Source organism: Bacillus sp. 22446 (assembly GCF_052044955.1).
Classification (GTDB): Bacteria; Bacillota; Bacilli; order Bacillales; family Bacillaceae; genus Bacillus; species Bacillus altitudinis.
In genome coordinates, this window is sequence record NZ_JBQEOD010000006.1 from 99,177 (window position 1) to 156,847 (window position 57,671).

Annotated in this window: 52 protein-coding genes and 1 pseudogene (1 of these 53 only partly in view); 39 read left to right on the forward strand and 14 right to left on the reverse strand. The window is 42.3% G+C overall.

The window, feature by feature from the left end; all coding sequences use genetic code 11:
- Positions 1-84 precede the first annotated feature (84 nt).
- Positions 85-1,302, reverse strand: a complete 1,218-nt coding sequence (locus ACTJJD_RS13325) for a multidrug effflux MFS transporter (protein WP_440600273.1) — start codon at positions 1,300-1,302, stop codon at positions 85-87.
- Between the two features lie 211 nt (positions 1,303-1,513).
- On the opposite strand from ACTJJD_RS13325, the gene ACTJJD_RS13330 reads away from it, so the two are divergent.
- Positions 1,514-2,050 carry a GNAT family N-acetyltransferase gene (locus tag ACTJJD_RS13330; RefSeq protein ID WP_008342165.1) on the forward strand — a complete coding sequence of 179 codons (537 nt, stop codon included), beginning with the start codon at positions 1,514-1,516 and terminating at the stop codon, positions 2,048-2,050.
- Between the two features lie 59 nt (positions 2,051-2,109).
- On the opposite strand, the gene ACTJJD_RS13335 is transcribed toward ACTJJD_RS13330, so the two are convergent.
- Positions 2,110-2,316 (reverse strand): hypothetical protein, encoded by a 207-nt coding sequence (locus ACTJJD_RS13335; protein ID WP_008342164.1) that lies wholly within the window; start codon positions 2,314-2,316, stop codon positions 2,110-2,112.
- 114 nt (positions 2,317-2,430) lie between these two features.
- Between ACTJJD_RS13335 and ACTJJD_RS13340 the strand changes: the two genes are divergently transcribed.
- A complete protein-coding gene (locus ACTJJD_RS13340; RefSeq protein ID WP_025206677.1) occupies positions 2,431-2,967 on the forward strand; it encodes a DUF402 domain-containing protein in 537 nt (178 codons plus the stop codon).
- A gap of 37 nt (positions 2,968-3,004) precedes the next feature.
- Here ACTJJD_RS13340 and ACTJJD_RS13345 read toward each other — a convergent pair whose 3' ends face one another.
- The gene (locus ACTJJD_RS13345) at positions 3,005-4,618 is read right to left on the reverse strand and encodes a S8 family peptidase (RefSeq protein WP_223255657.1); all 1,614 of its coding nucleotides are present in this window, start codon (positions 4,616-4,618) and stop codon (positions 3,005-3,007) included.
- A gap of 188 nt (positions 4,619-4,806) precedes the next feature.
- On the opposite strand from ACTJJD_RS13345, the gene ACTJJD_RS13350 reads away from it, so the two are divergent.
- From ACTJJD_RS13350 to ACTJJD_RS13365, 4 genes and pseudogenes are all read left to right on the forward strand, one after another.
- On the forward strand, positions 4,807-6,291 hold the full coding sequence (locus ACTJJD_RS13350; protein ID WP_125590016.1) for an amidase: 1,485 nt from the start codon (positions 4,807-4,809) through the stop codon (positions 6,289-6,291).
- Positions 6,292-6,336: 45 nt separating this feature from the next.
- Positions 6,337-6,900, forward strand: coding sequence for a TetR/AcrR family transcriptional regulator (locus tag ACTJJD_RS13355; RefSeq protein WP_440608521.1), 564 nt, complete (start codon positions 6,337-6,339; stop codon positions 6,898-6,900).
- Between the two features lie 80 nt (positions 6,901-6,980).
- Positions 6,981-8,003, forward strand: a complete 1,023-nt coding sequence (locus tag ACTJJD_RS13360; protein WP_035390571.1) for a quercetin 2,3-dioxygenase — start codon at positions 6,981-6,983, stop codon at positions 8,001-8,003.
- A 161-nt stretch (positions 8,004-8,164) separates the two neighbouring features.
- A pseudogene (locus ACTJJD_RS13365) lies at positions 8,165-9,297 on the forward strand (zinc-dependent alcohol dehydrogenase).
- 21 nt (positions 9,298-9,318) lie between these two features.
- Here the strand turns inward: ACTJJD_RS13365 and ACTJJD_RS13370 are convergent.
- A complete protein-coding gene (locus ACTJJD_RS13370; RefSeq protein WP_007498406.1) occupies positions 9,319-9,756 on the reverse strand; it encodes a MarR family winged helix-turn-helix transcriptional regulator in 438 nt (145 codons plus the stop codon).
- A 262-nt stretch (positions 9,757-10,018) separates the two neighbouring features.
- On the opposite strand from ACTJJD_RS13370, the gene ACTJJD_RS13375 reads away from it, so the two are divergent.
- The 4 genes from ACTJJD_RS13375 (at position 10,019) to ACTJJD_RS13390 (ending at position 14,417) form a co-directional block, all read left to right on the forward strand.
- A complete protein-coding gene (locus ACTJJD_RS13375; RefSeq protein ID WP_440608522.1) occupies positions 10,019-11,527 on the forward strand; it encodes a class I adenylate-forming enzyme family protein in 1,509 nt (502 codons plus the stop codon).
- A gap of 67 nt (positions 11,528-11,594) precedes the next feature.
- Complete coding sequence (locus tag ACTJJD_RS13380) at positions 11,595-12,977, forward strand: amino acid permease (RefSeq protein WP_017358611.1); 1,383 nt, start codon at positions 11,595-11,597, stop codon at positions 12,975-12,977.
- Positions 12,978-13,077: 100 nt separating this feature from the next.
- Positions 13,078-13,443, forward strand: a complete 366-nt coding sequence (locus tag ACTJJD_RS13385; protein WP_008342155.1) for a VOC family protein — start codon at positions 13,078-13,080, stop codon at positions 13,441-13,443.
- A 113-nt stretch (positions 13,444-13,556) separates the two neighbouring features.
- Positions 13,557-14,417, forward strand: coding sequence for an alpha/beta fold hydrolase (locus tag ACTJJD_RS13390; protein ID WP_268416927.1), 861 nt, complete (start codon positions 13,557-13,559; stop codon positions 14,415-14,417).
- Positions 14,418-14,456: 39 nt separating this feature from the next.
- On the opposite strand, the gene ACTJJD_RS13395 is transcribed toward ACTJJD_RS13390, so the two are convergent.
- On the reverse strand, positions 14,457-15,884 hold the full coding sequence (locus ACTJJD_RS13395) for an alanine/glycine:cation symporter family protein (protein ID WP_440608523.1): 1,428 nt from the start codon (positions 15,882-15,884) through the stop codon (positions 14,457-14,459).
- Between the two features lie 33 nt (positions 15,885-15,917).
- Complete coding sequence (locus ACTJJD_RS13400) at positions 15,918-16,898, reverse strand: glutaminase (protein ID WP_008342152.1); 981 nt, start codon at positions 16,896-16,898, stop codon at positions 15,918-15,920.
- A 517-nt stretch (positions 16,899-17,415) separates the two neighbouring features.
- Between ACTJJD_RS13400 and ACTJJD_RS13405 the strand changes: the two genes are divergently transcribed.
- The 3 genes from ACTJJD_RS13405 (at position 17,416) to ACTJJD_RS13415 (ending at position 20,930) form a co-directional block, all read left to right on the forward strand.
- Positions 17,416-18,702, forward strand: a complete 1,287-nt coding sequence (locus ACTJJD_RS13405) for an ATP-binding protein (protein ID WP_017358607.1) — start codon at positions 17,416-17,418, stop codon at positions 18,700-18,702.
- Positions 18,703-18,706: 4 nt separating this feature from the next.
- Positions 18,707-19,645 carry a response regulator gene (locus ACTJJD_RS13410; RefSeq protein ID WP_024719015.1) on the forward strand — a complete coding sequence of 313 codons (939 nt, stop codon included), beginning with the start codon at positions 18,707-18,709 and terminating at the stop codon, positions 19,643-19,645.
- 193 nt (positions 19,646-19,838) lie between these two features.
- Positions 19,839-20,930: an SEC-C metal-binding domain-containing protein gene (locus tag ACTJJD_RS13415; protein WP_440608524.1), complete on the forward strand. Its 1,092-nt coding sequence runs from the start codon at positions 19,839-19,841 to the stop codon at positions 20,928-20,930.
- 48 nt (positions 20,931-20,978) lie between these two features.
- On the opposite strand, the gene ACTJJD_RS13420 is transcribed toward ACTJJD_RS13415, so the two are convergent.
- Positions 20,979-22,019 carry a DUF4352 domain-containing protein gene (locus ACTJJD_RS13420; protein ID WP_440608525.1) on the reverse strand — a complete coding sequence of 347 codons (1,041 nt, stop codon included), beginning with the start codon at positions 22,017-22,019 and terminating at the stop codon, positions 20,979-20,981.
- A gap of 497 nt (positions 22,020-22,516) precedes the next feature.
- Here ACTJJD_RS13420 and ACTJJD_RS13425 point away from each other — a divergent pair, with 497 nt between their 5' ends.
- Positions 22,517-23,446 (forward strand): aldo/keto reductase, encoded by a 930-nt coding sequence (locus tag ACTJJD_RS13425; RefSeq protein ID WP_007498377.1) that lies wholly within the window; start codon positions 22,517-22,519, stop codon positions 23,444-23,446.
- A gap of 35 nt (positions 23,447-23,481) precedes the next feature.
- Here the strand turns inward: ACTJJD_RS13425 and ACTJJD_RS13430 are convergent, their stop codons facing one another.
- On the reverse strand, positions 23,482-24,447 hold the full coding sequence (locus ACTJJD_RS13430) for a sensor histidine kinase (protein WP_440608526.1): 966 nt from the start codon (positions 24,445-24,447) through the stop codon (positions 23,482-23,484).
- Positions 24,448-24,458: 11 nt separating this feature from the next.
- On the reverse strand, positions 24,459-25,160 hold the full coding sequence (locus ACTJJD_RS13435; RefSeq protein ID WP_135226913.1) for a LytR/AlgR family response regulator transcription factor: 702 nt from the start codon (positions 25,158-25,160) through the stop codon (positions 24,459-24,461).
- Between the two features lie 160 nt (positions 25,161-25,320).
- Here ACTJJD_RS13435 and ACTJJD_RS13440 point away from each other — a divergent pair, with 160 nt between their 5' ends.
- From ACTJJD_RS13440 to ACTJJD_RS13450, 3 genes are all read left to right on the forward strand, one after another.
- Positions 25,321-26,061: an ATP-binding cassette domain-containing protein gene (locus ACTJJD_RS13440; protein ID WP_041508193.1), complete on the forward strand. Its 741-nt coding sequence runs from the start codon at positions 25,321-25,323 to the stop codon at positions 26,059-26,061.
- Positions 26,061-27,242, forward strand: coding sequence for an ABC transporter permease (locus ACTJJD_RS13445; RefSeq protein ID WP_017358600.1), 1,182 nt, complete (start codon positions 26,061-26,063; stop codon positions 27,240-27,242). Before ACTJJD_RS13440 ends, ACTJJD_RS13445 begins: the two co-directional genes overlap by 1 nt.
- Positions 27,243-27,415: 173 nt before the next feature.
- A complete protein-coding gene (locus ACTJJD_RS13450) occupies positions 27,416-27,754 on the forward strand; it encodes a hypothetical protein (protein WP_251185521.1) in 339 nt (112 codons plus the stop codon).
- 303 nt (positions 27,755-28,057) lie between these two features.
- Here ACTJJD_RS13450 and ACTJJD_RS13455 read toward each other — a convergent pair whose 3' ends face one another.
- The gene (locus ACTJJD_RS13455) at positions 28,058-29,119 is read right to left on the reverse strand and encodes a DUF4352 domain-containing protein (RefSeq protein WP_024719008.1); all 1,062 of its coding nucleotides are present in this window, start codon (positions 29,117-29,119) and stop codon (positions 28,058-28,060) included.
- 539 nt (positions 29,120-29,658) lie between these two features.
- Here ACTJJD_RS13455 and ACTJJD_RS13460 point away from each other — a divergent pair.
- Together ACTJJD_RS13460 and ACTJJD_RS13465 are read left to right on the forward strand one after the other, a co-directional pair.
- Positions 29,659-30,087, forward strand: coding sequence for a cell wall hydrolase (locus ACTJJD_RS13460; RefSeq protein WP_008342138.1), 429 nt, complete (start codon positions 29,659-29,661; stop codon positions 30,085-30,087).
- Between the two features lie 112 nt (positions 30,088-30,199).
- Positions 30,200-30,982: a glucose 1-dehydrogenase gene (locus tag ACTJJD_RS13465; RefSeq protein WP_017366553.1), complete on the forward strand. Its 783-nt coding sequence runs from the start codon at positions 30,200-30,202 to the stop codon at positions 30,980-30,982.
- A gap of 19 nt (positions 30,983-31,001) precedes the next feature.
- Here ACTJJD_RS13465 and ACTJJD_RS13470 read toward each other — a convergent pair whose 3' ends face one another.
- Both ACTJJD_RS13470 and ACTJJD_RS13475 read right to left on the reverse strand, forming a co-directional pair.
- Positions 31,002-32,042 (reverse strand): acyltransferase family protein, encoded by a 1,041-nt coding sequence (locus tag ACTJJD_RS13470; protein ID WP_268450197.1) that lies wholly within the window; start codon positions 32,040-32,042, stop codon positions 31,002-31,004.
- A gap of 212 nt (positions 32,043-32,254) precedes the next feature.
- A complete protein-coding gene (locus tag ACTJJD_RS13475; RefSeq protein ID WP_317328545.1) occupies positions 32,255-33,247 on the reverse strand; it encodes an LLM class flavin-dependent oxidoreductase in 993 nt (330 codons plus the stop codon).
- 417 nt (positions 33,248-33,664) lie between these two features.
- Here ACTJJD_RS13475 and ACTJJD_RS13480 point away from each other — a divergent pair, with 417 nt between their 5' ends.
- The 15 genes from ACTJJD_RS13480 to ACTJJD_RS13550 all read left to right on the forward strand — a co-directional run bounded on the left by ACTJJD_RS13480 (position 33,665) and on the right by ACTJJD_RS13550 (position 48,837).
- Positions 33,665-34,267 (forward strand): TerD family protein, encoded by a 603-nt coding sequence (locus ACTJJD_RS13480; protein ID WP_017358594.1) that lies wholly within the window; start codon positions 33,665-33,667, stop codon positions 34,265-34,267.
- Between the two features lie 20 nt (positions 34,268-34,287).
- Positions 34,288-34,869 (forward strand): TerD family protein, encoded by a 582-nt coding sequence (locus tag ACTJJD_RS13485; protein ID WP_008342133.1) that lies wholly within the window; start codon positions 34,288-34,290, stop codon positions 34,867-34,869.
- Between the two features lie 41 nt (positions 34,870-34,910).
- Positions 34,911-35,489, forward strand: a complete 579-nt coding sequence (locus tag ACTJJD_RS13490; RefSeq protein WP_007498343.1) for a TerD family protein — start codon at positions 34,911-34,913, stop codon at positions 35,487-35,489.
- A gap of 140 nt (positions 35,490-35,629) precedes the next feature.
- Positions 35,630-36,409, forward strand: coding sequence for a TerC family protein (locus ACTJJD_RS13495; RefSeq protein WP_008342130.1), 780 nt, complete (start codon positions 35,630-35,632; stop codon positions 36,407-36,409).
- Between the two features lie 82 nt (positions 36,410-36,491).
- Positions 36,492-37,685 carry an HpcH/HpaI aldolase/citrate lyase family protein gene (locus tag ACTJJD_RS13500; protein WP_008342129.1) on the forward strand — a complete coding sequence of 398 codons (1,194 nt, stop codon included), beginning with the start codon at positions 36,492-36,494 and terminating at the stop codon, positions 37,683-37,685.
- On the forward strand, positions 37,669-39,000 hold the full coding sequence (locus tag ACTJJD_RS13505; RefSeq protein ID WP_440608546.1) for a phosphoribosyltransferase family protein: 1,332 nt from the start codon (positions 37,669-37,671) through the stop codon (positions 38,998-39,000). Before ACTJJD_RS13500 ends, ACTJJD_RS13505 begins: the two co-directional genes overlap by 17 nt.
- On the forward strand, positions 38,993-40,102 hold the full coding sequence (locus ACTJJD_RS13510; RefSeq protein WP_144610400.1) for a cysteine protease StiP family protein: 1,110 nt from the start codon (positions 38,993-38,995) through the stop codon (positions 40,100-40,102). Before ACTJJD_RS13505 ends, ACTJJD_RS13510 begins: the two co-directional genes overlap by 8 nt.
- On the forward strand, positions 40,099-40,914 hold the full coding sequence (locus ACTJJD_RS13515) for an HAD family hydrolase (protein WP_008342126.1): 816 nt from the start codon (positions 40,099-40,101) through the stop codon (positions 40,912-40,914). The genes ACTJJD_RS13510 and ACTJJD_RS13515 overlap by 4 nt, the downstream gene beginning before the upstream one ends.
- 70 nt (positions 40,915-40,984) lie before the next feature.
- Positions 40,985-42,601 (forward strand): YceG family protein, encoded by a 1,617-nt coding sequence (locus ACTJJD_RS13520; protein ID WP_096880960.1) that lies wholly within the window; start codon positions 40,985-40,987, stop codon positions 42,599-42,601.
- A 14-nt stretch (positions 42,602-42,615) separates the two neighbouring features.
- Positions 42,616-43,710, forward strand: coding sequence for a toxic anion resistance protein (locus ACTJJD_RS13525; RefSeq protein ID WP_025206695.1), 1,095 nt, complete (start codon positions 42,616-42,618; stop codon positions 43,708-43,710).
- 401 nt (positions 43,711-44,111) lie between these two features.
- The gene (gene opuAA, locus ACTJJD_RS13530; protein ID WP_008342124.1) at positions 44,112-45,377 is read left to right on the forward strand and encodes a glycine/proline betaine ABC transporter ATP-binding protein OpuAA; all 1,266 of its coding nucleotides are present in this window, start codon (positions 44,112-44,114) and stop codon (positions 45,375-45,377) included.
- A gap of 10 nt (positions 45,378-45,387) precedes the next feature.
- Positions 45,388-46,233 carry a glycine/proline betaine ABC transporter permease subunit OpuAB gene (gene opuAB, locus ACTJJD_RS13535; RefSeq protein ID WP_029575460.1) on the forward strand — a complete coding sequence of 282 codons (846 nt, stop codon included), beginning with the start codon at positions 45,388-45,390 and terminating at the stop codon, positions 46,231-46,233.
- A complete protein-coding gene (locus ACTJJD_RS13540) occupies positions 46,233-47,114 on the forward strand; it encodes a glycine betaine ABC transporter substrate-binding protein (RefSeq protein WP_008342122.1) in 882 nt (293 codons plus the stop codon). Before opuAB ends, ACTJJD_RS13540 begins: the two co-directional genes overlap by 1 nt.
- 108 nt (positions 47,115-47,222) lie before the next feature.
- Complete coding sequence (locus tag ACTJJD_RS13545) at positions 47,223-48,029, forward strand: alpha/beta fold hydrolase (protein ID WP_440608527.1); 807 nt, start codon at positions 47,223-47,225, stop codon at positions 48,027-48,029.
- 85 nt (positions 48,030-48,114) lie between these two features.
- On the forward strand, positions 48,115-48,837 hold the full coding sequence (locus ACTJJD_RS13550; RefSeq protein WP_019743827.1) for an SDR family oxidoreductase: 723 nt from the start codon (positions 48,115-48,117) through the stop codon (positions 48,835-48,837).
- Between the two features lie 47 nt (positions 48,838-48,884).
- Here the strand turns inward: ACTJJD_RS13550 and ACTJJD_RS13555 are convergent, their stop codons facing one another.
- Positions 48,885-50,012, reverse strand: coding sequence for a M20 peptidase aminoacylase family protein (locus ACTJJD_RS13555; RefSeq protein WP_440608528.1), 1,128 nt, complete (start codon positions 50,010-50,012; stop codon positions 48,885-48,887).
- Between the two features lie 153 nt (positions 50,013-50,165).
- Here ACTJJD_RS13555 and ACTJJD_RS13560 point away from each other — a divergent pair, with 153 nt between their 5' ends.
- From ACTJJD_RS13560 to ACTJJD_RS13570, 3 genes are all read left to right on the forward strand, one after another.
- Positions 50,166-51,596: a YfcC family protein gene (locus ACTJJD_RS13560; RefSeq protein ID WP_007498311.1), complete on the forward strand. Its 1,431-nt coding sequence runs from the start codon at positions 50,166-50,168 to the stop codon at positions 51,594-51,596.
- Positions 51,597-51,813: 217 nt separating this feature from the next.
- The gene (locus tag ACTJJD_RS13565; protein ID WP_007498309.1) at positions 51,814-52,761 is read left to right on the forward strand and encodes an L-lactate dehydrogenase; all 948 of its coding nucleotides are present in this window, start codon (positions 51,814-51,816) and stop codon (positions 52,759-52,761) included.
- Between the two features lie 43 nt (positions 52,762-52,804).
- The gene (locus ACTJJD_RS13570; RefSeq protein WP_440608529.1) at positions 52,805-54,427 is read left to right on the forward strand and encodes an L-lactate permease; all 1,623 of its coding nucleotides are present in this window, start codon (positions 52,805-52,807) and stop codon (positions 54,425-54,427) included.
- 250 nt (positions 54,428-54,677) lie between these two features.
- On the opposite strand, the gene ACTJJD_RS13575 is transcribed toward ACTJJD_RS13570, so the two are convergent.
- On the reverse strand, positions 54,678-55,667 hold the full coding sequence (locus tag ACTJJD_RS13575; RefSeq protein WP_268356537.1) for a LacI family DNA-binding transcriptional regulator: 990 nt from the start codon (positions 55,665-55,667) through the stop codon (positions 54,678-54,680).
- Positions 55,668-55,776: 109 nt separating this feature from the next.
- Between ACTJJD_RS13575 and ACTJJD_RS13580 the strand changes: the two genes are divergently transcribed.
- Positions 55,777-57,102 carry a DegT/DnrJ/EryC1/StrS family aminotransferase gene (locus tag ACTJJD_RS13580; protein WP_366966882.1) on the forward strand — a complete coding sequence of 442 codons (1,326 nt, stop codon included), beginning with the start codon at positions 55,777-55,779 and terminating at the stop codon, positions 57,100-57,102.
- Positions 57,077-57,671, forward strand: the 5' portion of a protein-coding gene (locus ACTJJD_RS13585; RefSeq protein ID WP_440608530.1) for an HAD-IIB family hydrolase. 272 nt of this gene lie beyond the right edge of the window; only the first 595 of its 867 coding nucleotides appear in the window; the start codon lies at positions 57,077-57,079; its stop codon lies beyond the right edge, outside the window. The genes ACTJJD_RS13580 and ACTJJD_RS13585 overlap by 26 nt, the downstream gene beginning before the upstream one ends.

Below are 57,671 nucleotides of genomic sequence, written 5' to 3' on the forward strand. Positions count from 1 at the left end.
CAAAGGTTTTCTATCACGCTGAAAAGAAGACAAAGGGCTAAAATCAAGTTCATTTTAGCCCTTTGTCAACAATCTGCCACCCGCTTATGCGGGTCTTTTTTTCGCTCTGGCAACAAAGAAAAAATAACAGCAGAGTGCGCCAAGGTCACAGAGCATAATAATCAGCCCCATGGGAAAGGCAGTCTGGCTTCCAGCTAAGCCGACAAGGGGTGTCATGCAAGCGCCTAGCAGCATTTGCGCCACACCGATGAGGGCAGCGGCACTTCCAGCATGTGCGCCGTGATGTTGCATCGCAAGAGATGGTGCAGAGGTGCCGACAATCCCAACGCTTGAGACCACAAAAAAGAGCGGAATGAGAATGCCATAAAGCCCTGCATCAATAGAGATCATCACACACAAGGTGACGCCTCCTAAAGCAGCTGTCAGCAGCCCGATGCGAAGGACTTTCTCCTCACCAATTTTCGCAGCAACGCGGGCAAATACTTGTCCGGCTGTGATGATGCCAAGACTATTCACCGCAAAGGCAGCGCTGAAGCCCTGCGGAGAAAGGTTGAAAATTTCCTGCAATACAAACGGTGACCCAGAGATATACGCAAACATGGCGGCGAAGACAAGCCCTTGTGAGAGAGCATATCCGACAAAGAGTCGATCGCTCGCTAGAATTTTCATCGCACCTAGGATCTGTTTGAAGCCTCCAGTCTGTCTGCGTTCCTCAGGTAAGCTTTCTTTCAATGAAAACATCGATCTTAGGAGCATGAGCGCCCCGAGGATTCCTAGCAGAACAAACACACCCTGCCACGTCGTGAATCGTAACATTTGTCCGCCCACGATCGGTGCCGCTGCTGGAGCCACTCCGTTGACTAACATGAGCAAAGCAAAGAATTTCGTCATTTCTGAGCCTTCATAATGATCTCGCACGATGGCTCGTGCAATGACAATGCCTGCTGAACCAGCAAGTCCTTGAATCAGCCTTAAAAGAATGAATGTCCAAATTGATGTGACCACTGTACATAAAAGAGAGGCCGCAATAAAAATGATCAATCCAATCATGAGCGGCTTTCTTCTGCCGACTGTATCACTGATTGGACCTGCAATCAGCTGTCCAAGCGCAAGTCCAATCAAACAAGCCATGAGACTTAACTGAGACAGCGCCGTGCTTGCTTCAAAGTCACGGGCGATATTAGGTAAAGTAGGTAAATACATATCCATTGCCAGCGGTGCAAGGGCTGTTAAAGAGCCAAGAAGCGCGGCAAGGAGGAATCGATTTTTTTTCGATTCTTGGGGATAAGATAAAGAATTCATATGATGCCACTCCTCGTATACGTCCTCAAATCAGCATAATGAATCAAGCTTTCCATTTCAATCAAAATTTTCAAAGAAGTTTTCGTGCAAAATCATTGATCTTTCGAAGGAGACTCTTTACATTGAATGAGTAGAGAAAAGAATCAGATCATCGGCATGCAATGATTGCATGATTCGTATATCCATTCATAGACAAACAGGAGGTGCTGGCATGGAGCAACAAGAGTTGATCATTCGTCAAGCGGTGAGCGAAGATCATGAGGCGATCACACATGTGTTGATCAAATCATACGCACAGTATGAGCCTCAATTTACAGAGGAAGGCTGGCAAAATTATTCTGCAGCGCTGCGAGCGGCTGTAGATAACCCAAACATGGAGTTGATGCTCGTGGCCGAGCTTGAGGGCAAGGTCGTGGGGACCCTTCAAATGTTTCGATCATCAGAACAGGCATATGACAAGCCGGAGATGGGCATTACTTCAGCGATTGTCCGGTTTTTAGGGGTAGATCCTGATGTGAGAGGAAAAGGCATTGCAGAGTCATTGTTGCGTAAAAGTATAGAACTAACGCAATCGTGGGGCGAGAACGTCCTGTACCTTCATACGTCGGATAAAATGCAGGCCGCCATTCGTTTATATGAAAGAATGGGCTTTGAACGGGCACTTGATAAAGAATTTGTGAATCAAAATGGGACGCATGTGAAGAGCTATCAGTATGTGATTAAAAAAGAACAGCCGGCTGGCTCATAATATACACCGAATAAGAAGAGGAAGAGTATGTCCTGCATGGACGGGACTCTTCCTTTTTCTCATGACACCCATACGTTCAGTGCCATATATGAAAAGCACCAAGAGATTAACCCGAACATGACAAAAAATTTCAACACATGTTCATAAGGGGTCAGCTTTCGATCTCTTTTCGTTTTCACAAGCCGCCAGTAAAGGGCATAGCCACAAAAAACCAAGATGATTTGTCCGAGTTCTGCTACGGTTTCGATGATTGTGATTCCGTTCATTTGTTTTCACCTCACCATATGTCTTCCATAGGCAGCAGCAGTGAACCTTTATTTCTTCAAAAGAAAGCAGTGTATACTAGAATAAGAAGTAGATGCAGAAGGGGTTGTGACCGATTGTTTCCGCTATATGCAAATTCTTGGGATGACGTCATTGAGAGAAAAATCAAATACGATGATCAGGTTGTGGAACATACGTGTCAGCTGTTAGACGCACAGGAGCAGCAAGTCGTGTTGTTTCATAAAATTCAAGAACCATTTACAATGGTTGCTGGTGATGGCACTGTCACGATTCCAAAAGGGAGTTATACGACCGCCTATTATTGGACAGACCGGCCTTACAATGTCTATTTTTGGCGGGATGATCAAGGCAATGAAATTGGCTCTTATTTGAATATCGTCAGACATACATGGTTTGAAGAACGGGCGGTTGTTTTTGAAGATTTATTGATTGATCTACTCGTTCTTCCGAATGGTGATTTCTTTGTTTTGGATGAAGATGAACTGCCGGAGAGTTTAGCTTCCTTTGAGCAGGGCTCGGTTCATCGGGCACTCCGTGATGTCATCCATTCGTTAGCGCACATCCTCGATCAAGTGAGGCTGGATGCGAAAGGGAAATATCATCACACCCTGTTTCAGAAGATGTTGAAATAGAAAAAACGATTCCTTGCTGAAAGGAATCGTTTTTTTATCAAACCTTGATCCGGTTGATTCGTTTTTGTAAATCAGTTTTTGTTTTAGATGCTTTTAGTTGTTTGACCGCACTTTGAGCGGTTGCTTTTGTTTTCTTTGTTCGTTTGGCTTCGGCTTTTTTGACTTTTTGTTTGGCATCTGTCACTTTCTTTTGATAGGCGACTTGTTTTTTGACTTTGTCGAGCCGGTTTTGCAGGCTTGTTTTTTCTTTGCCTTTGGATAGCTTTTTAATAGCCGTTTGGGCACTTTTAATCGAGCCTTGGGTTTTACTTTTTTCAGCTGATTTGACCTTCGCTCGTGCGTCACGAATATCAATGGCTGTTTGGACTTTTTTGACTCGGTCAGTGAGTGCGGTTTTTTGCTTGCTGGCAGTCAGTCTGCCAATTTTCGTTTTGGCTTGATCAACATCTGTCTGTTTTTTAGATGTTTCGGCTGTCTTGACTGCGCTTGTCGCAGCCTTTAAAAAGGTTGACTGCGGCACATATTGCACGCGGCCATAGCCGAATTGTGGATCTTTTCCTTTTGCGCCAAGATCCACTGTATAGCTGCGCAATAAAGTGCGGAGCTGAACATTTGTTTTCTTAGGATGTAGCTGTTTTAAGAGCGCCAGCATCCCTGTGACATGCGGTGCCGCTTGTGATGTACCCGTGGCATACCAATATTCATTTTTCAAATAGGTACTGATGACGTTCTCGCCGGGAGCGGAAAATTCAATTCCTTTCCCCGTATTAGAGATGGAGGCGAGTTTGTCTTTGTCTGTCGTTGCGGAAACAGCAATGACGCTATTGTATGCGGCAGGATAACTAATCCCATTCTTCTTTCCATCATTTCCACTTGCAGCAACGACCAGCAGTCCTTTTTTGTATGCTTCATCAACTGCTGAACGTAAAATCGGAATGTTATCTTCAAAAGCTAGACTTAGGTTGATGATGTCCATCTTATTGCTAATCGCCCAATCAATGCCTCGGAGCAGACTGTATAAGTCGCCCTCTCCTTTTTTATCTAATACTTTTACAGCATACAGCTTCACACCAGAAGCGACGCCGACCGTACCGTAATCATTATTGAGCGCCCCAATTGTACCGGCGACATGTGTTCCATGTCCTTCATCATCTTTGTAAGAAGACGTGTAATCGACGAATGATTTACCGCCGGCTACCTTTAAATCTTCATGTGGGAAAATACCAGTATCGAGAACGGCTACTTTCACATTTTTCCCTGTCACGCCTTCTTTGATTGCTTGCTTTACATTGAGCTTCTGCAAGTTATAAGATTTTTGTACCAAAGCATCCTGACCAGTAGCAGCAGCCGTTTTTTTCACGGTAGAAGCAGCGAGTTTGACCCTGACGTTTTTTGAAACATAAGCGATGTTCGGGTCTTTTTTAAGTGAGGTGACAGCTTGCTCATCTGCTGTCACTGCTACAGCTGGAAGGTGTATGTATTGAGCGTTCACTTTTTCACTTTCTTGAATAGCCGTCTGTTTTCCTTTTTGATTTTTATAGACGATGATGACATCTGTTTCTTTTGGTGGTGCAACTGCCTGCGAATGGAAGGGCAAAGCAGTTGTCAAAGCAAGAAGAAACGCGATGACCACGACGATTTTCTTTTTCAAGGCAATGGCTCCTTGCATATGAGGTGACCTCCGTCTTTTTTTCTTTATTATATCGGAGAAATAAGATAGATGGTTAGAAGAATCATAGTCTAGAAAGAAAGTTTTTTTCACACGTATCCCGAAATTGAATTTCATAGAATTCTAGTAGACAATAGAGAGATCATAATATGAGAAAGAAGGACATGCCGATGAATGTAAAAGAGTATATGACGTATGATGCGACGGGACTGGCGTCACTTGTGCAGAAAAAGCAGGTCACGCCCGAAGAGCTTGTACAAGCCGCATTTGCTAGATTGGAAGAAGTGAATCCAGTACTAAATGCGGTGATTCAGACAAGGCGAGATCAAGTGTTCAAAGACATGAAGTCACTAGATGCGGATCAGCCGTTTGCTGGTGTTCCGTTTGTGTTGAAAAATATATCGCAGGGGCTGGAGCATGAACCTTTGACGGCGGGTGCTTTGCTGTTAAAGGATGTAAAGGCGCAAACAGATTCCCACTTTGTCCGTCGATTGAAGCAGGCTGGGCTCCTCATGATCGGTCATACGAACACACCTGAATTCGGATTGAGAAATGTGACAGAACCCTTTTTATATGGTCCGACGAGAAACCCTTGGAATGCTGACTATTCTCCGGGCGGTTCAAGCGGCGGGACGGCAGCAGCTGTGGCAAGCGGCATCGTACCGGCGGGTGGAGCGAGTGATGGCGGAGGGTCTATTCGGATTCCGGCATCCTTTACTGGTTTATTTGGACTCAAGCCAACAAGGGGGAGAACACCGGTCGGCCCGGGTGCAGGAAGGCAGTGGCAAGGAGCTTCCATTGACTTTACGCTCACAAAAACAGTTCGAGACAGTGCAGCCCTGCTTGATTTGCTTCAAGTCATTCAGCCAGAGGCTGCGTTCCAAACGCCATTATATGACGGCAGCTATCAGGAGGATTTAGTGAAACGAACCTTTTCTATGCGAATTGCTTACAGTGTAGACTCTCCAGTAGGCACGAAGGTGAGTGAGGAAGCAAAGCAGGCAGTCTTGAACACTGTGAAATGGCTGAGTGAACAAGGGCATCAAATTGAGGAAGCGAAGCCGGACATTGATGGTGTCCATCTAATGCAGCAATATTATGTCATGAACAGCGGTGAAATGTCTGCCTTATTTACCTCTCTGGCTCGTTCATTCGGGCGTCCGGTGAAGCCTGAGGAGACAGATATTGTGGCATGGGTACTGGCGGAAGCAGGAAAAAATGTGACAGCTGCTGCTTATACAGAAAGTCTTGATGCATGGGATATGGCCGCTGCAAAAATGGCCGCATTTCATCAAACCTACGATCTATATGTGACCCCAGCTACTGCCTATTCGGCTCCAAAGGTTGGCGAGCTGATGCATAACGATCAAGAAATTGCTGCATTGTTACGTGTGTCATCCCTTTCAATGCAAGCACAGCAGGATTTGATTTATGAAATGTTCCTCAAGAGTTTGACCTATACACCATTTACACAGCTGGCTAACCTAACCGGCCAGCCATCTATGAGTGTGCCAGTTCATCTCACAGAAGCAGACATGCCTTTAGGCGTACAGGTGACAGCACCGAAAGGAAAAGAGGACTGGCTGCTCAGACTGGCGTCAGAAATAGAATCATCCTCATTATGGAAAGGAACGCATCCATTACTGAATCAATAATACAATGGCATCGACGTTGGTCTATGGAGGAAAGGAGTGTCACACGTGAGTACGAAGGACAAAATCATTCAAACGGCCGCACTTCTTTTACGTAAACAGGGGTATCATGCGACAGGGTTGAATCAAATCATTCGAGAGAGCGGCACGCCGAAAGGATCTCTTTATTATTACTTTCCAAAGGGAAAAGAAGAGCTAGCCATAGCAGCCGTTGAATATATTAGTCAAAGGGTCATCGATCAAATTGAAGCAAGCTTTGCCTATTCTGATGACCCATATGTCGCCGTCGATCATTTTATGACAAATATTATTCGGGGTTTTATGGAGCAAGAAAGTGAAAGAGGGATACCGATTGTCTTACTGGCGGCAGAGTCAAAACCTGAACATACAAAACTTCATGCTGCATGCAAACAAGAAATGATCCGCTGGCAAGAGCTTGTCAAAGAAAAGCTGATGAATAGCGGATATGATGAAATAAAAGCGGATGAGCGGGCATCTCTCCTTCATTCAATGGTCATCGGCGGATTATCAATGACTACTGCATTAAAGCAAACGACACCTTTAGAGCACGTAAAATGTTACCTTAGACACTTATTTATGCGAGAAGAGTAAAATCTCTCGCATATTGCCTATCTATTATATCAATTGGTCTATATAATAAAGATAGTCAATTAGTCATGAGGAGTGATGGGATGTCGGAGCAACCACAATCGATCAAGCAATCCGAAGATACCTCTTTTTATACCGTGTCCGGTTCGGGGGAGCTGTATGGTTTGGAAAATCAGCTTGTACATGTGCTGGCAGAAGCAAATCAAACAAATCAACTGTTTGAGCTTGTCTTAATCACAGGTGGGAAAGGTGCTTACTTTCCGCTGCATTGTCATGAGACGCTATTTGAAACCATCTTTGTGCTGGAAGGGAAGCTGGAAGTGATACTGGACGGTAAAAAGTATATGGTGACGGCCTGCGATTATATTCATATTCCGCCCAAAACAATTCATGGCTATAGAATGCATAGTCACAAAACAAGGTTTATTTCTTATACACTGGGCGGACAAATGACAGATGTCTATCAGCAAATCGGAAAGAGGCTGTTGCAGAATGAATGGCCGATGACTGATCACCCATTTGATGCAGACAGCTTTCATCAGGCTGAAAAAGAAAGCGATATCATATTGATGCACGGCATTAGGGAGCTATCCAATACAACCAAGCCAGCTGTTTTGTTTCATAGTCAGCTCCCGCGCGCAGTGCAGCCATATGTGCTGGAGGCTGGTGAAGGAAAGCAATACATGGTCGAAGGTCAGCTTCATGAGCTGATTGCGACAACGGAAACAACAGGAGACGGATTTAGTTATTTTGTGATTGAAGGGACAAAGGGAAAAGGATTACGTTCGCATTATCATGAAATGCATACAGAAGCACTTTATTGTGTTGAAGGCAGAATCAATCTTCAGTTAAACGGAGAAAATATTTGCTTGATGCCAGGGGATTTTGCCTATATTCCTCCGAATACCGTTCACTTGTATGAATTCGTGTCTCATTCAAATAAAATGTTGGTTTTGCTGCTGCCTGGCTATATTGAGCAAGTGTTTGAACAATTTGAAGAAGCACAAAGTCCAGGTATGTGCCCTTATTTTATACAGGAAGGGAACATGATGGAGGGTGGGGAGACCTCTGCTCAGTATGATTTGGTGTTTGTCGAAGATAAATAGCTGTGTAACGCGTTACACAGCTTTGAATAAACAGCCTGTCGAATCAATCGGCGGGTTATTTTGTTTTCCCTTGTGGAACAGCATCCCTATTCATATGTATGAACCATCCATTCAAGGTGAAGCTATAGAAATGATGACTTGAACTAAAGGAGGAAATGCAAATGAGAGCTGTCACCTATCAAGGGAAAAGCCGCATTGCGGTAAAGGAAGTAGCTGCACCATCCATACAAGATCGTGAAGATGTCATCGTTCGGATAACATCTACAGCTATTTGTGGGTCAGATTTACATTTATATCAAGGGAATTTCCCGCTTCCTATCGGCTATGTGATTGGGCATGAACCGATGGGGGTGGTAGAGGAAGTCGGGCCGGATGTCACTGCGGTGAAAAAGGGAGATCGTGTCGTCATTCCATTTACCGTGGCGTGTGGTCAATGTCAGTATTGCCATCACCATTTAGAAAGTCAATGCGATCACTCAAATCCTCATTATGATTCAGGTGGACTTTTTGGATACAGTGAGAAATATGGGAATTACCCCGGAGGACAGGCTGAATATTTACGAGTGCCCTTTGGAAACTATACACCATTTAAGGTGCCGGATGATTGTGAGTTAGAGGATGAACAATTGCTGTTTTTATCAGATGTTCTGCCAACTGCTTATTGGAGTGTAGAACACGCAGGTGTAAAAAGGGGGATACGGTCATTGTGCTGGGGTGTGGACCTGTTGGGTTAATGGCACAGCAGTTTGCTTGGCAAAAGGGCGCAGAGCGGGTCATTGCTGTTGATTACATAGACTATCGCCTTCACCATGCAAAACGAATGAGCGGCGTAGAAGTATTTGATTTTACAGAAGACCCTGACATGGGAGAAACCCTAAAAGAGCTCACAAAAGGCGGGGCGGATGTTGTCATTGATTGTGTGGGGATGGATGGGAAAAAGTCACCGCTTGAAAAGATTGAACAGAAGCTCAAGCTGCAAGGAGGAACGATAGGGTCCATTCAAATTGCCACAAAAGCCGTGAGGAAATGCGGGACTGTTCAGCTGACGGGTGTGTATGGAGGTCTTTACAATATGTTCCCATTGGGTGCTTTTTTCGCAAGAAACGTCACGCTGAAAATGGGACAGGCACCGGCGAGAGGGTACATGTCAAAGCTTTATCAAAAAGTGACAACCGGGGAAATTGATCCTAGAGCGATCATCACACATCAATTACCGCTAGATGATGCAGCTCATGCGTATCACATATTCAATGAAAAACAAGATGATTGTATAAAAGTCATCTTAAAGCCATAAAAAGAAGGCTTAGGATATTTCCTAAGCCTTTAATGTGCGCTCGTCCATCATTTTTTCGATTAATTCAAAAAATGTTTTTTTATCTTCTTCTGATAGGTGATTGAACAGTTGATTGACAAGCAGCTGACGATTGTCGATCATTTGTCTGGCGATTTGTTCACCTGATTCAGAGAGTGTAATCCATACCGTACGGCGGTCATTGTTATTTCTAGAGCGGATAATTAGCCCTTCATCTTCTAAGTGATTGAGAGCGGTTGTTGTTGCGGAGGGAGATAATGAAACTTCCTGCAGAATATTTTTCACAGTACATGATTGATGGCGGTAGATGATGCGTAAAATAAACCCTTTTACATTCGTGACGTTTTTCGGGATATTCTCTTCATCTATTCGTTTCGTCGCCTTTAAATACTTTGTCAGTGCATGGTCTAACAAACTTGCCTCTAGCTCGAAATGTTGCATTCTCCATACCTCTTTTCCTATTGCATTCGCATTTTCCGATCAATTACTAGGTCTATCTTATCATAATAAGCATCATCATTTAAACCAAAATGGAAGACGGCTATAAAATTACCTATATTATCAATTAATAAAAGGAACAATTCCAAAATGAAATGATTTTACTTTCATCTCTTTTTATTTTAGAATGTGAATGAGATAAAATCTGCCAATCCAATTCACTGGAAATTGGCTATTGGACATCAAACGTTTGGAGATGAAGATATTGAATACTTTACAGGCATTACTAAACGACAGAATGGAACGCTCTTCACAAATTGAAGCGGTAACTGGCGGCGGTGTGTCTTATACATTTGAAGAATATGCAAAACGCATTGATCAGCTGGCGCATTACTTACATCGTAAAGGAATTCGAAAAGGTGACCGGGTGTGCTTTATTTGTCAAAACCATCATCACTTTTCTACGATTATGCTGGCAGCCATTAAAGCAGGTGCAGTCGCCGTACCGCTTAGCTGGCAACTTACCTCTTTTGAGCTAGAAGGTATCTTGAAAAAAGCAGAGCCAAAGGCTTTATTTTTTGACCGTGAATTCCGCGACATCATTGCGGCAGTGAATGTGTCTTTAGAAGATTGTCTCATGGTGGAATCTGGTGTCAATGCGAAAACAACACAGCTGTTTGAAGACATATTGGCGTCTAATGATGGCATTGATCTTGCTGAACAGGTATCAGAAGAAGATTTGGCCATGATTTTATTCACCTCAGGTACAACAGGCAATCCAAAAGGCTGTATGGTCGGACATGGACGAATCTATCAATTTTTAACACGACGTGGGAATCGAGGATTTGATCTGAAAGGAAAACGATACTTGGCAAGTCATCCGCTGTATCATATGAGTTCTATTAATCACTTGATTGCAGCTGCAATTGAAGGGTATACGTTAGTCTTCTTACATGATGCAACACCGAAACGCATTTTAGAAACGATTGAGAAAGAAAGAATTACGTTTATGATGGCTTTCCCATCAGCTTATACGTACATGCTAGAAGAAATGAAGCGCGGTTCGTACGATCTCTCATCTTTTGAAATTGCGATTTCTGGTGGTACGAAGGTACCGGTACGCTTAATTAAAGATTACAAAGAAGTAGGCATTCAGATGATGCATGGCTATGGAAGTACGGAAGCGTGGGTTGTGAGTGCGTGGCATCCAGCGATGGGCGAGGATAAGATGGGCTCTGCTGGTAAAGTGGATCCGGATGTAGAAGTCAAAATCGTGCATCCTGAGACAGAGGAGGCGCTCCCAGCTGGAGAAATTGGCGAGGTCGTCATGAGAAGCCCATTTTATTTCTTAGGCTACTATCATCAACCTGAAGCGACAGAGAAAGTGCTCAAAGATGGCTGGTTCCATATGGGGGATGCAGGCTATCTGGATGAAGACGGTTTTCTTTACATCACAGGGAGATACAAAGATGTGATTCTATACGGTGGGGATAATATTTATCCTGACCAAGTGGAAGAGGTCATTGATCAAATTCCAGGTGTAATTGAATCTGCTGTCATTGGGGTACCAGATGACTTATATGGTGAAGTACCAAGTGCGTATATCGTAAAAGACGAATCTGTCGATTTCTGCGAAGAAGATGTGGTGAATTACTGCAAGGAACGTTTAGCAGAATACAAAGTGCCATCCATTCATTTCACACAGGATCTTCCAAAAAATAAACTTGGTAAAATCATGAAGAAAGATTTACGTGAATTGGTTGTGAATGCGTAGGACCTATTCTGCTATAATGAAATTTGAATGATTTTTTTGTTTTTCTAACGTTTTGGAGGGAAAGGGTTTGCGACATATACTTCGTAAGAAACACATTCACGATTTGTTAGAACAGAGCAGACAGCAAAAGGTAAAGAAAACACTGGGCGGGCTCGATCTCACGCTCCTTGGCATAGGGGCTGTGATTGGGACGGGGGTCATGGTGTTAACCGGAATTACAGCAGCTAAGGATGCAGGACCGGCTGTTATTTTCTCCTTTGCGATCGCAGCGATTGTGTGCAGTTTAGCAGCACTTTGTTATGCAGAAATGGCTTCCGCGCTGCCTGTGTTCGGCAGTGCGTACATTTATTCATATACCACAATGGGTGAGCTCGTAGGTCATCTCATGGGATGGACGTTATTATCTGTTTATATGCTGACTGCTTCAGCTGTAGCGAGTGGCTGGTCGAGTTATTTTAACAGCCTGCTGGAGGGGTTTGGAATCTCAATTCCACATCAATTTTTAGCTGGTCCAGAACAAGGCGGATATATGAATTTGCCAGCAATTATCATTGCTTTACTCATTGCGTGGATCCTATCTAGAGGAACGAAAGAAAGTAAAAAATTCAATAATATCATGGTGTTTGTGAAACTTGGCATTATTGTTCTTTTCATTGTAGTAGGTGGTTTTTATGTAGAGCCAGCCAATTGGCAGCCGTTCATGCCGTTTGGTACGGAAGGGATTATTGCTGGAGCCGCTGCTGTGTTTTTTGCCTTTTTAGGATTCGATGCCATTTCGGCTTCTGCAGAAGAGGTGAAAAATCCACAGCGGAACCTGCCAATTGGCATTATTGGTTCATTGCTCATTTGTACGATCATTTATATTGTCGTTTGTTTGGTCATGACAGGTATGGTGCACTATACGAAGTTGAATGTGACAGAGGCAATGTCTTATGTATTGCAAAGTGTCCATCAACATAGCGTGGCTGGTATTATTTCTGTCGGTGCTGTGATTGGATTGATGGCTGTGATTTTCGCCAATAATTATGCGGCAACTCGAATTGCTTTTGCGATGGGGCGGGACGGGCTCTTGCCTAAAGTGTTTTCAAAAACAAACAAAAGTGATACACCTGTTGCGAGTATATGGGTGATTGGCGGGATGACAGCTGTTATTTCAGGGTTTATTGATTTGAAGGATCTGTCCAACCTAGCCAATATCGGTGCATTATTAACGTTTGCGATGGTGAGCTTATCCGTACTCATTTTGAGAAAGACACATAAACAGCTAGAAAGGGGATTCCGGGTTCCGTTTGTACCGGTTTTGCCAATTATCTCGATGGGCTGTTGTGTGTTTCTGATGCTCAATTTACCAGGCCGGACATGGCTGTATTTCGGGGTTTGGCTGATGATCGGTGTCGTCATGTACGCAGCATATTCTAACAAACATAGTGAATTAGCGAAATCTGCTTGAGAAAAAGGTGCAAATCCGTTGACGATTTGTGCCTTTTTTCATACGATTTGGGATAAGCTATATAAGAGATAATGAACGGAACAAGAGGAGGATGAGGGAAATGATCAGCGTTAGTCCTTATATTGTCGTAGAAGACGTCAAAGAATCTCTTCAATATTATCAAGGAATTTTTGGCGGAGATATTCGTATCTTAAATGAACATCAAGACCGTGTATTGCATGCTGAGCTACACCTTGGAGAATCACTGCTCCACTTTTCAGATACATTTGGCCGCACACCAAAACCGGAGAATCTTCGATTGATCATGCAGTTTGACAATGAGGAAGAGTTAAAGGCTGTATACGAGGCGCTTGAAGCTGACGGAGATGTCCTTGTAGAATTACAGGATACGTTTTTTGGCGCACTTCATGGACAAGTACAAGATCGGAAGAATGGTCTGATATGGGTGCTGAATTATATGAAATAAATAAAGACCTTCACCCTTGTGAAGGTTTTTTTGTGAGTGTTTTTATTTTCTGAAAAATGGAAAATATGCTATGTTGGAAGAATGATAAGACATGGGGAAAGGGTGGAAAAGGAATGGATCAAGTTGAGTTTCAATATATTCAAACAAACGGCATAAAGCTCCATACGGCAATGGCTGGTCCTGAAGATGGCCCACTGCTGGTTCTGCTGCATGGATTTCCTGAGTTTTGGTATGGTTGGAAAAATCAAATCCGCCCCCTAGCTGAGGCAGGGTATCGTGTCGTTGTTCCTGATCAAAGGGGATACCATCTGAGTGACAAACCAGAAGGAGTCGAATCATACGTCTTAGACAAATTAAGAGATGATATCGTGGGATTAATTAAGGCACTGAGCCCAAATCAAAAGGCCATTGTCGGCGGACATGATTGGGGTGGAGCTGTTGCTTGGCATCTTGCTTCAACCCGTTCTCAATATGTAGAAAAATTAATCATCGTCAACATGCCGCATCCTCGTGTGATGATGAAGGTCCTTCCGTTTTATCCGCCGCAGTGGAAGAAGAGCTCTTATATCGCGTTCTTTCAGCTTCCAAATGTACCAGAGGCAGCCCTTCAAGAAAATCACTTTCAAAGACTGGATGAAGCCATTGGACTGTCTGCTAGACCTCATCTGTTCACGAAGGAAGATGTCTCAAGCTATAAGCTGGCATGGACGCAGCCGGGAGCCATTACGTCCATGTTGAATTGGTATCGAGGTATTAAAAAAGGCGGCTTTGAAAAACCGATTTCCAAACGAATTCTCGTGCCTGTCCGCATGATCTGGGGAATGGAGGACAAGTTTCTAAGCAGAAAGCTCGCAAAAGAAACGATCAAAATTTGCCCAAATGGACAACTGATTTTTGTCGATGATGCGACTCATTGGATCAATCATGAAAAACCAGATGTCGTGAACAAGCTCATTCTCGAATTTTTAGCATAAAGGAAAAAGCTCTGATCAGAAGACCAGAGCTTTTTTGTTTTACCCAATTTGATTCTTTTTCAAGGAAACCGGTTCGTCGTCCCAGCATTCAATCTCTTCATTGTTTGGAACGGCATTTTTATAGAAAACAGGATCTTTGCCTTCTTTTTTCTGTCTCATGTAATCCTTCAGTGCTGCAAAGGCGACTTTGGACAACATGGTAATGGCAATGAGGTTGACGATGACCATGAGACCCATGAATAAGTCGGCTAGACCCCAAACGAGAGGAACAGTCGCAACAGCTCCGAAAAGAACCATGCCAATGACAGCAACACGATAGATGTTGAGCCAAATTTTATTCGCTCCCAAGAACTCAATGTTCGTTTCACCATAGTAATAGTTACCAATTAACGTACTAAAAGCGAATAAGAAAATCATGATCGCCAGGAATCCAGAAGCCCAAGGTCCAATGTGCTGGCTTAATGAAGCCTGAGTTAGCTCAATTCCTTCCAGATTGGTTGTTTTATACGCATCAGAGAACAGAACAAGAAAGGCTGTACTTGTACAAATAATTAACGTATCTGTTAACACACCAAATGCTTGGATTAACCCTTGTTTGACAGGGTGGCTCGTGACAGCAGTTGCTGCTGCGTTAGGGGCACTACCCATACCGGCTTCGTTTGAGAAGAGACCGCGTTTAATCCCTTGTAACAATGCTCCACCTAATGTACCGCCGGCAAACTGTTCAAATCCGAAAGCGTGCTTCACAATCGTACTGATGACACCTGGTAGTTCAGTGATATTTGTGATAATGACAAAGAAAGCAATCCCGATGTAAGCAACGGCAAGAAAAACGACAATATATTCAGATGCTTTTGCAATCGCTTTGATTCCTTTGAAAATAATGAACGCAAAAATAACAGCCATAACGATTCCGACAGTTAAACGATCTAGACCAAAAGAGTTTTTAAAAGCGACGGTGATTGTATTTGATTGCACTGCGTTAAAGACAATCCCAAAAGAGATCGTGATCAGGATGGCAAATAAAATCCCCATCCAGCGCTTATTTAACCCTTTTTCCATATAATAAGCAGGTCCGCCGCGGAATCCTGTTTTATCTTTTACTTTATACACCTGAGCTAGTGTACTTTCAACAAAGCTTGAAGCAGAACCGATAATCGCTACGATCCACATCCAGAAGATTGCGCCAGGTCCACCGATCGCAATAGCGATAGCAATCCCTGTGATATTCCCTGTTCCGACACGTGCTGCCATACTGATGGCAAATGCTTGGAACGGTGAGATTCCCTCTTTTTCTTTTCTTCCTTCTTTTAGAACACGCAGCATTTCTTTCAGCATTCTGACTTGCAAGAAGCGTGATCTATATGTGAAGTAGACCCCTACTCCAAGTAACAGAGCAATGACAAGATAAGTCCAAATAAAATCATTTGTAGTTGTTAAATAAGATAGCAAAGCTTTTTCGTTCATAACATCACCTCTTCGAATTCATCACTGTTCTTTTTAAAAAATACTGAGATCCCACTCTTTGGCGAGTTTCTTCAGCATCATGACACCGGTAATACTATTTCCACAATCGTCAATGGCAGGACCATAAATGCCGATACCGCAGCCTGTTTGAAACGGAAATTCTCTTCTTGCGCTTGGCGGAACGCAAGCCATGATTCCTCCAGACACACCACTTTTGGCTGGAACGCCTACGAAAGCAGCAAAATTACCAGACGCATTGTACATGCCGCATGTCAGCATCAATGCCTTTGTTAGTCTTGCGATATCTTTTGGGATGACTTGGACTTGTTTAAAGGGATGGTAGCCATCACTTGAAATAATCAGTCCAATCAAGGCGATGTCCTCTGTTGTAACCTCAATGGAACATTGCTTTAAATACACTTCTAACGTGTCCTCGACATCTGATTCTAAGTAATTGGTTTCTTTTAAATAATAAGCAAGTGCCCGGTTGCGGTGTGCAGTTGCCCATTCTGATTGATAAACCTCTTCATTAACAGAAGGACGCTTACCTATTAAGTTTTCGATTAAATCGAAAATATATGCTAGCTTTTCTGTAGAAGTCTTTCCAGGAAGGATGGAGGATACGGTAATAGCTCCAGCATTAATCATTGGATTAAAGGGCTTCCCTGGTTTATGCATCTCAAGGCGGTAGATGGAATTAAATGCATCACCAGTTGGCTCTACATCTACCCGATCCAAGACGTACGGAACGCCTCTTCCTAAACAGGCAGCTATAAAGCTGATGACTTTTGAGATACTTTGCAGGGTAAAGGGAACGTCCCAATCACCATAACGTACAGATGATCCATCTGGGCCTATCACGCTGATACCAAGTTGAGAGGAATTTACTTTTCCGAGTGCTGGAATGTAGCCAGCGTTCTGCCCGTTTTTGTAATACGGACGTATTTCTTCTGCCCATTGATCTACAGAAGACTGGCATGCGTGTTGTGTATTATTAGAAATTGCTGTTTTCATACGATTCCTCCAATCAAAAATCAAAAAGTACCCTATTGAATTGGCGGATGACAAAAAATGCGATCAAATAGGCACGAAAACATGTTACACATCTTCAAAGAACTTGTCATGCGCTGCTTGTACCACTCCTTTACACCTAAATATATGTTCAAATGAAGGCTTTGGCGGCGAAACAACAAAAAGGGTTTTTAGTGAAAATTCAGAAAACGCTTACATATAGTTTCACTAAAATTGTTCATTCAATTTATCTTGGAAACTACACAATCTGACGAAAATCTACAGAAAAACTTACAAATAAAAATCAGTCTGCATGTAATTGTCTAAACAATTCCCATTATTGTAGACAATCTCCAAATCGTAGAATAGCTGAAAGGTCACCATGCCTTCTCGGAGAATAGTCATAAAAAATGATTTTGAAGAGAGAAGTAGCCGTGAAAATAATTTTTTTGCTCATTGTGAAGCAAAGAGTCTCCTTGTATACTGTGGCTATGTAAACAGGGGAAGGGATGTCAGTCATTTGAGTTTAAACCAGCTTGTCAAAAAAGACGCATTTATTTTGATTTTTATGATCGTCATTGTGCCGCTTGCGGGAGAGCTGAAGTTTTATCCTGTGAATGAAACATTTCGTATTAGTTTTGGGGCACCTGCGTTTTTCTTTTGCTTATTACTTTTAAGAAAATCAAGACCATTGCTGCCAGGGTTTTTAACAGGCGCAGCCATTGTCCTATTTCGGGTAGGTTTAGATCTTATTCAGCAAAAAGCTGATCTGGCTCTGTCATTTTATCAGCAGTTTCCGAGCTTCTTTTTTTACTTTACATATGCTTTTCTTTTCTTTGTTGTCCGTACAGGCCGTTTCAAGCAGCGTTCCATTTTTATTGGGCTGATCGGACTGATGATTGAACTGCTGGCTGATTTTGTTGAGCTGTTTGTACAATTTTTAGTGTTTGATACAACCATGACTTTCTCAAAGCTGAGTGATATGATCCTCATTGCATTTGCTCACAGCTTCGTGGTCATCAGCTTTTTTAATATGATGAGGCTGTATGAGGCACAATCAAGAGAGAAACAAATCATGAAGCAAAATGAGCATATGATGATGGTCATTTCAAATTTATATGAGGAAACAGTTCATTTAAAGAAAACGTTAAATCATACAGAGCACATAACGCAAGAATCCTATCGGCTCTATCGTCTGCTGAATGAACATGAGGCAGGAAAGAAAGTGAGTCAGGAGCTGCTGAAGCTTGCAGGGGAAATACATGAAGTCAAAAAGGACAATCAGCGTATTTACGCTGGGCTTTCAAAGCTGATTTCAAAGGAAAATATGCAAGATTATATGAGGGCAGAGGATCTTGTTCAAATCGTGATTCGCATTCAAGAGAAATATGCGCTATCTCTCGGGAAGAACATTTCCTTTACATCTGATATAAAAGGCATTCACTTGCATGAGTATCATGTGTTCATTTTCTTATCGCTGATTAATAATTTAATGGCAAATGCAGTTGAAGCAATCAAGGATGATGGAGCCATCTCACTCGTATTAAAAGGGAGTCATGATAAAATAGAGATTCGGGTCGAGGATGATGGACCGGGTATTCCTGAGAAATTGAGAGAGATTGTATTTGATCCTGGATATACCTCAAAATTTGATGCTTATGGAACACCGTCAACTGGGATTGGCTTATCCTATGTGAGAGAGCTGGTTCAAGAGCTGGACGGTCAAATCCAGATTGAGCAGAAAGAAACGAAAGGAACAGCTTTTCAGCTTGTCCTTCCGATAAAAAATTTAATACAGAGAGGGTGAGTGTATGCGATTTTTCATTGCAGATGATGATCGTGCAATACGCTCGATTTTAGGTCAGATCATTGAGGATGAGGATCTAGGAGAGGTCGTGGATGAAGCTGATGACGGCATTGGATTAGAAGCGCATTCATTGAACCTGAAAAAAGTAGACATCCTTCTGATTGATCTTTTAATGCCAGCTAGAGACGGCATTCAAACCATACGTCATATTCACCCTGAATTCAAAGGCAAGGTCATCATGATATCTCAAGTAGAAGCAAAAGAGATGATGGCAGAAGCCTATGAACTTGGAATTGAATATTATATTCATAAACCCGTCAATCGAATTGAGATTGTCAGTGTCATTCGAAAGGTCATGGAGCGGATCAAGCTGGAAAAATCAATTTACGATATTCAAGCTTCTCTTCGGCATGTGCTGCCATTAGAGCCAGTGATTTCTCATGAGACAGGTACTGGATCAAAGCGAAGAACGATGAAAGAGGCAGGGGAATTCCTCCTATCTGAATTAGGAATTGTCGGAGAGAGTGGCTCTAAGGATTTACTAGAGATATTGATCTACTTACATGAAACGCAGACAGCCAATTCTCATGAGGTGAATTTTCCGCCATTAAAGCAGCTATTTATCAAAACGGCGGAACGAAAGCTTGGTCGTGGTGCGGCGGATGTGGAAGTGATGCGGGAAGTGAAAGCAGCAGAGCAGCGAATTAGACGAGCCATCCATCATTCCTTAAATCATTTCGCATCACTTGGGCTCACAGATTTTTCAAATCCTAAATTTGAGCACTATGCGTCGAAGTTTTTTGATTTCACTGATGTCAGCCAAAGGATGAAAGAAATGCAGAAGACTTCTTCATCTGCAGGGTCAACAGGCAGAGTCAATACGAAAAAGTTCGTGCAAATCTTTTATTTTGAAGCAAAGCAGCTATTCGAAGGGATGAGCTGAGGGAAATCTATTGGAATGATTGGAGAAAATAAACAGAGACAGAGTGCTTTTGACTATGAGCCGCCTTGCTCTTTTAGACGTCTTTGTTATTTATCTGATCATTCTGATTTTTCTTTTTTCTTGAAAATAAAACTCTCCTGTGCAATCGTTTGTTAAAATAGTGAGGTTAGACTAGAATGTCGGAGGTTTTATTTTGGGAAAAATTAAACGAAATGCACTCTGCCCATGCGGTAGCGGAAAAAAATATAAACATTGCTGTGGTCAAAAGTCAGGCGGAGAACAAACGTCTGAGCTTGTGTTTAAGGAAGCTGTACAAGTTCAAAAGGATTTAATGAATTATGCGTTCTCTAAGCATCAGAGAGCGATCAATCAATTCATTAATGAGTTTTCTTTCCTAGCAGATATGGATAAAGAAACGCAACAAATCTCAGTCTTTCATTTGAGTGTATGGGGCATTTTCTTCCGCCCATTAACAGATAAGAAAGAGACCATCTTCCAAGAATTCCTGACAAAAAAAGCAGAAGATATTACCCGTCCTAAAACAAGACAAGTGGTTGAATCTTGGACAGACATGGAGCCATCTTTGCTTTTATTAAATGAAAAAACGGACGAGTCTCTTTACTTTGAGAATATGGTGACAGCTGAGAAGGTTGAAGTTGATGTGAAGCCGGATCAAACCGTGCTGCCAGAGAAAGGTAGTCTTGTTCTAGGTTTCCCTGTTCAGTTTGAAGAAAAAGCAGAGTTTTTCATTCAATATACGATGTTCGCGAAAGAGTTTACTGATACGCTTCTTCTTCAGGTTCGCCAGCTCGTTGAAGCACATGAGGCAAACGGAGGAGCACGTAGTACATTTATGAGAGAAGCCTTCCCTGAAGTGCTGAAGTGTATGTTTGCGAAGCAAGAAGTTGAAGAAACAGAAGCGCCTGCTCAAACAGAAGGAAGTACAGTAGGACTATCAGCAGATCGGATGGACTGGGCTAGTGACGCTCAGCTGGAAACAGCCAAGCTGATTGAAGACGGGATGAAAGAGCACGGTGACCAAAGCCTGACAGATGGCGCTTTAACAGTTTGGAAAGCTTACTGTGATCAGAAAGCACCTGTGATCCGTAAAGCGGCGTCATTTGCTGCTGGAATCGAATATTATATTCATTCACTTGCAAGCGATGCCCCGCTTTCTCAAGCACAAGTTGCTAAAAAGTATGGTATTAGTGCGTCCACTGTATCGAGCCGATTTAAAGACATTGAAAAAGCGGTCAAAGAAGAGCAAGAGACGACTTTATCATAGCATGAAAAAAGACGCGGCACCTTTCAAGGAGCCAGCGTCTTTTTTTCATCATCTTGTTTTAATAAAACCACTCATGTATTGCTCTGTATTATAATCATTGAGGTCAATTTTCCACTGACCATCTCCGTTACGTTTCATTTTCACTTCATACTCAGCAGGGCTTGAGACTGGAGGAAGCTTTTCAAACTCAGATGCGTACATATTCAAGCTTTTCTTATACAATTCTTCTTTCGAACGGATTTTGCCGTTGTAAAACTCATCTCTTTGTTTGTCTAGTTTGTCTTTTAAGTTAGAAGCATCAATACCGGTTACTTGAGCGACAACCTTCGCTTCGTCATCTGAGATGGTTTTCACACTTGTTTCCACTTTCGCTTTATCCTTCATTGTATTTTGCATGCGTTTGTACATGGATAAAATATCGCGGTCACCGACTTCGTTTCCATATATGCCTGCACTTCTCTTGAAGTCTTTTACAAACATTTCGTGATATTTATTAACGACATCTGATTGATTGTCACCTGTTAATTCTGAGAATTGATCATTCTTTTTGTCAAAAACAATGAGATCTGTATAAGCAGATAGTGCTTTTGCTGGGTTATCTAGCTTTTTCGCTGTATCCAGTATCTTTTCGCCATCTAGTTCAATTTCGATCGAATCGCTGTTTTTCTTGATGCTATCTTGGTACACGAACTGATATTTTTTGCCTTTATCTACTAGGAAATAAAGAGCTCCTGATAGTGATTTCCCTTTGTTCAATGACCCAAGATCAAGGCGGTCTTTACTGCCGTAGAATTTTAAATCAGAGACTTTGGCATCGTCCTGATAAAGGGTGAAATCAGAGTTATATAGTGAAAGGGCTTTGTCACCTTTGTTGGTGATCGTCAGGTTGATTTTTAACACCAATTCATTGTCTCGCAAGGTAGTTGTTGAGTCTTCTGGTAACGTATATTCGTAGCTATTCACTTTTACCTCTGCTGTTTTTGTTGATTTTTGGTCAGCCTTTGTTGATTTTGCTGAGCTCTGGCAGGCTGCAGAGATGATCATCACGAATGAAATCATGAGGAGTGCACTTATTTTTTTAAGATTCACAGTTGATGCTCCTTTGCTTTTCTTTCGTCATTTTCTTCCCGCTATCTGACTGAGAAAAAAGAAACAGATAGAATGGTATATTCGGGTGTTAAAGGGGAAAATCTCCTAATGACGATTTGCACTATTCATTCTATCGAATTTCATTCGTGATGAGGAATAGGTTTTAGTCCCTATCTTTGATAGATTTTTACACAAATACCTATAAAAAACGGAATTTAATAAGTAGAATATACTAGTTAATAAGAATTAATTTATCTATTTATCATGAGTTTTAAATGTTTTGTGTGTAAAAATCTTGAAACGGAGGTAGTTTTCATTTCAAAAGATGTGTTAGGATTCACATCGCAAAACTTTTCGTTTAAGTATATCTTCACATACGAATCTTTTTATTTCAAAGCGTCCACCTTCAGATTGATTTTCAGAGAGCAGAATACTTGAATGTTGAAAATGATTCATGGGAAAATAAGGATGATTAAGCAGATAAGGGAGATGAGCTTTTGAAAAAAGTAACGCTTGGACGAACTGATTTACAGGTGAATCCGATAGGGCTTGGAACAAATGCAGTGGGTGGCCATAATTTATTCCCGAATCTGAGTGAAGATGCAGGGCGGGAGCTAGTAGAAACTGCTCTTGATCATGGTGTCAATTTCTTAGATTCTGCTTTTATTTATGGGCTGGGCCGTTCAGAAGAATTGATTGGTGAGATCATTGCCAAAAGAGGCGGCAGAGACGAACTGGTTCTTGCGACAAAAGGGGCTCATAAAGAAGTAAACGGACAAATCGAACTGGACAATAGCCGTGATTTCTTAAGACAGCAGGTCGAAGACAGCCTGAAGAGGCTCCAAACCGATTATATTGATTTGTACTATATGCATTTCCCAGACGGCCGCACGCCGCTGGATGAAGTGGCCGGTACTTTAAAGGAATTGAAGGATGAGGGGAAAATCCGGGCAATTGGGGCATCAAACCTTGATTTTGAACAGCTTCAAACCTTTAATCGAGATGGATACTTAGACGTGCTTCAATCAGAGTATTCTCTGCTGAAACGTCAGGCCGAGCAAGACCTTCTCCCATACTGCGTAGAGCATGGGATTTCCTTTATCCCTTATTTTCCATTGGCGTCAGGCCTGTTGACTGGGAAGTTTACAAAGGATGCGACATTTGATGATATTCGAGCAAAGGACCCGCTTTTCCAAGGCGATGCTTTCCTTCAAAACCTCGAAAAAGTAGACAAGCTGAAGGCCATTGCGCAATCAAAACATGCCGAAACAGCCCATGTAGCGCTGGCGTGGCTGTTGGCGCAGGATGGCATTGATGCCATTATTCCAGGTGCAAAACGAGCCGAGCAAGTCTTACAAAACTTGAAAACAAACGATGTTCAATTAACAAAAGAAGAAATCAACGAAATCGATCAGATCTTTTCTTAATATAAAAAATAAGGTGCCAAGTAGCACCTTATTTTTTATGCCATTGTGAGAGGAATCTTGATCACGAGCCTCAGGTTTGGAGAACGATACGTAAAATCAAGCGTGCCGTCTGCCTTTTCAACAAGCTGATGAATGATATAAGTACCCATACCTTGATGATCACCGCCTTTTGTCGAGCGGCCAAACGTCTTGAACAGATGATCTAATACGTGTTTTTCCATGCCCTTCGTACTGTTTTCACAATGAATTAAAAAGAGCCCGCTCCGTATGGAAGTCGTGATCGAGATGTTTCCCTCGTTCCCAGCTTGCTTCGCTTCAATGGCGGCATCTAATGCGTTATCAAGCAGGTTGCCAGTAAAACTCACCTGATCCGCTTTAGAAAAAGGAAGAGAAGAAAAGGGTGCTTGAAGATCTAGTGAAAGGGCAATCTCCTCTTTTTCAGCCCGCTGGAAAAAGGAATGAAGGGTGGAGGCCAAATAAGCATTTTCCCCTTTGATCCAAGGGAAATGTTTCACGTATTGCTGAATCAAATCTTTGATCTCATGCTCATCATTCGATGCGGAAAAGGCATTTAAATGTCTAGCTGTTTCATGGTGTTTACTTCGCAGCTCAAGCAGCAAGTCATTGGTTCTCGACTCAGCATGAATCAGCTCTTGAAGCCGTCCATTTAATCGTTGCTCCGTTTGCATCACCTTGAAGGAAAGGAGATCGGCTGTCAAAATGATGATGACAGTTAAAAGATGGCTTAGTCCATTTCCGTGCGTGAGAAAAAGTGAAATGCCTGAACAGGTGATGAGCACAAAAGTGCCTAATATCATGTAACCATTCATACCTAGCCAAAACCTTTTGTAAATGAAAAAGGTGTAAAGGCACATGATGCAAAAGGTCAGAAGCCACACCATGCTTGATGACAAAGGCAGAACAGCTTTAGCAGCAGCTTGAACTGCAAGACCGAGCCAGATGAGCGTATATATGCGAAATCCAAGATAGAAAGCGTTCACGTTCGTTCTCCTTAAAAGTAGTATTTCTTAAAGTATTCTAATTGCTGCTTCGTCATCATGGCTTTTTTATCAGTCCCTTCAAAAGACACGATAAATGAATTTTTGGCATACGCCGAAAAGTTCTTGATGTAATGAATATTGATGATAAACGAGCGGTGGGAGCGGATAAAGTCTTTCTCAGCTAAATCACCTTTTAACTCGTTGAGAGTTTGGTATGTCTGAATATCTCCTGTTGTTGTGACAATGGTCGTCGACCTGCCAGTACGTTCAACAAAGATGACATCCTTTTTTTGCAGTACATGGATATTTGATTGCTGCTTGATGAGAAGCCGTCCGTGAATGCTTTTCTCCTGCTTGGTGGACATGTAGCGCTCTAAGGATTTGGCGATTCGATCAGCTTGATAAGGCTTCATAATATAATCATGGACATTCAAATCAAAGGCATGGACAGCATACCCACTGTTCCCCGTCACAAATACAACATCTACATTCAGTGCATGAGAGTGAATAAGGTCTGCTAATTCATAGCCTGACATGCCAGGCATCTCAATGTCTGCAAACAATAGATCAATGTCGCCCTGTTTGACCTTCTCATATGCCTCCTCCGCTGACTGCGTCACAAAAACGATGTCAACGGCATCCATTCTGCCGACAATGGCATGCAGCTTTTCTAAATCCACTCGGTAATCATCGACAAGACCTACTTTTATCATAAAAATCACCTATGACTCTTCTTATTATTTGTCTATTTTACCATTTGTTTTTTAAAATGGATCATTTCAAGACAGAAAAAGGACGTTTCGCGACATTTTTATGTCAGACAGGCTGTATTTTTTCTATCATAGACGTAGATAGTCGAAAGGGGCGAACCAAATGATTACTCTCAGCGATTGTAGTTGCTGGTTTACAGATAAGAAAAAAGTCGTAAAGGCGATGAAACATATGACATTCTCCGTGAAGGAAGGAGAAGTCGTCGGCATCTTAGGAGAAAATGGAGCGGGGAAAACCACATTATTACGCGCCGTTGCCACATTATTAGAGCCTACGCACGGATCAGTCACTGTCGCAGGCTTTGATACAGTCAAAGAAGCAACTGAAGTGAAGAAGCGAATTGGGGTCTTATTTGGCGGTGAGACGGGACTTTATGACCGTTTGACGGCTCGTGAAAACCTTGAATACTTTGGGAAATTATATGGCTTAGATCAGCATGAAATCAAAGCAAGAATTGAGGATTTAGCAAAGCGATTCGGGATGAGGCAGTACATGGATCGCAAGGTAAAAGGATTTTCAAGAGGGATGAAGCAAAAGGTGGCGATTGCCAGAACATTGATTCATGACCCTGACATTATTTTGTTTGACGAACCGACAACAGGTTTAGATATCACATCGAGTAATATTTTCAGAGAATTTATTCATCAGTTGAAACAGCAAAATAAAACGATTCTATTTTCAAGCCACATCATGGAAGAAGTCAGCCTGCTTTGTGACAGTGTCATGATGATTCATCAAGGAGAGCTCGTGTACAAAGGAACGCTTCCAGAATTATATGCACAGGAACAAAGTGAAGACTTGAATTACATCTTTATGTCGAAGCTCGCAAGGGGGAATGCATAATGTGGAAAACCGTCTTTTTAAAAGAAATGACAGATTCGCTCAGAGACAGGAAAACGTTGCTCTTAACAGTGTTGATCCCTCTTTTGACGATGCTCGGACTCGTGTTTTTCTACGAAAGCATGATCGCTGATCCAGGCGACAAAACGTATACAGTCGCAATCAATGAAAAGCTTCCGTCCGATATGAATGATATGATCAAAGAAGTGAAAAACCTGAAACTTGAAACATTTGATGACCCGCAGCAAGCCGTTAAAGACGGTGAGGCAAATGCTTATCTAGAAATGCCAAAAGATGCAGGCGATATGCTTCAGCATCAAACATCGTTTGCCATTAAAGTCCATGGGTATCCAACAGATGATGATTCCGTGATTGCGGTTCAAATGCTGCAATCATTGCTTGAACAATATCAAAATCAAGTCGTAGAAAAGCGTTTGGCACAGGATCAGATCAAATCGTCAGTGATTCATCCGTTTGAGGTGCAATCGGTTGATGTGCAAGAAGGAGAGGACGGGGATGGAGAAAACGGGGTGACCACCATGCTGCTGTCGATTCTTCTTCCAATGATTTTAGTGACCTCTGTGATCTCAGGTGCTTTGCCAGCTGCGCTTGATATCGTAGCAGGTGAAAAGGATAGAAAGTCAATTGAAGCTTTATTCCTGACACCGGCCAGCAGACTTCAGCTTTTAATTGGAAAATGGCTAGCTGTTTCTATGTTTGGTATATTAAGTGGCATTGTGGCGATTGGTATGCTGCTGCTCTCTACATTGCTCTTTACAGAAAAACTGAAACAAGCGCTGAACTTCGGAGATCAAGTGTGGAGCATCATCGGTGTTATGTTTGCGGCATTAATTATTTTCTCATTCATGGTATCCATGATTGAACTGCTGCTCAGTGTCGTTTCAAGCTCAGTGAAAGAAGCACAATCGTACATGTCCATGATCATTACACTAGGTGTGATTCCGATGTTTTTCACCATGAGAGCAGGCGCTACGCAGCTAGATACGTATTATTTTGCGATCCCATTCCTTAATATTCACGCACTATGCAAGCAATTGATGTTTGGCATTGTTGACCCGATGTCAATTGCCCTGACGCTCGGCTCCTCGGCGCTGACAGTGATGATTTTGTTTGTCATCGTGAGAAGTTTGTTTATGAAAGAGAAATGGATGCTGGCGAAATAGAAAGATCATTTCATTGATAGAAATGAAGAACTTGTAGATTTTTTCTACAAGTTTTTTGTTTTGTATGTTTAAATGAGTGATAAAAATTGGGTCACAATGTGAAGGAGGTTATAGAATAAAAATGCTCAGTCGTGTAAAATTTTACTTAATTTTACTTAAAAGGGGTTTTGTATATGAGTTATCAAGTAGAAGACGATGATGTTTTGGGATTATGTAATATATATGCTCAGCAAACACATCATTTTGAAGCTTTCATTTTAGGGAATAAAAAAGGACTGATAGAATTGAGAAATGCAATTGATAGAGCTTTAGAAACAGGTAGTTCTGTTGCACATTTATTCCCATCTGATTATGAAGGCTATGAAACTTATATTGCTTTAGTAAACGATGAGCAAAGGTTCGAGAAATTAATCACTCCTTATGTAGAGGAATACATGCAAGAAGACGATGCCATTGATCCAATTGACATCATAAAAGAATATGATGCTGAAAAAGGGAATTCCTCTTCATAATATGCTTCCTTTTGTCAGTATAAGCCTTCCCGATAAGGAGATGCGAGAATTGCCAACCGTCTTCAGTTATGGAATCACCTGCTTCATCGCTTTTCTATTAATCACTTTCGTTCTTACCCATAAAAAACTAGAAAAGAAACTTGATCTGACGATTTTGATCATAGTAGCCATCATATTATTGATGGTGAATGTCTTGTGGATATGGGTCACGCTTTTCTTCTTTACTTGTATATATGTTGGAACCAAATATAGACATCAATCGAAAAAAGACTAAAAAAACCCCCGGGAAACGGGGGTTTTTCTTTAGTTCTTGATGAACTTCTCAACCAATGAGCTTGTTTTGTAGTCGTTCAAATCAAGTTTCCATTGGTCGATATCGTTTTTCTTCATGTTCACTTCTACTGTTTCTTCAGAAGATGATGGTCCTAATTTTTTAAATTCATCTGGATAGATAGAAAGTAGATATTTCTGTGCATCATCATAAGATGCTGTACGGTTTTTGCTGTAGAATTCAGTTGCTTTTTCTTTTAAACGATCGACAAGCGGGCTTGCATCAATTGGTGTAAGTGTCACAGTCACAACAGCTTTATCACCGCTGATTGATTTTGTTTTCGTTGATACTTTTGATTTTTCAGCTAATGTTTCTTTTACAGCTTTTAGAAGCTTATCAAGGTTTTCGTCTTTTGCTGAGCTAGATGAAATACCAGAAGAAGAAATATAGCCTTGTTTGAATGATTTATCAAATTCGTTTACGACAGTTGATTTGTTATCACCTGTTAGTTTTTCGAAATCGTCATTTTTCTTGCCAAAAATCATGACATCAATATAAGAAGAAAGGGCTTTTGCAGACGCTTGAAGTGTATCTGCCTTTTTCATCAAGTCTTTTCCTTTAATATCGAATTCTAGTGTTTTGTCATCTTTTTTCGATCCAGTACCAGGCTCTGTGTAAACCAATTGATAGTCTTTTTCTTTATCAACCACAAAGAAAAGACCGCCTTTTGATACTTTACCTGCATTTAGAGAGCTTGAAGATAATACTTCGTTGTAGTCATCAGGAGAGATGGTAGACACCTGAGCGTCATCTTGGTAAAGCGTAAAGTTGCTTTTATCCACATTCAATGGTTCTTTGCTGATGTTTTTTACAGATACATTCACTTTTAGGACATATTGATCATCCTGAACAGATGTATCGTATTGAGGTGGTAAAGTGTACTCAGCACTTTCTACTTTTACTTCAGCTGCATCAAGGGATTTTTTTGTATCGCTTTCTTTCGCAGCAGTTTTGTCTTTTCCACCACTACAAGCAGCAGCGACAACAGTTACACACAAAATCAGAAGAAACAGGGATAATTTCTTTTTAAACATGAGATGTTTTCCTCCTCGGGTTTTATGGTGAATTTCATTGGAAAGCTTTAGTTCATATCGTTCTTTTTGCACAAAAAGAAAAATACTGTATGTTTTTTACTGTAGAATGAAGCGAAAGTACTGTCAATACCTCAGTGCGTTCGAAAGGTTCATCCACTTCAAGTAGTAAAAATGACACTATGTTGAGAGGAGAAATGTGTATTTTATTGTTTGAAATCTCCTGTAAAAACTCAACATTTTATATTTTAAGGTTTTGAGTCGGATTATTGAATAGGTTCAAATGACTGTTTTTGAAGAAGATGTAGCAAATAGAAGGATTTTTATGACTTGTAAATGAGTCGTTAGTAATGAATATTTTTTCCTGTGATGTGTATGATCACTAGGTTTGTGTGTTGTTGACATAGAGACACTTGTCCAGCGAAATGTTGAGGTATTTAGACAGGCTCTCGACACGGAATGTGTCTTTTCCCTTCAAAATGGCAGTCATCTACACAGAAACCCTACATAAAATAAAAGAGAAATGAATGGGAGGTGGATGTATGGCAGTGGTAAGAGCGACAAGCTCTGATATTGATTTAATGGCCAGACTGCTGAGAGCCGAAGCGGAAGGTGAAGGGAAACAAGGGATGCTGCTTGTAGGAAATGTAGGCATCAATCGTTTGCGTGCCAACTGTTCTGACTTTAAAGGGCTGCGTACGATTCCACAAATGATTTATCAGGAGCATGCGTTTGAGGCAGTCACGCATGGCTATTTTTATCAGCGAGCACGAGAAAGTGAAAAGACACTTGCACGGAGGAACATTAATGGTGAACGATTTTGGCCTGCGAAATTCAGCCTTTGGTATTTCAAACCGCCTGGAAATTGTCCATCCACTTGGTACAATCAGCCGTTTGTGGCAAGGTATAAGTCACATTGCTTTTACCAGCCCACAGCTGAAACATGTGAGAATGTTTATAACACCTTTTAGCTTAATGAACAGCACAATCCTTTGTATTCAAGAGGATTGTGTTTTTCTTTTTTTCAAAATGGGTAACCATTGTGTATCAACAAGATGAAGCACGTGATTGGAGGAAATGAAGATGTATCAAGACTTAAAAGGGAAAACAGCCATTGTGACAGGTTCTTCTAAAGGCATAGGACAAGCCATCGCCTTGAGATTTGGACAAGAACAAATGAACGTGGTTGTGAATTATAAAGGCGATGAAGAGGGTGCTGAAGAAACAGTACAAGCCATTCAGCAGCATGGAGGTAGGGCGGTGAAAGTACACGCAGATGTCTCCAAAGAGGAAGGAATTCAGGCGTTAATGGATGCCGCGCTGGAGAATTTTAACGCACTAGATGTGTTCGTCAATAATTCAGGATTTAATGGTGAAGAAGCAATGCCGCATGAAATGACGTTGGAACAATGGCAAAAGGTCATTGATGTGAATATCACAGGCTCATTTTTAGGAGCAAAGGCAGCGATTGCCTATATGATGGAACATGATGTGAAAGGATCAATCTTGAATATATCCAGTGTCCATCAAGAGATCCCGCGTCCGTTCAATGTTCATTACTCTACTTCTAAAGGAGGAATGAATATGATGACGAAGACGCTGGCTCTTGATTATGCCGAAGCGGGTATTCGGGTCAATGCGATTGCACCAGGTACAATGGCAACGGAATCAAATGACGATCTTCAAGATGAACAGAAAAAACAAAAGCAGCTTGAGAAAATTCCGATGAGAACGTTTGGCGATCCGAAGGAGATTGGGTCCGCCGCTGCATTTCTCGTATCAAAAGAAGCTGCCTATATTACAGGTACTACATTATTTGTTGATGGAGGAATGACGCTTTATCCTTCTCAATTAAATGATGAATAATAGAAAAACATCCGCCCCATTAGCCGGCGGATGTTTTTTCTTTGTAGCGGTGTGCTGACTTTGCTGGTTTGCCGAGCAGCATAGGATACTTGCTCAAGAAGGAGATACATGGCACCATGAGCAGCAATGTACCGATCGTATAAAAGAGCGTCCAAGAAAGCTGCGCTGTATCAGAGATATTGATGCCTAGCCCATAATAAACAAATGCCTTCATGATATCGATACCGGCAAATTGCAGGACGAGAATCACAATGGAATGACGTCCGAGATACGTCAATATCGTGGACGTTTTCAATTTGAAGCTTAAATAAATGACAGCAGATGAACCGAGCAGTGCACAAGCATAAAAAATGAATAGATCCCCATAGTCATTCACCCGCATATCAATTCGTGAATTAAAGCTTTGCATATATGCAGTCAGTACAAGCAGACCTGTACATAACAGAAGGGTAGGATCTGTTTTTAATTCCACAAACCATTGTTTTGCTAAAAATCCAATTGAATAAAACACAACAGCCGTTAACGCAACGTTGGCGTTCCAAGGGAGACTCTGGTTTAACAATAGCGTGGAAGCATATCCGGCTCCGCCGCAAAGGACGGTCAGTAAAATCAATACAGCTGGTTTTCCTTTTGTCAGACGATGCATCAAGAAAAACAACATTTCCACTAAAAAGAGCGTCGTTAAAAACCAGATGGCTGGGTTATGTGTCAGTCTTGCTTCATCGGCATTTGAAATGAAAATTCCCGTAAATGGAACGAAGGGATCAATATCTGTTTGCCCTTTAAAGGCGAAAAATCGGGTTACCGTGAACCAGAAAACGTACGTAATAATGGAGAAATAGAGATAAGGTAAGAGCAAGCTTTTCGCTTTTTTCTGTATAAATGACATAGCAGGTTGTGAGGATGATCGAAACATCATACCTGATAGTAAAAAGAAGAGTGGCATATGAAAAGAATATATAAATTGCTTGAATGAATCAGGAATGGGTACATGTGCCATAACGACGAGCAGAATGCCGATTCCTTTAGCCGCATCCACCCAGTCGAGTCGCTTATTCATGGCCAGTCATCTCCTTCCTTCTCAGCATTGTAAACCGTTACTTCATATGTACCTCTACTATATAAAAGGTACACCTACAATGCATTTACAGTTCGCTAACGATTAGAAGACACATTTGCGATCAGATGACAGAAGGAAGCTTTTTGACATCTCGATGTTACATTTCCCATTTTTTATGACAATGTAAAAAAGAAGCCAACGAAAGATTGGCTTCAAAATAGTTCTGCGATTCGTTCAAAGGAACGCTGTTTTTCCATTGGATCAAATGAATTGTTTAATATCATCATCTCGTCCGTTTGATAGCGGTCCATTAAGATTTGCAGCTGTTCTTTCACTGTTTGCTTTGAGCCAACAATCATTCGCTGGCGGTTTTGTAACACTTTTTTCTTTTCTTGCTCAGTGTAATGATAGTTCTCTGCTTCTTCTATAGAAGGAACGCGACTGTCCAGCCCTTTTTCAACCCGAAGTAGCCATAAGTCTGTACTGGTGGCAATGCGGCTTGCTTCCTCGTCTGTGTCTGCGCAGATTACAAAGACAGCAAACATAGACTGAGGCTGACGTGAGAAAACGGATGGAGAAAAGTGTGACCGATACGCTTCAAAAGCTTGCCTGCCTCGTGCAGGATGAATAAAATGTCCGAAAATATAGTTGATTCCAAGTGATGCCGCCTGGATGGCACTGTTTTCCCCGAGTCCAAGCAGCCAGACTGGCGGATAAGAATCAACGAGCGGAGCCGCTTTCACTCCTGCATGCCGATGACCAGAAGGCAGGCTGTTAGATAAGTAAAAAAGAAGGTCCTCCAGCTGGCGGTCAAATTGAGACAGTTCTTTCTTCACGCCGTCTGTCAAAGCGAGTCTCGTCCGTTCAATTCCGCCTGGGGATTTACCAACACCGATCTCAATCCGCCCAGGGTAAAGGGCTTCAAGCTGGCGGGTGACTTCTGCTACTTTAAAAGGGCTGTACTGCGGGAGTAAAATACCCCCGGAGCCTGTGCGCAAAGTCGATGTATGTGAAGCAATATGTGCCATTAATATTTCAGGCGCTGTACTCGCGAGTCCTCTCGTGCTGTGGTGTTCAGCAAACCAATACCGCTCATACCCTAGTGTTTCCGCAAGCTTGGCCAGCTCTGTCGTATGAACCAATGTTTCTTGTGCGGACTGGCCTTTAGGGATGGCGACTTGATCTAATATATGAAGTGATGGCATCATCAACACCCTTTCATCAATACGTTGAATTCTATTCATAAGTATAAAGAAAGACATGAACGGAAGGAAATGAAAGGGTTTATCACAGCTATGTACATGAATTTTCTATATCAACATATGAAGTGGATGCGAGCCCTGTTTTTAAGCGAGAGGCTGTGTAACGGGAACATTCGACAATGTTTCACATGAAACACTTCTTTTACGACATGAATCATTTTTGCCATGGATCTTTCTTTAAAAAAATATCATCATATTGAAACCTCTTTTATACATAGATCGTATATACTAGTAAATAGAAAAAAGAGTAAGAGGCTCCAATGTCATTTCATGAATTTTGTCGAATTTTCATGTATGATGATTTTAATAGGGTCCATCGCTTAATAAATAGATTTTTATTATGCTGGAGGAGTGATTGATTTGGCGATTACATTAGAAAAAGGTCAACGTATTGATTTAACAAAAGGAAAAGCAGGACTAACCAATATTCTAGTTGGACTTGGCTGGGACCCTGTGTCACAAGGCGGCGGTTTTCTTGGAAAGCTGTTTGGCGGCGGAGGCGGCGCTGATATTGATTGTGACGCTTCAGTGCTGATGCTGAAAAATGATAAGTTTGTTGAAAATAAAGATTTGATTTACTTTGGCAACTTGAAAAGCAAATGCGGCAGTGTTGAGCATACAGGTGACAACCTGACAGGTGAAGGAGACGGAGATGATGAACAAGTCCTCGTCAACTTAAGCAAGGTGCCAGGCAATGTGAATAAATTGGTGTTCGTTGTGAACATTTATGATGCACTTAGAAGAAACCAACACTTTGGTATGATTCAAAATGCTTACATCCGAATTGTTGACCGTTCAAACAATCAAGAATTAGTGAAATATAATTTAAAAGATGAATATGCAGGTAAAACATCATTAATCGTTGGAGAGCTTTATCGCCACGAGAATGAGTGGAAGTTTGCAGCTGTAGGAAATGGTACAAACGATGCGAAGCTTGCCGATATTACGAGAAACTACATTTAATTAGAAGGGAGAGGTTCCTAGTGGGAATTTCTTTAGCAAAAGGTCAAAAAATTGATTTAACAAAAACGAATCCAGGTTTAACAAAAGTAGTCGTAGGTCTTGGCTGGGATGTAAACAAGTATGATGGCGGACATGACTTTGATCTAGACGCAAGCGTATTCCTTTTAGATGCAGCAGGGAAAGCAAACTCTCCATCTGACTTTGTCTTCTACAATCAAACAACTGGCGGTGGCGGAAGTATCGTACATACAGGCGATAACCGTACAGGTGAAGGAGACGGAGATGACGAGCAGGTCAATGTTGATCTTTCAACTGTACCAGCAAGTATTGAGAAAATCTCCTTCGTCATTACAATCCATGATGCAGAAGCACGCAGCCAAAACTTTGGACAGGTGTCTAACGCTTACGTCCGTATTTTAAATGCGGCATCAAATGAAGAGCTCATTCGCTATGATTTGGCAGAAGACTTTTCAATTGAAACAGCGATTATTGTAGGTGAATTATACCGTCATGGCGGAGAGTGGAAATTCTCAGCTGTTGGATCAGGCTATCAAGGCGGACTTGCCCGCATTGCAACAGACTTCGGCTTAGATATCGGGTAACGCCCGTTTTCATATTTTCAGAAGATAGGAGAGATACGAATATGGCGATTCAGCTTTCAAAAGGACAACGTGTCGATTTAACGAAAACCAATCCAGGGCTGACAAAAGTGATGATCGGACTTGGCTGGGATACGAATAAATATTCAGGCGGAGCCGAATTTGATTTGGACGCTTCGGCTTTCTTAGTAGATGCAAACAATCGTTGTCAACAAGATACAGACTTTGTGTTCTATAATAATCTGCAGCATCCAAGCGGCAGTGTCACTCATACCGGTGATAACCGTACGGGTGAAGGAGATGGAGATGACGAGCAAATTCTCGTTGATTTCTCGAAAATTCCTGCTAACATTGATCGTATCGGAATTACAGTTACGATTCATGATGCAGAGGCACGCAGCCAGAATTTTGGACAAGTCTCTAATGCATTTGTTCGTGTTGTAAATGAAGAGGGCGGGGAAGAATTGATTCGTTTTGATTTAGGGGAGGACTTCTCAATTGAAACAGCTGTCGTCGTATGCGAACTATACAGACACGGCAGCGATTGGAAGTTTAACGCAATCGGAAGCGGATTCTCTGGCGGACTTGCAGCTCTTTGTCAAAATTATGGGTTAGAAGTGTAAAGAGAAGAAACAACTTCATTCAAGAGGCGCTGCCAATGACTCATATGAGGGTATTTTCCAAAGTGAGAAAGAAACAGCGATCAAGAATAACAGCAGGCGAAAGCCTGCTGATGCTTCTACACTTATAGGAGGAAAACCAGTTGGACATTTTGAAACATATGTTGGACACGTATGCCTCGTTTTTTGATTGGCATATGTGGGCAGAGGTATTAACAGACCCTGTCTCTTGGGGGCTTATTGGGACCCTTGTCGTGCTTGAAGGTTTGTTGTCAGCGGATAACGCACTTGTATTAGCTGTTATGGTGAAACATTTACCTGAAAAACAGCGTAAAAAGGCATTAACCTACGGATTAATTGGCGCTTATTTCTTCCGTTTTCTATTCATTGGCGTAGGGATGCTGCTTATTAAGTTTTGGTGGATTAAGGTTCTAGGCGCTGCATACTTAGCTTGGCTGGTCATTAAGCACTTCTGGTTAGGTGACGGAGATGACGAAGCGAAGGAATTGAAAAAAGAAGGCTGGATGATTCGTGTATTTGGCGTCTTCTGGGCAACTGTTATTTCTGTAGAAATTATGGACCTTGCCTTCTCGGTAGACAGTATTCTTGCTGCATTCGCTGTATCTGAGGAAGTATGGATTCTTCTTTTAGGTGGAATGCTTGGAATTCTCATGATGCGTACAGTGGCACAATTATTCCTTGTACTCATCGATCGTATACCTGAGCTTGAGAATACTGCATTTATTCTCATTGGAATTATTGCCATCAAAATGGGCTTAAGTGCTGCTCATATTGAAATCCCGCATCTCGCATTCTTTGCGATTATTATCCTAGCGTTTATCGGAACGTTTATTGTTCATAAAATCAATAAGAAGAAGCATCAAGGTGTAACAAACGAAGCTGCGGCTTCAAAAGAAGAATAGGACGATCAAAAAGGAATGGAGTTGACTAGCGGCTCCATCCTTTTTTGAATCATCAAGTCATTACAACAGGAGGTGGCACTGCATGCGATATTTTCGTTTTTTATCAGAGACGAGGCAGCACGATATTTTTTTTAAGCGGCCGGCGGCAGTTCATTCATTGACGCCAAGGCATGTACTTGCGCATGCATTAGGTGCTACTTTGTATATGCCTGCGACAAGACAGGATGTAGCAGACATGCTGCTTTCGCAGAAATATGAAGCGCTTTGCTCTGTTGTGTTTTGCTTGGAGGACGCCATTGGTGATCAGGAAGTGGACATGGCTGAACAGAATATAGTGGCACAATTGACCTGCCTTTCTGAGACAATTCATCAATCTCCAGAAATGGCTGAGCATTTGCCGCTTTTATTTATTCGGGTTCGTTCGCCCAAACAGCTGCTCAAAATGGCAGATTTGCTCGGTTCCTCTCTTCATTTACTGACTGGTTTTGTGTTTCCAAAGTGCTCCGTTCACAATGCAAAGGAATATGTAGACAGTTTGAAACGAGCTTCAGCACAAACTCAGAAAACACTATACGGAATGCCCATTTTAGAAACACCAGATTTATTAGAAAAAGAAACGAGATATCAGGTGTTGTCTGAGTTAAAGCAGATCATGCTGAATGATGAGGAATATATTTTGAATATTCGCATTGGGGCAACGGATCTGTGTGGATTGTACGGCATTCGCCGTGATCGCGAGACCACCATTTATGAGATCAGAGTCATTGCTGAGTTGATCACAGATATCATCAATTATTTTGGTCGTTCATTTGTGATATCAGGAGCTGTATGGGAGCATTTTGGACCGGCACGAAAAGAACAAAATCCATTCATCCGTGCAATTTCTAAGAGCGGTGAGTCTTTATCATCTGAGCTCGATCATATGCAAGGTCTGCTCAAAGAGACAAGGCTGGATGTGGTAAACGGTATTCATGGCAAGACAGTCATCCATCCAACGCATCTCAAGCCAGTTCAAAGCATGTACGTTGTCACAAAGGAAGAGTACATGGATGCATTAAGTATTTTAGAGCATGCAGATGGTACAGTCGGCGTGATGAAGAGTACCTTTTCTAATAAAATGAACGAAACGAAGCCGCACTATCGCTGGGCGGAAAACATTTTAATGAAGTCAGACATTTACGGGGTGTTTCATGAAAATAGAAGCTATATCGACATACTCACAGAAGCAGAAGCCGCATACGCTGAACATCTTGGAACATATGGAGGTGGAGCTTAACCTCAAAGAAGGTACGCTTCAGCTTGAAAAAGAACATCTTTTTGACATGGCCGCACGGGTGAACAAAAAGAGAGCCTTTTTATTTGTTAGTAAGGTGCTCGGGAAACATATGCCTGTTCACCCGTTGAAACCACTCCTCGTCTCAGGTCTTTTGGCAATGGCTTATGCAAAAGAACAAACAGGCAAGACGCCCCCGCACCAAGACTGTGTAGTAGATGCTCTAAAAACGGATGATCATGCTAAGTTAATCGAAGCCTATGCAGCGCTCAAACAAGAGAAGCTGCCGGCAAGTAACGAGCCGATAGTAATTGGTTTTGCTGAAACGGCAACAGCGCTTGGTCATGGTGTGTATGACGTCGTAGAAGGAGCATCTTATATCCATACAACACGTGAACAGCTGTTGGATCTTGATCCTTCACTCGTATTTGAAGAAGAACATTCTCATGCCACGGATCAGCTTTGCTATGCAGACGACGTCTTACTTCGTACGGATCGTCCAATTGTGCTAGTAGATGATGAGGTCACGACAGGCCGAACAAATATGAATATTATTCGGGATCTGCACGCAAAGCACCCTAGATCCTCTTATACGATTCTATCCATTTTAGATTGGAGAACAGAGGAGCACGAGGAAGCGATGCTCCAGCTTCAAGAGGAGCTAGGGGTAAATATCACATCATTATCTTTATTAAAAGGGCAGATGATGTTTCGGGGGACAACACTGGATGAGCCTACTTATTCATATGAGATTGCTGCGCAAGAGAAAAGACCTGAACTCTCTTTTCATTCTCTTCAATCCTTCTTTAAGCAAGTGCCATATTCACTTTCCCATGCAGTCAATCCGGCGGGGCATTCGCCTTATATCCATGAAACAGGTCGTTTCGGTTTAAGCGCAGCGGACACGGATGCCATTGATCAAGCAGTTGCTGAGGCTGGGCTGAAGCTTCAGCGAGAACGAAAAGGAAAACAGACACTCTGCTTAGGGACAGGAGAATTGATGTATGTGCCGATGAGACTTGCAGCTCATATGGGCGAAGGTGTCCTTTTTCATTCGACGACAAGAAGTCCGATTCATCCAGTTGAAAAGGAAGGGTACGCTGTTCAAAACGGATTCGCATTTTTGAGTCCAGAGGATGCCCGCATTCAGCACTACGTGTACAATATCCCTAAAGATCAGTACGTTGATGTCTTTTTGTTTTTTGAGAAAAAGGTGTCTCAAGAAGCTTTGATGCCGCTGATCCACTTATTTGCCGAGCGGCATGTGAAGCATGTGCATATTGTGACTTTATCAGATGAGGTGAAGGTGAATGGCTAACGTGTATACAAAGATGGGAAGCTATCCAGAGCAGGACGTAACCTTCTTACTCAAGGATTTATCATCGATTGAGATGGAGAAAAGTACAGAAGAGCGGGAGCGCTCTATTCAAAGCGGTGCCCATTACTCAGAAATGCTACCAATTGAATACAAGCCGACGGCATCTTATATGGATTTATTCTATCAATCTCTTGAAGAAAGTAAGCAAAAGGTAGCGGAAGCCGTAGCGGTTGTCGCAGAACAAATTGTGAAAAAGCGAGGATTTCAAACCGTTCTGTGCAGCTTGGCACGGGCTGGGACACCAATCGGGGTGCTCATTAAACGGTATATCAGAAAGACGTATGGTCTAGATTTGCCGCATTATAGCATCTCTATTATTCGTGACCGTGGAATAGATGAAAATGCGCTGCATTATATCCTCAAAGAACATCCAGGTTTTGAGATTGCCTTTATTGATGGCTGGACCGGAAAGGGTGCTATTTCCAAAGAGCTTCAAAAAGCGGTGCTTGATTTTGAACAGAAATATGGAATTCGTCTTTCGAGTGAGCTAGCTGTGCTTGCTGATCCTGGTTATTGTACGAGTGTTTACGGAACGAGAGAGGATTTCCTCATTCCAAGTGCCTGCTTGAATTCAACGGTATCTGGCCTAGTTAGTCGAACGGTGCTAAACAACCGCTGGATCCATGCCGATGATTTCCATGGGGCCAAGTATTATGAAGAGCTCATTGATGAGGATGTCTCTAATCTGTACGTTAATACAATTGAAGAAGCATTTTCTGAACTTAATGCAAATGTACAAGAGAAAGCAGAGACCCTGCTCGCACAAGGAACGCCTCCTGACTGGCGGGGGATGACCTCCATTGAAGCAATTGGCCAGGAGTTCCAAATTGACAATACGCATTTGATTAAGCCGGGCGTCGGTGAGACGACCCGTGTGCTGCTCAGAAGAGTTCCTTGGAAAATACTCATTCAGCCAGGATCTCGGGAAAAGCTCAAGCACATTTTACTACTCGCAGAGGACAGAGGCGTGCCCGTGATTGAATATGCCAACATGTCCTACACATGCTGTGGGCTCATCCGCCCGTTGGAGCAATCGTCATGAAGAACATGGCATTTGCCAGTGACTTAGACCGGACACTGATATACTCACATCGAATGCTGGAGCAGTATGCATACAAGGGAGCATACGAATTAATTGAGGTGCTGGACGACCGGCCGCTTTCCTATGTGTCGATTGAAACGAAAGCATCCTTACAGGCAATTCATCAAGCAGGTTGGTTTATCCCAGTGACGACAAGAACGACAGCACAATTTGAACGAATCACTCTCTTTCAGCAAGAGATCAAACCAGAGTATGCAGTCACGACAAACGGGGGCTGTATCCTTCATCACGGCAAGCCGCTTGAGGAGTGGCAGGCGATTGTAGATGAGAGACTGCAAGAGTGTATGCCGGTGAGAGATATGCTGCGGGCGATCTCTGAACTTCCGGTTGCCGCTTGGGTGAAACGTACTCGAACAGCTGAGGGAAGATTTCTTTATTTAATTATGAAAGACGAGTTTCTTTCTCATATTCCGCTTGCTGAATTAAGGCTGTGGGGTGAGGAGAGAGGCTGGCAGGTTTCCCTTCAGGGCCGGAAGCTATATTTTATTCCAAAGCCGCTCAATAAGTGGGCTGCTGTTGCTTTTCTAAAAGAAAGGCTACACCTTGAATATGTTTATGGAGCGGGCGACTCCTTGTTAGATGCTGATCTCATACGTCAAGCAGATAAAGGCTTCGCTCCGAGTCATGGGGAAGTCTTAGATGCTGAGCTATCGTTTGAACCGACGACAGCCTCTGGCATGGCGGCGGCAGACGAAATCGCCGCTTCTGTCGCAAAGAAGATGAACACAGCAAAAAAGCCTTCGATTCGATAGCAGAAGTAGAAGGCTGAATGATATGATAGTAGTAGCTTTCTAGAAAATATAGGAGAAAGGAAGGAGCGGCGTGAGTTATAAAGAAATCAACGTAACCCAGACACGGGCGAAACAGGAAGCCTGGAAAAACCTGCTGAAAAAGCCGCTCCCTGAACGAGACGGCTACGTCAAGGACGAGCACACCTTATCCTTGCCGCGTCTCGCCGCCCGTGTCCTTGGAACTCCGCATGATGCAACCGATTATTTTATTTATTTACATGAATTATACGAAACTGACGGCATGCATATTTTAAGTGAAACCCTCAACCGGCATATTGAGCCGGAGCACTTTCAAGCGCTCCAGCGGATTCATATGATCAATCAGGAAGAAAAGGGATTGTCCGTGAATCGATTTGTGGCTTTCTTAGACGGTGAACAGCTCATTGTCCGTCATCCAAACCCAGTGATGAACCGGCATATTCGCCTTTCGTTAATCCAGGTGTTTGAACATTTCAAGCAGCTGCATGAAGGGGGATTCCAGCATCCTGATTTCCGCCGTGTGCTGCTAGATGTGGTGAAGTTTTCAAATAATCATCTAGGACCATGGCTGAAGGAAGGCAATATGGAAGAAAAAATGCCAGCTGTCATTTGGTATGGAGAGGCGAATAAAAGTCAGCTTTATTTTCTTTACTATGTCATGCTGATTGGCTGTGATGTGGTGCTGTTTCATCCAGAAGGCAAGGATCAATTTCGTGAATTAGATCCAGAAGAAAAGCTGACTTTTATTGATCAGTATCCAGGGACGTCAAAGCTTGAACCGTTCCCTACTGAAAAGCCTGAGAGGAAATCAACGGTGGCGTACCGTTCGACAAGAGAGCTTGAAGAGGTACTTCACACAGAAGATTCCATGCTGTATAAGCCATGGCAATTCAGAGATCATACTCCTCATTCCATTACGCTAAAGACAACGTATGATGAGCTGTTTTTAATTGCAAAGGAACGGTCGTTTATCCGCCCGAATTTCAAAGCAGACCGTGACACCATACAGATTCCGAATCTTTTTGCGAAGATGATGGGGGTGACGAGAGACAAGCGAGAATATTGGGACCGTATTCATACGCTAATGGAGGGGAAAGAAACGAAAACGATCCGTCATTTCCCTTTCACACAAGAAGTGTCTTCGAATTATCAATTTCATTATCAGCATGCACTCTCTAAAGCAGGAGAGGTTGACCCTGATTTGTTAATGAAAAGCAATGTGTGGCAGTTCTCGCATTTGTATGAGGGCACGCAGCGTGCGATCGCAGAGGCCATTTCTCGCATATGTCAGCATCCGAAGCTGTTAAAAGAAGGCCATGAGACCGAATTAGATGTGCGTATTTATTTATTCAAGCAGCTTTTGCATATGAACCAAGATGTAATTGAACTCATTCAAACCTTTGATTATGCCCAGACTGTGCCGAAAGTGATTTTATACCATACGGAATATAATGGTGAGCTGACTCGTTCTGATGCGGCTGCCCTGATTTTCCTAAATGAAATGGGTGTGGATCTCTTCGTCTATCATCCCGCCGGCTATCAGTGTATAGAGCGGTATATAGACGATCAATTATTTGATACACATTGGCTTGATGAAATGGTCATGAACCAAGAGTTTAAAGAGCCGTCCATTGTGAGAAAGTTATTTCAATCTATTAAAAACCGATAAGGAGATCAAAGCTTATGACAAATACAAACGGAAATGACATCATTTCAATTGATAAAGAGGAAATCACGATTGAAAAGGCAGACGATATTCGCGTTCAGCTGCGCAATGAACCAGAAGTCCAAAACATTGCGAGACAGATTGATGCCAAAAATCAGCTTGAACTGCTTGAATACGGAAAACAGCCGGCTGTCGAAATCTCTAAGTTTTCTGACCGTATTCTCTCTATGATGCGTTCAACAAGTGTCACAGACTCAGGAACGATGCTTACACAGCTTGGAAAGATTATGGATCGTTTTGATAAAAATGATTTTGACGAGCCGAAGGGTGGTTTGTTGTCAAAAATCTTTAAACGCGGCGGCAGCATGATCGAAAAGATATTCAGCAAATATCAAACGCTCGGTGCAGAAATTGAAAAAATCAATGTGGAAATCAGTAAATACAAAGATGAAATGACCAAATCGACGGTTACGCTTGAAGAAATGTATGAGCATAACATTCAATACTATATGGAGCTTGAAAAGTATGTCGTCGCAGGGCAAATGAAGATCGAAGAATTAAAACAATTGGTTCCTTCTTATGAAGAAAAAGCGGCGGGGGGAAACCAGCTGGCACAAATGGAGCTGGATACGCTTCGTAATGGGATTCAAGCGCTTGAAGAGCGTGTATATGATCTTGATATGGCACGGATGGTGGCACTTCAAACGGCACCGCAAATCCGTTTGCTGCAGCGTGGTAATACGAAATTAATCGGGAAAATTAACTCTGCCTTCATCATTACGATTCCAATTTTCAAAAATGGAATTATTCAAGCGGTGACAGTGAAGAGACAAAAGCTTGTGGCTGATTCCATGAGTGAACTGGACAGAAGAACGAATGAAATGCTGAAACGAAATGCTGAAAATATCTCAAGTCAAAGTGTTGAGATTGCTAAATTATCAGGTCGTCCAAGCATCGACATTGAAACGATCGAATCATCCTTCAATACGATTGTACAAGGGATGAAAGAGACGAAGCAGATTGAAGAAGAAAACAAACGATTACGTGAGGACGGAACAAAACGTATGCTTGAGCTTCAAGATAATATTAAGAAAGCTGCCCTAGAGTCCTAAAAAAACAGGCTGTCTGTAACTAAAGTTGCAGGCAGTTTTTTCATAAATTTGATTAAAATTTGAGGAAAAAGGTTTTTATGTGACCTTTTTCGGGTAAATCCTGTTCAGGGGCATGGTTCACCCATGAAAGAAAAAAGGCCGTTATCACAAGGATTCGACTTATTTTTTAGCACAATAAGGAATTTCCAGTAAAATATTGTCTGGTGAGAGAAAATACCCCGTAAAATATGTAGTTTATGAAGCATTCTATAGGATTTACGAGTAATACGGCGTATAAACTGTAATCACCAGACCTCTATATGGAATTCATACATATTGTACGGAAATAAGCGAATTCTAAAGATTGTTCGCATCATAACGCTTATGTTACGGTTATAAAGATGCTAATTTGGAGGGAAAAAATGAATTCTGAAGAGAGAAAGATCAAAATCAAGATAAATAATGTATCTAAAATTTTCGGTAAAAATGCTAAAAAAGCATCTCAAATGCTTGAAAAAGGGAAGACAAAAAGAGAAATCCTAAAAGAGACCGGCGCAACAGTTGGTGTCAATCGAGCAAATTTTGATGTTTATGACGGCGAGATATTTGTCATCATGGGGCTATCAGGGAGCGGAAAGTCCACACTTGTGCGGCTGCTAAATAGGTTAATCGAACCAACCTCCGGAGAAATTTATATTGATGGGGATATGATAACAAATATGTCAAAGGATCAATTGCGTGAAGTCAGACGGAAAAAGATCAGCATGGTCTTCCAAAACTTCGCATTGTTCCCGCATCGTACCATTCTGGAGAATACAGAATACGGGCTTGAATTGCAAGGTGTAGAGAAAGAACAGCGCCGCTCTAAAGCGCTTGAATCTTTAAAGCTTGTTGGACTTGAAGGTTTTGAAGAGCAGTACCCAAATCAATTAAGTGGCGGTATGCAGCAGCGTGTTGGATTGGCACGTGCACTAGCTAATGACCCTGATATTTTGTTAATGGATGAAGCATTCAGCGCACTAGATCCATTAATTCGTAAAGACATGCAGGATGAATTGCTTGAGCTTCATACGTCTGTAGGAAAAACAATTATTTTCATCACGCATGATTTAGATGAAGCGCTTCGTATTGGAGACCGCATTGTCCTCATGAAAGACGGGAATATCGTTCAAATCGGAACACCAGAAGAAATTCTGATGAACCCATCGAACGAGTATGTTGAACGTTTCGTTGAAGATGTAGACCTTTCTAAAGTATTAACCGCTGGTCATATTATGAAACGTGCAGAAACAGTTCAGCTTGATAAAGGGGCACGTGTTGCGCTCACGCTCATGAAGAACCTTGGTATTTCGTCTATCTATGCAGTAGATAAGAAAAAGCATTTATTAGGTGTTATTTCTGCACAAGCAGCGAAAAAAGCGGCAGAAACGGGTGCGTCGCTAGAAACTGTTCTTGATAAAGAATTTACGACAGTATTGGAATCAACGTATTTAACAGAGATCTTTGACGCGGTGTCTGATGCGAACATTCCAATTGCCGTTGTAGATGAGAAAAACAGAATGAAGGGTATTGTGGTCAGAGGTGCATTGATTGGTGCATTATCAGGTAATGATGAATATATCAACATGTCTTCTAACGAGCTAGAGGAAATTAAAGCACAAGAGCCTTCTGCACAGGAGGTAGAATAAGATGTTTAGTATGAGTGATTTACCTAGAATTCCGTTCGCGGATTATATCGATCAATTTGTTGACTGGTTAACATTAACCTTTGGTGGTTTCTTTGATGGCATCACAAATGGATTAGCTGGAACAGTAAATGGTATTGTAGCTGCACTTGGCGTCATTCCATCCATTATTTTAACGCTTATCTTTGCCGGCATTGCTTGGTGGATCAGTACAAGAGGAGTTGCTCTTTTCACACTTATTGGATTCTTACTGATCGACTATTTAGGCTACTGGCAGCCAATGCTGCAAACACTTGCGCTCGTTCTGACAGCTGTGGTCATTTCTATCGTGATCGGGGTTCCGATCGGTATTTGGGCATCACAGAAGGAAACGGTGCGTAAAATTGTCACACCTATTTTAGACTTAATGCAGACAATGCCTGCATTCGTATACCTTTTACCAGCGATCTTCTTCTTTAATATTGGAGTTGTTCCTGGGGTTGTGGCATCGGTTATTTTCTCTATGCCGCCAACGATTCGTATGACCATTCTCGGTATTAAACAAGTACCAGCGGATTTGATTGAAGCAACAGAGGCTTTTGGTTCTACGACATTCCAGCGTTTGTTCAAAGTTCAGCTTCCACTTGCTACAAAAACCATCTTAGCTGGGATTAACCAAAGTATCATGCTTGCTCTATCCATGGTCGTCATTGCGGCAATGGTTGGTGCACCAGGACTTGGTTCGGAAGTATATAGTGCAGTAACTCAGCTGAAAACAGGGATTGGTTTTGAAGCTGGTATTGCCATTGTTATCGTAGCGATCACACTAGATCGTATTACACAAAACATTAAAACGAAAAAAACCAGGGGGAATGCTTAATGTGGAAAAAGTCACTCTACATTGGGATGACCGCCCTGCTCGTCTTTTTACTAGCCGCTTGTGGTGCACAATCAGATTCAAATGCAAGTGCAGCACAGCAGGTCAATAAAACGATTATCGGGATTGATCCGGGTTCAGGTATTATGGCCTTAACCGATCAAGCGAAAAAGGATTACGGTTTAGAGGATTGGACGGTTGTATCTGCCTCAAGTGCAGCGATGACAGCGACATTGAAGAAATCGTATGACCGTAAAAAACCGATTATCATCACTGGCTGGAATCCTCACTGGATGTTTTCCCGCTACGATTTGAAATATTTAGATGATCCGAAAAAATCATATGGTGACGAAGAAGAAATTCACACCATTTCTCGTAAAGGATTTGCGAAGGATCAGCCGGAAGCAGCCAAAATGCTCAGTCAGTTTAAATGGTCTCAAGATGACATGGGTGAAGTGATGCTTGATATTCAGGATGGCGTCAAACCAAAGGATGCTGCTGTTAAATATGTGAAAAAGCATAAAGATCAAGTAGCGAAATGGACAAAAGGCGTGAAAAAGTCAAACGGTGACAAAATCAATCTTGCCTACGTTGCGTGGGATAGTGAGATTGCAAGTACCAATGTGGCCGCAGAGGTATTGCGTGAACTTGGCTTTAAAGTGACCTTGACTCAGGTTGAAGCGGGCCCAATGTGGACTGCAATTGCAACCGGAAGTGCTGATGCATCATTATCTGCATGGCTTCCAAATACGCATAAAACGTATGCAGCGAAGTTTAAAGGAAAATATGATGATCTCGGTACAAGTATGAAGGGTCTTCGCATGGGTCTCGTTGTTCCGACTTATATGAAAAACGTTAACTCGATCGAAGATTTGAAAAAATAGCCAATTGTATAACAGTTCCCTTATAATAGAAGGGAGCATATGGAAAAAGCAGTCTGCTCAAAAAGCGACTGCTTTTTCTTATATATAAGGATGGTGGATGAGTTGTCGATGGTGGAAAAACCAATGATGATTTTCCTGCACGGTGGAGGCGTAAGCAGCTGGATGTGGCAGGAGCATATGGAAATATTCAAGGAAACGTATGAATGCTATACCCCTGATTTTATTGGTCACGGGACAAGAGCAAATGAAACGTCGTTTTCCATGCGAGAAAGTGCTTTTGAAATCATTTCATGGATAAAGGAGCATGCACATGGCCGTACAGTCATTCTAATTGGCTTCTCTCTAGGTGCACAGGTAGCCGTTGATGTGTTATCGAGAGAGCCAGACATCGCAGACATCGCCATCATCAATAGCGCCCTTGTGTTGCCATTACCATGGCTCTATTTGATGGTAAGGCCCATTTTACCTCTTACATATCCGTTATTAAAGAAAGATTGGTTCATCCAGCTGCAAGCAGAAAAGATGGGACTTCCAAACGATGTACTGGATCATTATGCAGCGGATTCCAAACAATTGCAGAAGAAGACGCTGCTTACGATGTTTCAAGAAAATCTTCATTACAAGCTCCCTGACACGTTTCAACAAGCGAAGGCACGGATTCTTGTGACAGTGGGAGAAAAGGAAAAGGGCATTATGACTAGGTCAGCAGAAAAAATCACGAATGCACACCCGAATGCAGCCGGGGTCATCGTTCCTGACATTGGACATACGTTTACTTTTGAAAAGAAAGAACTTTTTGTCGACATGATCAAAAGCTTTATAGAAGAGCGTGCGTTACCAGCAGAATTAAAGGAAATAAGGAAGCTAGGCCATTTAGAAAGTAAAGATGAGCATAAAAGGGGCAGGCATGTATAAGACATTGTATGATATAGGTATAAAACGCTTACAGATGAATGGGTGTAGTGGTGGAAGCTCGTAAGTGAGCCATGAAGGAGGAAGCATGAGTAAAAACTATATCATATTTGGTGCGAGTCAAGGATTAGGGGATGCCTTTGTAAAAGGTCTTCCTTCAAGTGGAGATACAGTATGGATTGTGTCACGAAGTGAACCAAGCAGTTTGAACATAGACGATGGGGTGCGTAGAATCTGGCTGAAGATCGATTTATCAAGCCAAACCCATATCCCTTTTATGCTCGAAGCATTGAAGGATCAGACAATTGATGTACTCATTTATAACGTAGGTTTATGGGAGAAACGTGGCTTTGAAGATGATTATTCTTTCGATCATGATCAACCGGAGGATATCGCTCATTTAATCAATGTGAACGTTACCTCAACGATTACCTACATCCAAGCTCTGCTTCCGCACGTAAGGACATCTGAGAATGGAAAGATCATCGTCATTGGTTCTACTGCGGGACTTGACCATACGAATTTGTCTCAGGTTTCTTTTGTTGCTTCTAAATTTGGGCTTCGTGGTATTGTGAACGCACTAAGAGAGCACGTGAGGAAAGATAAAATATCCGTTACCTGTATCAATCCAGGAGAGCTAGCGGCAGAAGTTCCATACGAAGATGGCGCTGAAAAAGCCATTGCTCTGTATGATGAAACGAGAATACCTGTACAAGATATTGTCGAGCTGGCGAGATGTGTCATTCATCTATCCAGGGTGTCCTGTGTGAAAGAAATCAATGTCCCGGCGATGACAGATGTGAATGCGTAAAATAAAGGAGACCACCCTCTTCAGGAAAGACGGGTGGTTTTTTTATTTTACGATGAATGCTGTTGAAGTGTTTCGTATACAGCTTCCGTCAAAATCTCAATGCTGGTAAAAATGGCGGAGCGATCGAATGTCATATAAGGGTGATGAAGCCCAGGTTTTAAATCACAGCCTAAACCGAGCATCGTCGATTTAATATGAGGAAGCTTTGCTGCATAAAAATGAAAGTCCTCTCCGCCTGTCGTCACGATCGGTGGATCGAGCTGTTCTTTGCCTAGCACTTGCTCTATGGCATGTGACATGATCTCCACAGCTTTTTCATTTAATGTCGCAGCTGGAAGACGATGATCAGTTGAAAGTGTGATAGAGGCGCCAAAAGCATCCGCTACAGAATGGCATGCTCTTTCAATTTCCTTTTCTAATTCATCCATCACTTCGTTTGTCTGCGCCCGAACGTCGAGTGTAAAAGAGGCCTTGCCAGGGATGATGTTGGAGCTGCCGCCGCCTGCATTTAAATTGGTCATTTTCACAGAATGAGCGACTCGTGGATCGACATGGATATGTGCCAGTCTCTGCACAAGCGTAGATGCAACTTCGATGACGTTGACCCCAAGGTGCGGGCGTGCACCGTGTGCTTCCTCCCCTAGAATGGTCCCGACGTAATGATTACTTGATCCGTGCAAAATGGCAGGAGCGCAGCGTCCGTTTAAGGTTTCTTGAATTGGGCGCACATGCACCCCGTATAAATAATCGACGTCAGCTAACACACCTTTTTCGATCATCTTTAAAGCGCCGCCTCCTCTTTCTTCGGCAGGCTGAAAAATGAATCGGATCGTGCCACTTGGAAGTTCTTTTTCTTTCAATGCCATGAATGTCCCAAGTGCCATCGTCATATGAGCATCGTGTCCGCATGAATGGTTGGCTTGAAATACGCCATCTACTTCCTGCCACAATGCGTCAATATCGGCTCTCACAGCAACCACTGGTGCGCCTTCCCCAATTTCACCAATTACCCCTGTACAGTCTTCAAATGTTCTCGTTTTACAGCCTAATTTCTTTAATAGAGCTTCAATATAAGCTGTCGTATTTGTCTCTTCCCAGCTGATTTCTGGATGAGCGTGCAGATGTTCAAAGATGTCTGTCACGGTTTGTTTCATCTCGTTTGTCAAAGTTGTCATGAGAAGCCTCCTTGCTGACAGATAATCTGCCAAAACATTCTTTTAGTGAAATAATATTGATCTTAAATATCATCAGTGTTTATAATATAACACATCATTTGATTATTCAGAAAATTAAGTGAAATTCCGATCGGGACAAAGGGGTTTTGACAGATGAAAACAGCGACAGTATCAGCACCTGAGAAACAAAAAAGAAAACTTCAGATGCCGGATGCGTATGTACTCTTATTTATGATTGCTTTAATTTGTACGATCGCAACGTATTTTGTACCAGCCGGTGAATTTGATCGAAAAACGTCAGGAGAAATCACAACAGCTGTTCCTGGCAGTTATCACCGTATAGATCAATCACCAGTTAGTCCGGTTGGTTTTTTTACAGCGATTCAAGAAGGGATGGTTGGTTCATCCTCTATTATTTTTCTGATTCTTTTTACTGGCGGAACCATTGCGATTTTGGAAAAGACAGGTGCCATTAACGGGATGATTCACAATGTCATCAGCCGGTTCCAAACGAAACAGCTATTGTTTATTTGTATTGTTGGCGGATTGTTTTCTGTACTTGGGACGACCGGAATTGTGGTGAACTCGGTCATTGGTTTTATTCCTATTGGAATCATTGTGGCACGTTCTTTAAAGTGGGATGCAGTGGCGGGAGCGGCGGTTATTTACATCGGCTGTTATGCAGGTTTTAACGCAACCATTTTGTCTCCATCTCCATTAGGTTTATCACAAACGATTGCAGAACTGCCGATTTTTTCTGGTATTGGTCTGCGTGTCATCATTTATCTTTGTTTTCTCCTATCTAGTATTGTGTACATCTATTTATATACAAAACGCTTGAAAAATAAAGAAAAGGGAAGCCTGCTTGGTGACGAGTGGTTTCCAGCTAAAGGGCTAGGAGGAGCTGATGCGGAATCTGTGGACAAGCCTGAATTCACCGGCAGACATAAGCTGATTTTAGCGGTGTGTGGTTTGTCGCTTGGGGGTTTTTTGTATGGTGCGCTTCAGCTTGGCTGGACCGATAAGGAAATGGCTGGTGTGTTTATTTTCATGGCCATTGCTGCTGGACTGCTTGGGGGATTAGCTGCCAATGATATTGCAAAAACGTTTATTGTCGGCTGTCAAAGCCTTGTATACGGCGCACTCATTGTTGGCATGGCACGCTGCATTTCAGTCATTTTGGAAAACGGCAAGCTGCTTGATACTGTGGTGAATGGGCTTGCGAGTATGCTGACAGGGTTTAGTCCAATCGCTGGTGCGATCGGCATGTATATCGCCAGTGCGCTCCTTCACTTTTTGATTTCATCAGGATCAGGAGAAGCGGTTGTCTTTATACCGATTCTTGCGCCGCTTGCTGATTTAATGGGTATCACGAGACAAGTAGCGGTAGAAGCAGTGATGCTCGGTGAAGGGGTGGTCAACTGCGTGAATCCGACTTCAGGTGTGTTGATGGCTGTCTTGGCTGCAAGTGGGATTCCATACGTGAAATGGCTGCGTTTTATGGTGCCGCTTGCGCTCATTTGGTTCGTCATCGGCCTTGTCTTTATTTGTATCGGTGTCATGATCAATTGGGGACCTTATTAAATAAGAGAGAAGCCACCAAAGAGTGTTTGGTGGCTTTTTTCTTATGAGAACATGTATGGGGACAGCGGTTTAAAACCACAATATGAGTGTTCACAAAATGGCAACATTATTTTTTTGAGCAATCCCCTTGCAAAAGTTTGTGAAGTGTTGCACAATAAGAATGTGAAATACTTCACATAAGAAAAACAACCTAGTTTTACTCAGGAGGATGAGATAAATGACAAACGAAAAAGTAAACAAAGTAGCACTTATTGGAGCAGGTTTTGTCGGCAGCAGTTATGCCTTTACATTAATAAATCAAGCAATCACAGATGAATTGGTAGTCATCGATTTGAATCAAGATAAAGCAATGGGTGACGTCATGGATTTAAACCACGGGAAAGCATTCGCCCCGCATCCTGTGAATACTTGGTATGGAGATTATGAGGATTGTCAGGATGCTGACATTGTATGTATCTGCGCTGGCGCAAACCAAAAGCCAGGTGAAACGAGACTTGATCTTGTTGAGAAAAATTTAAATATATTTAAAGGCATTGTAGACAATGTGATGAAAAGCGGATTCGATGGTATTTTCTTAGTTGCTACGAACCCAGTTGATATTTTGACATATGCGACTTGGAAATTCAGCGGACTGCCAAAAGAACGAGTGATTGGTAGTGGAACAACGCTTGATACGGCAAGATTCAGATACATGCTTAGTGAGTACTTTGAAGCAGCGGCGCACAATGTGCATGCGTACATCATTGGAGAGCATGGAGATACAGAGCTTGCTGTTTGGAGCCATGCGAATATCGGAAGTGTACCGATCACAGAATTAATGAAGAGAAATGACCAATACAAACAAGAAGATTTAGACGACATCATGGAAAATGTCCGTCATGCCGCTTACCAAATCATTGAGAAAAAAGGCGCGACTTATTACGGCGTAGCGATGAGTTTAGCCCGTATTACTAGAGCCATTTTGCACAATGAAAACAGCATTTTGACTGTCAGCACTTATTTAGATGGAGAATATGGAGCAGAAGATGTCTACATTGGTGTACCTGCCCTCGTGAACCGAAATGGTGCAACAGAAGTGATGGAGCTCGCACTGAACGACACAGAAAAAGAAAAATTCGCACATAGTGTGAATGTGTTAAAAGAAATTTTAGCTCCTCATTTTTAATCAATCAAAGGCAACCTATCTGAGCAGAAAAGGATGAATCACTATGTGGCAGCAAATATATGATCCGTTTGGTAATGAGTTCGTCAGTGCATTGGTGGCCATGCTTCCAATCTTGTTTTTCCTACTAGCATTAACTGTATTTAAGTTAAAAGGGGTATTAGCCGCTTGTTTTACCTTGATCGTCAGTTTTGTAACAGCTGTTTTCTTCTTTCATATGCCAATTGAAAAAGCATTATCTGCTGTGGTGCTCGGTGTATCTAATGGGCTGTGGCCGATTGGATATATCGTCATCATGGCCGTATGGCTCTATAAAATTGCTGTGAAGTCTGGAAAGTTTGATGTCATTCGTTCTAGTATTGCAGGAATTTCTCAAGATCAACGGTTACAGCTCTTATTAATTGGTTTTAGTTTTAACGCATTTTTAGAGGGAGCCGCTGGATTCGGTGTACCGATTGCGATTAGTGCCGCTCTTTTAACAGAGCTTGGGTTTAAACCACTAAAAGCCGCCATGCTCTGCTTGATTGCAAATGCTGCGTCTGGCGCTTTTGGTGCAGTAGGTATCCCGGTTATTACAGGGGCGCAAATGGGAAATATGACGCCGCTTGAGCTGTCTCAAACCCTTGTGTACACCATTCCGTTTATTTCTTTCTGTATCCCGTTTCTGCTGATTCTCATTGTAGACGGCTTTAAGGGAATCAAAGAAACACTTCCAGCCTTGCTTGTTGTAAGTGGAAGCTATGCGATTCTGCAGGCTGTTACAATGGTCACGATGGGCCCTGAGCTTGCCAATATTATTTCCGCTTTAGCGAGTATGGGAATTTTGGCTTTATTTCTTCGAAAATGGCAGCCGAAACATATTTATCGTGAAGAAGGGGCACCAGCCATTGAGAAGAAACAAACGTATAGCGGTATTGAGGTGCTGAAAGCATGGTCTCCGTTTTATATTTTAACTGCCGTCATTACTGTATGGAGCCTACCAGCTTTTAAAGCATTATTTGCTGTAGGAGGACCGCTTAACTGGACAACCATTTTAGTGAAAATGCCGTTTCTGCATCAGCAAATTGTGAAATTACCGCCAATTGCTCAAACAGAAACACCGATTGATGCGATCTTTAAAATTGATGTTATTAGTGCAACAGGTACCGCCATTCTAATTGCGGTGATGCTGACAGGGTTGTTCAGCAGACATATTACATTAAAAGAAGGGGCTGCCTGCTTAAATGCAGCGGTCAAAGAGCTTTGGGTTCCTGTTCTTACGATTTGTTTTGTCATGGGCTTTGCCAACTTGGCGAACTTTGCAGGCCTAAGTTCTGCTATCGGACTAGCACTTGCTAAAACAGGCGATTTATTCCCGCTTGTCAGCCCAGTGCTTGGCTGGATCGGCGTGTTTATTACGGGATCTGTTGTGAGTAACAATGCCTTATTCGGCAACCTTCAAGCGGTCACTGCTTCTCAAATCGGCTCTCAGGCAGGTTTGTTAATCGGGGCAAATACGACCGGTGGTGTGATGGCGAAATTAATTTCTCCACAATCTATCGCTATTGCAACAGCAGCTGTTGGAGAAACAGGTAAAGAATCTGAGCTCTTCCAAAAAACAGTGAAGTACAGCTTCATTTTGCTCGGCATCGTATGTATATGGACATTCATTCTTGCTCAATTTATATAGGTTGATCGATTGATTGAAAAATGGAAGACTGAGAGATTTCTCAGTCTCAGCGTGTAGACAAACCTTCGCATTCGGTGTCAGTCCTGCGTGCTGGTGCTCACGAATGTCAAATTCGCTCCGCGCCAGTACTCACCCTTCCTAGGGCTGCAAAGGTTTTCTATCACGCTGAAAAGAAGACAAAGGGCTAAAATAAAGTTCATTTTAGCCCTTTGTCAACAATCTGAGACTGAGAGATTTCTCAGTCTTTTTTTTATGTAGATTCTCGTGTGACAAGCCGAGTAGGCAGCTGAATATGTTCACGTTGTAATGGTTTTTGATCTTGTAGCAGCTGAATCATTTGTTTCACAGCCTGCTGGCCAAGCTCGACGATGGGGATGTCGATGGTCGTGATCGTTGGTGCTGTCACCTCGCAAATGTCTTGATTGTCATAACCGATCACCGCTAAATCCTTAGGAATGTGATATCCATATGAAATGGCTTGTTTAATGAGGCCTGCTGCGACTTGATCATTGCCGGTGAAAATCGCATCCGGCGCATCCGGCATCCGGTGGATTAAGTCCATTAAACGAAAGCCGTCCTCAATGGTAAAAGCCTCGCCGAACAGCCAATCTTCTTTAAGCGGCAAACCGTGATCAGAAAGCGCATCAAGATAGCCTTGCTTTCTTTGTTTTTGCGCTTCACTGCTTTCTGTATCAAAGCAAAATCCAATGGATGTACGCCCTGATTGAATCAAGTAGTCAACCGCTTTATAAGCAGCTTCCCGCTCATCATATCCAATAATCGGAATGTCTGCTGTTTGATGAAATTCATTTGCCATGACGATCGGGCCGTTTGCTAAAAATGGCTCGATTGTTGCCCACTTATTTTCTAACGCCCCCAATATGACACCATCTACTTCTTTTCTTTTTAATAATTGAAGCCCTTCAAGTTCTACTGATTCTTGATAAAACGTCTGGAGCACGATGGCTTTATACCCTTGATCCAGTGCTTCCTTTGAAATGCCTTTAATCAATTGTGCAAAAAAAGGATGGTCCACAGCTGGAACAGACACAGCAATGGTTTTGGTCTGATGTGACCGAAGGGTGCGGGCTGCTGAGCTTGGTGTATACTCCATTTCCTTCATCACCTGTAAAATGTGCTGGCGCTTTTCTTCGGATACATATGGATGGTTGTTCAGCACCCGAGAAACAGTGGTCGTTGAAACCCCGCAGCGTTTGGCAATTTCATAAATTGTACACATATTAACAAATCCTTTACACAAAGTTATTGTTCTGAAATCGATAACATCATTTACAATGTGAAACAAGTTAAATATTAACAAATGGAATTGATTAATTGGAGGGAATGGAATGCAAATATTGACGAAGATATCAGGTAAAAGCAAGGATTATCTACCGTTGCTGGATATGATCAATCAAGGTGTTCAAGTAAAGGCTGATTCAGTTGAAAAGAATCTAGCGAATGATAAGCTTGCTGCGTTCCTTGAGCAAGATATTGCGCGTACAGGTTTGGAAAAAATTCTCTTCCATTATAAACAAAATAAGGAAAAAAAGATACCGTTCCTGCCGGTCGATAAACTGATTTCAGAGGATGAGATTGATGATATTATGCAGGTGCTGAAAGAAGTATTAAGTTCAGGCCGTTTTACATCAGGCCCTTATATTCCAAAGTTTGAAAAGACGCTTGCAGCGTACTTAGGGAAAAAGTATGTCATTGCCACATCAAGTGGAACAGATGCCTTGATGATCAGTTTAATATCAGCAGGCGTCCATCCTGGAGATGAGGTCATCCTACCTGCCAACAGCTTTGCTGCAACAGAAAATGCAGTGCTTGCGATTGGTGCGGTTCCAGTCTATGCCGATATTGATCCAGACACCTACTGCCTAGCGCCGAATGAAATAGAAAAGCATATCACAGATAAGACAGTATGTATTCTCCCGGTTCATTTGTATGGAAAGCAAGCGGATATGAAGGCCATTTCGACGATTGCGAAACGGCATGGTCTATCGATCATTGAGGATGGCTGTCAGGCGATTGGTAGTAGCGGGCTTGGGGAATTTGGGGATGGACTTGTTCTCAGCTTTAATCCTTACAAAAACCTTGGAGTTTGCGGAAAGGCAGGAGCCATCGCGACAAATGATGAAGCCCTAGCCGAAAAGTGCATGGAAATCAGCTATCACGGTTTTGAACCAGGAAAGAAAAACGTGAAGCGCAGTGACTATGGCTTTAATTCTAAGATTGATAACTTACAGGCCGCAATCGGGCTAGAACGAATGAAATATTTAGGTTTACAAAACTTTAAACGCTTTTACTTGGCAAAGAGATACATAGATCAGCTGCAAACGCTGGAAGACGAAGGCTATATTAAGCTTCCGAAGCTGACAGACGATCATGTATGGCATCTATTCCCGATCAGAGTGGTGAAGGGAAGCCGAGATGAGCTGGCAGAGAAATTACTGGAAATGGGCATAGAAACAGACGTCTATTACCCAATTTTATCGCATCAGCATCAAACGAATCTTGTTTCTCAAAAGTATAAACAAACGGCACTTCCACATACGGAAAAAGCCGTACAGCAATTACTCCATTTGCCGCTTTATCCAGGTATGCCGCTGCAAGATCAGGAGAAAGTCATCGAGGGGGTCCATCATGTTATCAAATCTTCCATTCAATAAAAAGCTGGTGCATCAACCACAACATCCGCAGTGGATCGTCTTCTGTGATTTCGATGAGACCTATTATTCTCACGGAATGACCGAGGAGCAGAGAGAGGATGTAAAACGGCTGGAAGCTTTTGTGGCAGAAAAGAGCGAAGCCGGCCAGCTCATGCTGGGCTGGGTGACGGGAAGCAGCCTTGATTCTGTTACGAGCAAAATGGAGAAAGGCGGTTTCTATCAATTCCCGCATTTTATTGCGTCGAATTTAGGAACTGAAATCGTGTATACATCAGATGGGAAATTTGGACAGCCGGATGCAGAATGGATGAAACGGCTTGATGCACAGGGCTTTTCAGACGAAAAAATTGAAGGTATTCTGCAAGCCGTACGTGAAAAGGGGATCACCCTTAGGCCGCAAACGCAGCTAGGCAGCTCTGGGTATAAAAAGAATTTCTATTATCAGGAGCAGGATGAACGAACAGATCTCCATCATCTATCGTTCATCCAAACACTTGCGAAGGAGCAGGGTGTGGCGGTGAACATCAACAAATGCAACCCACTTGCGGGTGACCCTGCGGATTGCTATG

Bases quoted from the DNA above. Each gene is read 5' to 3' on its own strand.
- ACTJJD_RS13570 (WP_440608529.1), top strand. From the start codon at position 52,805: ATGTGGCAGCAAATATATGATCCGTTTGGTAATGAGTTCGTCAGTGCA.
- ACTJJD_RS13460 (WP_008342138.1), top strand. From the start codon at position 29,659: ATGGCAGTGGTAAGAGCGACAAGCTCTGATATTGATTTAATGGCCAGA.
- opuAA (WP_008342124.1), top strand. From the start codon at position 44,112: ATGAATTCTGAAGAGAGAAAGATCAAAATCAAGATAAATAATGTATCT.
- ACTJJD_RS13545 (WP_440608527.1), top strand. From the start codon at position 47,223: ATGGTGGAAAAACCAATGATGATTTTCCTGCACGGTGGAGGCGTAAGC.
- ACTJJD_RS13505 (WP_440608546.1), top strand. From the start codon at position 37,669: ATGGAGGTGGAGCTTAACCTCAAAGAAGGTACGCTTCAGCTTGAAAAA.
- ACTJJD_RS13475 (WP_317328545.1), bottom strand. From the start codon at position 33,247: ATGCCATCACTTCATATATTAGATCAAGTCGCCATCCCTAAAGGCCAG.
- ACTJJD_RS13515 (WP_008342126.1), top strand. From the start codon at position 40,099: ATGAAGAACATGGCATTTGCCAGTGACTTAGACCGGACACTGATATAC.
- ACTJJD_RS13335 (WP_008342164.1), bottom strand. From the start codon at position 2,316: ATGAACGGAATCACAATCATCGAAACCGTAGCAGAACTCGGACAAATC.
- ACTJJD_RS13555 (WP_440608528.1), bottom strand. From the start codon at position 50,012: ATGACAACTTTGACAAACGAGATGAAACAAACCGTGACAGACATCTTT.
- ACTJJD_RS13470 (WP_268450197.1), bottom strand. From the start codon at position 32,042: ATGAATAAGCGACTCGACTGGGTGGATGCGGCTAAAGGAATCGGCATT.
- ACTJJD_RS13350 (WP_125590016.1), top strand. From the start codon at position 4,807: ATGAATGTAAAAGAGTATATGACGTATGATGCGACGGGACTGGCGTCA.
- ACTJJD_RS13565 (WP_007498309.1), top strand. From the start codon at position 51,814: ATGACAAACGAAAAAGTAAACAAAGTAGCACTTATTGGAGCAGGTTTT.
- ACTJJD_RS13550 (WP_019743827.1), top strand. From the start codon at position 48,115: ATGAGTAAAAACTATATCATATTTGGTGCGAGTCAAGGATTAGGGGAT.
- ACTJJD_RS13395 (WP_440608523.1), bottom strand. From the start codon at position 15,884: ATGAACGAAAAAGCTTTGCTATCTTATTTAACAACTACAAATGATTTT.
- ACTJJD_RS13490 (WP_007498343.1), top strand. From the start codon at position 34,911: ATGGCGATTCAGCTTTCAAAAGGACAACGTGTCGATTTAACGAAAACC.
- ACTJJD_RS13455 (WP_024719008.1), bottom strand. From the start codon at position 29,119: ATGTTTAAAAAGAAATTATCCCTGTTTCTTCTGATTTTGTGTGTAACT.
- ACTJJD_RS13385 (WP_008342155.1), top strand. From the start codon at position 13,078: ATGATCAGCGTTAGTCCTTATATTGTCGTAGAAGACGTCAAAGAATCT.
- ACTJJD_RS13390 (WP_268416927.1), top strand. From the start codon at position 13,557: ATGGATCAAGTTGAGTTTCAATATATTCAAACAAACGGCATAAAGCTC.
- ACTJJD_RS13580 (WP_366966882.1), top strand. From the start codon at position 55,777: ATGCAAATATTGACGAAGATATCAGGTAAAAGCAAGGATTATCTACCG.
- ACTJJD_RS13560 (WP_007498311.1), top strand. From the start codon at position 50,166: ATGAAAACAGCGACAGTATCAGCACCTGAGAAACAAAAAAGAAAACTT.
- ACTJJD_RS13540 (WP_008342122.1), top strand. From the start codon at position 46,233: ATGTGGAAAAAGTCACTCTACATTGGGATGACCGCCCTGCTCGTCTTT.
- ACTJJD_RS13465 (WP_017366553.1), top strand. From the start codon at position 30,200: ATGTATCAAGACTTAAAAGGGAAAACAGCCATTGTGACAGGTTCTTCT.
- ACTJJD_RS13435 (WP_135226913.1), bottom strand. From the start codon at position 25,160: ATGATAAAAGTAGGTCTTGTCGATGATTACCGAGTGGATTTAGAAAAG.
- ACTJJD_RS13575 (WP_268356537.1), bottom strand. From the start codon at position 55,667: ATGTGTACAATTTATGAAATTGCCAAACGCTGCGGGGTTTCAACGACC.
- ACTJJD_RS13525 (WP_025206695.1), top strand. From the start codon at position 42,616: ATGACAAATACAAACGGAAATGACATCATTTCAATTGATAAAGAGGAA.
- ACTJJD_RS13360 (WP_035390571.1), top strand. From the start codon at position 6,981: ATGTCGGAGCAACCACAATCGATCAAGCAATCCGAAGATACCTCTTTT.
- ACTJJD_RS13450 (WP_251185521.1), top strand. From the start codon at position 27,416: ATGAGTTATCAAGTAGAAGACGATGATGTTTTGGGATTATGTAATATA.
- ACTJJD_RS13325 (WP_440600273.1), bottom strand. From the start codon at position 1,302: ATGAATTCTTTATCTTATCCCCAAGAATCGAAAAAAAATCGATTCCTC.
- ACTJJD_RS13410 (WP_024719015.1), top strand. From the start codon at position 18,707: ATGCGATTTTTCATTGCAGATGATGATCGTGCAATACGCTCGATTTTA.
- ACTJJD_RS13500 (WP_008342129.1), top strand. From the start codon at position 36,492: ATGCGATATTTTCGTTTTTTATCAGAGACGAGGCAGCACGATATTTTT.
- opuAB (WP_029575460.1), top strand. From the start codon at position 45,388: ATGAGTGATTTACCTAGAATTCCGTTCGCGGATTATATCGATCAATTT.
- ACTJJD_RS13370 (WP_007498406.1), bottom strand. From the start codon at position 9,756: ATGCAACATTTCGAGCTAGAGGCAAGTTTGTTAGACCATGCACTGACA.
- ACTJJD_RS13330 (WP_008342165.1), top strand. From the start codon at position 1,514: ATGGAGCAACAAGAGTTGATCATTCGTCAAGCGGTGAGCGAAGATCAT.
- ACTJJD_RS13400 (WP_008342152.1), bottom strand. From the start codon at position 16,898: ATGAAAACAGCAATTTCTAATAATACACAACACGCATGCCAGTCTTCT.
- ACTJJD_RS13440 (WP_041508193.1), top strand. From the start codon at position 25,321: ATGATTACTCTCAGCGATTGTAGTTGCTGGTTTACAGATAAGAAAAAA.
- ACTJJD_RS13510 (WP_144610400.1), top strand. From the start codon at position 38,993: ATGGCTAACGTGTATACAAAGATGGGAAGCTATCCAGAGCAGGACGTA.
- ACTJJD_RS13445 (WP_017358600.1), top strand. From the start codon at position 26,061: ATGTGGAAAACCGTCTTTTTAAAAGAAATGACAGATTCGCTCAGAGAC.